This is a genomic window from Fibrella rubiginis (genome assembly GCF_017353185.1).
Lineage (GTDB): Bacteria > Bacteroidota > Bacteroidia > Cytophagales > Spirosomataceae > Fibrella > Fibrella rubiginis.
On the sequence record NZ_JAFMYV010000009.1, the window covers coordinates 57,672 to 115,342 of the forward strand.

The following is a 57,671-nucleotide window of genomic DNA, read 5'->3' on the forward strand; positions in this document are numbered from 1 at the left end:
GCCGCCGTAGGGGAGGGGTTCCTGGCTGCAGTCGATATGTTTGGTCTCTTTCTGGTTTACCAAAAACAGGTGACTACCCCCCGTACGACCGCCGATGTCGACGTATTTACGTAGCTCCATGTAGCCGTCGGTGCCCAGAATCGTGAGCCTGCCGTCGCCCCAGGTGCTCAGCCCGTCGGGAGTGAACCAGTCAACGCGCACGTAGCCCATGCCGCCGTTACCGCGTAGCATCAGATCGCCAAAATCCTGAAAATGAGGATATTGTGGATAGTGAACGTTGCCTGTCTGTGCCGCTACCACGTCAGCTGTGTTCGAGCCGGTGAAAAACAAGAATTGGTCGCACTGGTGTGAACCAATGTCGCAGAGAATACCGCCGTAGTGCTTCTGGTCGAAAAACCACTCAGGCCGCGACTTGGGCGTCATGCGGTGCGGCCCCAGCCCGATGGTCTGAATCACATTGCCGATAGCCCCGGCCTTCACCAGTTCTCCCGCCTTTACGGTAGCCTGATTTTCGAAGCGCTCACTATACGATATCGAATAAATGCGCTTGGTTTCGCGTTGCACTTTCCGCACTTCGGCCAGTTGCTCCAGCGACGTGATACCGGGCTTATCGACCATCACATCTTTGCCGTGGCGCATGGCGGCTATGCCAATCACCGCCCGCTCAGCCGGAATAGCCGACGAAGCAATGAGTTGAATGGATTTGTCGTCCAGAATTTCGGCTTGTGACCGGGCTACTTTCGCCTGCGGGAACTGCTTTGTAAACTGGGCCAGCAGGTCAGGTTCCACGGCATACACCGAGACCAGTTCGCCCCCGTTGCGCAACAGTGCGTTCACCATCGAGTAGATATGACCGTGGTTGATGCCAATCACCGAAAATCGCATTCGGGCAGCCCCGGTGTAGGTTATTGGGATTAATGCCGGTTTGGGCGGGGCAGACAGGGCCAGTTCGGGCAAGGCTACCAGCCCCGCTGCCGAGGCCATACTGTGCCGAATAAATTGACGGCGGTTGTTGTGTTTCATAAGGGGGAAGGAGTTCGAGGTTTAACGTCTAAAGTTGGGCTGACGCGAGTGGCTCCGCGCTCGTGGCCCTTCGACAGGCTCAGGGTGACTGGGAACTAGAATCAACGTACCTGAACTGCGTTAGATGGGCTGTCACCCTGAGCCTGTCGAAGGGCCACGAGCGCGGAGCCACTCGCGTCAGCCCAACTTTAGACGTTAAACCTCGAACTCATTTAATTGCATACAACGGCCGTTGCGGGCGCGAGAGCATGGCGGTGGCTTCGGGGTCGTTTTTGAACTGTTCGGTTTTTGGGTTCCAGTGCAGGTGGCGGGGCAGTTTCATGGCCATGTGGTGTAACAGGCAGGTGGAGCACGAACGGTGGCCCACTTCGGCGGGGGCAATGGGCTGCTTGCGGCTCACGATGCTCTCCAGCCAGTTGCCGTGGTGTTCTTTGCTGGGCGGTACGTGAAACTCGTTCGGCCCAATCACCGAGGTCAGAATCTTGGGGTCCGACGCATCCAGCTTTTTCGACGATTGCAGCAGAATTGGGTCGGTAGACGTGACGGGGGCATCGCCGCGCGAGACGAACAGCCAGCCGTCGGTGCCCTCGAACCGAATGCCGTTGGGACGGTCGTTGCTGATCACCATTTTCAGGCCGTTTTCGTACAGTGCGTGCGTTTCAAACAGCCCGTGGACGTTCCAGAGGCCGCTTTTTGGGAAATCGGCATGTCCCCAAATCTCTACCGGACCGGTATGTTCGAGGTCCATCGCCCAATGCGCAATATCGACGTGGTGCGACCCCCAGCCGGTGATCATGCCCGCACCAAACTGCTCGCAGCGGAGCCAGCCGGGGCGGTCGTAGCCTGTTTGCGGATGCACCCGTTTTTCGGTGTAATACACGTCGGGGGTGGTGCCGAGCCAGCGGTCGTAGTTCAGGTTTTTGGGCACTGGCATGGGCGGCTCCTCATTGCCCGACGGGTCGCCGGGGAGGCCGATGTAAATTGTTTTTACTTTGCCAATCCGTCCATTGCGCACCAGTTCCACGGCATACCGAAACTGCTCCCACGACCGCTGCTGACTGCCCACCTGCATAATCCGCCCCGATTTCTTGACGGCGTCGGCCATGGCGCGGCCTTCCGAGATGGTGAGTGAGGCGGGCTTCTGCATGTATACGTCCTTGCCCGCCCGCACGGCGTCGATCACCATGGGTGCGTGCCAGTGATCGGGCGTGCTGATGAGCACGGCGTCGATGTCTTTGTTTTGCAGCAGTTCGCGGTGGTCGGTGTAGACTTTCACGCCATCGTAGTCTTTGCCCGTCTTCTTGGCGTAGACCCCGTTAACGAGCGTTTTGGCATCGTTGGCGCGGTTTACATCGACGTCGCAAACGGCCATGATCAGGGCGTTGTCATACTGCCAGACGCCGGGCATGTCGTGCGTCCGCGAGATGCGCCCCGTGCCAATGGCACCCACGTTGATGCGGTTGCTGGGGGCGTTTTTGCCAAAAACAGAGGCGGGTACGATGGTCGGAAAACCAGCTACAACGGCCGTGGTGAGGGCACCGGTTGCTTTCACAAAACCGCGCCGGGTGAGGGGAGAGGGCATAAAATAAGAGGTTTAGGCTTGCTTAAAAACCAATAGAATTACCGCCATCGACGGGTAAGGAGACACCAGTAATGTAGCGGGCGGCGTCGGAAGCGAGAAAAACTGCCGTCCAGCCCACATCGTCGGGGTGACCAAAATCACCCATCGGCGTTCGTCGCAGGGCACGGTCGCGTCGGTCGGGGTCGCTGTTCATGGCGGCGGCGCTCATGGCCGTTTTGATGAACCCCGGTGCCAGCGCATTCACCCGGACGTTGTGCGGTGAAAACTCCGACGCCAGCACCCGCACCATGCCTTCCACTCCCGATTTCGACGCGGCATAAGCCACCACCCGGTCGATGCCGTAATAGGCAGCCATCGACGAAATCATCAGAATAGACCCCTGCTTCCGCGCCACCATTTGCCGGGCACAGGCGCGGGTCAGGGCAAAAACGGCGCTGAGGTTCGTCTGAATAATGCGGTCGAAATCAGCGTCAGTAACATCTAAAGCCGGTTTTTTCAGGTTTATACCCGCATTGTTCACCAGGCAGTCAATTGGGCCAAACTCACTGTCGATCTGATCAACCAGTTCGTCCAACCCGTCCAGCTTCGATACGTCGTTGACAATGTAATGCGCCTTGCCCGTCTCGTTTTGACCGCCCATCGGGCCAGCGTTCAGTTCCGCTACTGCTTCGCGCAGTGCTTCTTCCCGCCGACCGGTGATGATGACCTCAGCCCCGGAAAGGACCATGCATTTGGCCGTAGCCAGCCCAAGGCCGCTACCCCCGCCAGTGATGAGCGCGCGTTTATTTTCGAGGGAAAAGATTGGGTTTGTGGGCATGGGGTGGGGGGGTTGTGGAGGCAGTTGGCAGGTTGCTTACGCGAGTGGCTTCGCGTATCGTGTCCTTCGACAGGCTCAGGGTGACAGGGACATAGATGCAGATTCACCGAGTTGATTCAATTTTCCTGTCACCCTGAGCCTGTCGAAGGACACGATGCGCGAAGCCACTCGCGTAAGCAACTATACGAGGTCAGTCACTCAAAATCAAACCAACCCCCTTACGTCTTCAACTTGTTCATAGTCAGACACTAAAGACCGTTTTATGCCCAGTTCCAACCCTCTCAATTCAGCCAGACCCCGGAGGCGGCCAATGGCGGAGTAGCCGGGGTAGGATCGGGCAGAGTTTTGCAGGTCGCTCAGCATCTGGTGGCCGTGGTCGGGGCGCATCGGTATAGATGGTTCACCTTCACCCGCTTCCAGACGACGGCGTTGTTCCAGCACGATTTCGCGGAGTACGGCATACATATCCACGTCGCCAGCCAGGTGGTCGGCTTCGTGGAAATTACGCGGATTGTCTTCGCGTTTTGTGGACCGTAAATGCAGAAAGTGAATGCGGTTTCCAAACCGCCGGATGATGGCGGGCAGGTCATTGTCAGCGCGCACACCCAGCGAACCGGTGCAGAACGTGAGGCCGTTGGCCGGGTAGTCGTAGGCAGCCATCAGTTGGGCAATGTCGGCTTCAGTGCTCAGCACGCGGGGGAGGCCCAGCAGTGGCATTGGCGGGTCGTCGGGGTGGATGCAGAGGTTAATGCCCACCTCCTGCGCGACGGGAGCCACCGCCCGGATGAAATAGTACAGATTTTCGCGCAGCCGCGCATCGTCTACTTCGGCGTACTCATTCAGATAGTCCTGAAAGCCGCTCAACGTAAAACTTTCTTCCGAACCAGGCAAGCCAAGCAGCACTGTATCAGTCAGATGCGTGATGTTCTCAGGCGAGAAACCGGCAAATTTCTGACGGGCGGCAGTGGCTACATCGGCGTCGTAATCCGCTTCGGCGCCGGGGCGTTTCAGGATACATAGGTCGAACAGGGCAAAGTCTTCCCACACAAACCGCAGCGCCCGTGAGCCGTCGGGCATCTGGTAGCTGAGGTCTGTTCGTGACCAGTCGAGCACGGGCATGAAGTTGTAACAAACCGTTTTCACGCCACAGGCCGCCAGGTTTCGCAGCGACTGCTGGTAGTTCTGAATGTACCCGTCGCGCGAAGGCTTGCCTTTTTTTATGTCTTCGTGAACGGGCAAACTCTCCACCACCGACCAGTGCAGCGGCGTGTGGGTTTGGTTGTCCTGTTCAATCAGGCCGATGCGTTCCTGAATGGCTTCCACGGGCCAGACAGTGCCCACGGCTAGTTGGTGAAGGGCAGTAACGATGCCGGTGCAGCCCGCCTGCCGGATGTCCATCAGCGACACCGGGTCATTGGGGCCAAACCAGCGCATGGTATGGAGGAGGTTTGTTTGGTTTGTCAAGAGAATACTTTTTTAGGAGTGGCCCTGTGTGGTTTCGCGCTGTAGGGGCTGACGCATAGCCCTTCGACAAGCTCAGGGTGACAGGGACGTTGAATCAAATGCACTAAACTGCATTAAATGGGCTGTCACCCTGAGCTTGTCGAAGGGCTATGCGTCAGCCCCTACAGCGCGAAGCCACACAGGGCCAATGCACTTTTTACAAATTCTTTTTCTTCAGTTCGCTCACGGCAAAGTTGGCCGCGCGGGCGGTCAGCGCCATGTAGGTTAGCGACGGATTCTGGCAGGCCGTTGAGGCCATCGCCGAGCCGTCGGTGACAAACACATTCTTCACGGCATGGAGTTGGTTATGCGCGTTGAGCATCGACGTTTTGGGGTCGCGACCCATCCGGGCGGTACCCATTTCATGCACCGAAAAGCCGATTACGTTATGGTCTTCGTACTGTTTTACGTTTTTCAAACCAATCGTTTCCAGCATTTCCACCGCCGACGCACCCATATCTTTCCGCATCGCCGCTTCGTTCTCGCGGAATTTCGCGTCGATGTTTAACGTAGGTAAACCGTTTACATCCAGTACGTTACGGTTCAGCGTAACCCGGTTGTCGGCATAAGGCAGGCATTCGCCGTAGGTGCTGAGCTGCATTCGCCAGGGACCGGGGTGGGTGGCGGCGTCTTTCAATTCAACACCGAAGCCGGGTTGCTGAAGCACCTGCTGCCAGCCTGCCCGTGAGGCACCGCCGTAGGTCATAAAGCCCCGCACATAGTCGGTGCGTTGGGTGTCGGGCGAGATATTGCGGAACCGCGGAATCATCACCTGCGCTGGTCGCCGACCGTAGTAATACGAATCCTCGAAACCCTCTACAGAAGCCGTGGCCCCGATGTTTTTCTGGTGGTCCATCAGATACCGGCCCAGGGTATCGCTGTCGTTGCCCAATCCGTTTGGAAACCGGTCCGAGACAGACCGCATGAGCAGACCCGTGGTGTTGAGCGTGCCACCGTTCAGGAAGATGATTGGGGCGAAATAATCGGTCGTTTCGTTTGTGGCTACGTCCAGCACACGTACGCCGGTAGCCCGTTGTTTTTTGGCGTCGAAGAGTACTTCCGTGACGACCGATTCGGGTTTCAGGGTTAATCTGCCGGTGGCGCGGGCGTCGGGAATAGTGCTTGAGACGCTACTGAAATAGCCACCAAACGGGCATCCCCGTTCGCACAGGCTTCGCGCCTGACACAGGCCCCGGCCCCGATGCTGCACGGTGAGGTGCGCCACGCGGCTGATACTCATCCGCCGACCCGGAAACTGCTTCTCAATTTTACCCTTCACCATTTTTTCCACGCAGTTCATCTCAAAGGGTGGCAAAAATTCGGAGTCGGGCAAGTGCGGAATGTGCTCGGTTTGTCCGCTGATGCCCACGTATTTTTCGACGTAGCTATACCACGGAGCCAGATCAGCGTAGCGAATGGGCCAGTCGACGCCATGCCCATCGCGGGCGTTAGCCGTAAAATCGAGGTCACTCCAGCGGTAGGTTTGCCGCCCCCAGATCAGCGATTTACCGCCCACCTGATACCCACGAATCCACCAGAATGGCGATTGCTGGGTGTAGGGGTGGTCGGTGTCTTTGACGTAAAAATGCTTCGTAGCGTCGCTGAAGGCGTAGTTCTGGCTCTGCACGGGGTATTCGGCCACACGGTCGCGGGTGTCGCGACCCCGGTATGGAACTTCCCAGGGATGCCAAAGGGCGGTGGGGTAGTCGGTTACGTGTTCTACGTTTCGGCCCCGTTCCAGCACCAGCGTACGCAGGCCTTTCTGCGTCAGTTCTTTCGCCGCCCAGCCGCCCGTTATGCCCGACCCCACCACGATGGCATCGAACGTATTGGCCGCTGCCGCTTTACCAATCACATTCATATACGTTGATACCCCACCCCCAGCCCCTACCCCTGAAAAGCAGGGGAGGGGAGCTACTCCGGCGTAAGCTCCGCATCGCGAAGCTGCTGTAGAGTAGCTCCCCTCCCCTGCTTTTCAGGGGTAGGGGCTGGGGGTGGGGTGATTTATTAGCTGACAACCATATCCTGCTTCACCGAATCCCAGGTTACGCGCTTGCCCGTGTGCAGGGCCGTGGTGGCCATGATGTTGGCCACCGAGTGGTTGAAACCAACCCGCGCCGGGGCGTTTGGCTCCTGCCGACTACGCACGCACTCCATCCAGTTACGCACGTGGAGCGAGGTCATCGGGTCACCACCGGTGTTGGCACTCGTCGACATTTTCACGGCATTGGCCAGCGATTGTTCCGCCAGCATGTTGGCCTGCATACCCATCTCTTTGGCTGCCCCCGCCGTCAGTCCGCCTTCCGGCGAAATCTTGTTGGTGTCGAGGTTGATCATACCGCCGTTTGAGAAGTAATATTCTTTCACGCCACCGGCATCGTTGTGCATCCGCGACGAATACAGTACCTGGAAGCCCTTGGTTTTGTCGTTGTCCGGGCCATAATCAAACACCGCCGTGAAGGTGTCGGGGTTTACGCGGCCATCTTTCCAGACGTACACGCCCCCGTTGGCTACCACGCTACGTGGATGGTCTAACCCGCTGAACCAGTGCACGGTATCAATCTGGTGCGACATCCACTGCCCCGGAATACCCGACGAGTAGGGGTAGAACAACCGGTACTCCAGGTACTTGCGCGGGTCCCAGGCCACGTTGGGGCGGTTCATCAGAAAGCGTTTCCAGTCGATGTCTTCCTGCCGGATTTCGCTCACGAGTTTGGGCCTGCGCCACCGGCCCGGCTGATTCACGTTCCACGTCATTTCCACCATTGAAATGTCGCCGAACTTGCCCGACTTGATGTATTCATTGGCGGCGTGGTAGTTGGGTGCCGACCGTCGTTGCGAGCCAACCTGCACGATTTTCTTGGAATTAGTCACGGCTTTCAGGGCCTTGCGGGCATCCTCCAGCGATTCGGCGAAGGGCTTCTCCACGTACACGTCGCGGCCCGATTCTACGGCGGCGGCGCAATGCAGGGCGTGCTGGAAATCGGCGGTCGAGATCATCACCGCGTCGACGTCTTTACGGTCGAGCAACTCGTCGTTGTTGCGGCATTTCACGAAACTCGAACTGGCCAGGCCTTTCTCTTTCAAAAAGGCTTCGGCTTCGTTGCGGCGACGTTCCCAGAGGTCCGACACGGCCACAAACTCGAAGTTGAGTTCTTTGGCGTGGTTGGCAAACGACGGTGCCAGCGACTGCCGAAACCGGTCTGAAAAGCCAATGACCCCCACCCGAACGCGCTCGTTGGCTCCGATGATGCGGGCATAGCTGCTGGCCGAAAACGTGACGCCCAGCCCGGCCAGCGTTGTTTTTTTGATAAAATCTCTGCGGTTTTCCATAAAGTTATAAATGAGAATTGAAGCGGTGATCTACTGTTGATTTACGATGTACGAATTACGATGTACGATTGCTGCTTACGCCGGTGTAAACCTGCGCTGGCTGGTCCGGTAAGCAGTAATCGTACATCGTAATTCGTGCATTGTAAATCATTTAGTATCCCGGATTTTGCGGGAAGCCTGGGCTACCGTCGGCGGCTTTGGTGGTACGGTCAATCTGCGTTTGCGGAATTGGGCGCAGGTTGTTTGTTTCTTTCACGTTCACAGCCGCATCGGGATTGTATTTTTTTACTCGTTCTACCAGGTTACCCCAACGCTTCAGATCAAACCAGCGGATTTGCTCACCAGTCAGTTCACGGGCGCGTTCTTCATAGATCGTTTCCATCGTCACGTCAGCAGCCTTGAGTTCCATAGCAGCCTCCTTGCCAGGGAAAGCTGCGCGCCGACGCACCGCATTGAGCGCCGCAGTGGCTTCGGTGGTTTTATTCTGCTTTAACTGTGCTTCGGCCAGAATCAGGTACGTTTCGGCGAGGCGGAACGCTAAAAAATCGCGGCTACCCTGCTCGTAGGTCAGGTCGGGGCGAAGTGGGTCGAGAAACTTCTGGAGCGTGGGAAACAGCGCTGCGTTATACAGGCTGGGCGTAAGCACCTGATACGGCTTGGCGGCCCGCTGAGCCAGTGTCCATTCTACGCCGGGGATATAAATAGCCGTGTCGCCCGCCTTTAGGGTTATTTTCGCTTTGCTGTTATCAAACGACGTGTTCAGGTTAGCACCGGGGTTGTTGCTCAGCCAGGTGTCTTTGAACGTCTTTTTGTAGCGTGAGTCGTTTACGCGGTCCTTGAAAACGGTTTCCAGCAGATAGGTCGTTGGGCGCAGCCGCTTAAACGGACGGTCATTGGCAATGTCGCGCTTCATACCCGGCTGCACGTCATACTGCATGCCGAAATACAGGTGCAGTTTGTTACCATCGCCGTTGTTGGTGTTGGCTGAGTTGATGTTGGTCAGGGGGTCAGCCGTATACTGAACCGCGAAGATCACCTCGTCGTTGATTTCGCCGGCTCCCTGCGCAAATACGCTGGCAAAATCGGGCAGAAGCTTGAAACCGTAATTGCTGATCACGCTCTGCGCCAGCGTAGCTGCTTTGGCGTAATCGTCTGCCGCTTTCGCCGACGAAGTTGCTTTGGTCAGATACACGCGGGCCAACAGATGTTCACCCGCCGCTTTGGTTGCCCGGCCGTAGTCGCTTGAGCGAATTTTGTTGTCCAGATCCGGAATAGCTGCTTCGAGGTCTGCCACAATGGCTTTATACATGTCAGCTTCTGAAGACCGGGTGATCGTTTTCGTGGGTCCAAGCGTTTCCGTCAGCCGCAGGTCGATGCCGCCGAACTGCTGTGTCAGAATGAAATAATAGTGTGCCCGCAGGAATTTTGCCTCAGCCACCCGTAGTTTTTTAATCGCATCGGTGACACCCGCCGTTGTTGGCGCCCGTTCGATGACGGCGTTACAGGTGTTGATACCCCGGTATAACTCATCCCAGACCTGCTGGATAATGTCATAGGAACTGTTTAACTGGCTGTCGTAGAAATGGAAGCCTTTGTAGCTACCGTCGGCCCCGGCCTGGTATATGTCGGTGCCGTATTCGGTCATGGTAAGGCCTCGCTCGCTGGCGTAGAAATTTCGGAGCGATGAATAAGCCGCTTTGGCTGCATCTTCAAACCCTTTGGGCGTGTTGATGTAGGCATTTCCGATGCCGGAAATAACGGTTTCGTCCAGGATATCCTTGCACGATTGGCCCGTTAGCAGCAGAGCCGTGAGGCCGAGTACCCGAACGCTATGGGTGATGAATGTCGATTTCATTGAAAAAGAGTTGTCAGTGTTACAGTCACGAATCAGAATTTAACGTTCAGACCAAACGTGGTCACGCGGGTAGCCGGGACAAAGCCATTGTCGACCGTGCCATTCGTCGATTCGGGGTCAACGCCGTTGTACTTTGAACGGTAGGTCGAGAAGATAAACGGCTGCTGAATGCTGGTGAATAACCGCAGTGACTGAAGCCGCAGGCGCTGCACCAGCCCACCGGTCGGGAACGTATAGCCGAAGTTGATGTTCCGCACTTTCACGAAAGAGCCGTCGAAGTAGATGAGCGCCGTGTTATATAGCGGGAATTCCTGATTGGCGTTGGGTCGCGGAAACTCGTTGGTTGGGTTATTGGGCGTCCAGTAATCGACCTTAATCTGCTGGTAACGACCGGCCAGCGCGTTGTTGTTCTGGTGGAAGCCACTCAGGATGGTCTGGCCAATGCGGGCGTAGACAAAGAACGACAGGTCGAAGCCCTTATAATTGAAACGGTTAGTGATACCGCCACTCCAGGTGGGAATGTCCGAGCCCAGGAACGTCCGGTCGTTGGTAACCGAGAATTTGCCGTCACCATCTACGTCAGCCAGTTTAACCTGACCCGGTAGGAAGTTGCCAAACGCCTTGGCAGCATCGGTCTCAGCTGTCTGCCAGATGCCAATCTTCTTGAAGTCGTAGTAAGCCGTGAGGGGTTTACCAATAAACCACTTGTTGCCTATGTCATCTATTGCCCCGTTATAGAGCGACAGAATAGCTTCGTTATTCCTGGTAAACTGAATGTCGGTGCTCCATTTGAAGCCACTTGGCGTGTTTACGTTCACCGTCGATATGCTCACCTCAACCCCCCGGTTGCGGGTCTCGCCGATGTTGCGCGTCACCGCGTTGAAACCCGTCGAGGTAGGTAACTGGTCCGACAGCAGCAGGTCGGTGGTGTTGGTCTGGTAGAGTTCAAGCGACCCCGATACGCGACCCCGCCACAGGCTGAAATCCAACCCGATGTTTGAGGATGTCGAGGTTTCCCACTTCAGGTCCGGGTTGCCAATCGTATTTGGGCGGTACCCGTAGGCGGGGTTGTTGCCCCAGGCGTAGACCGTGCGGCCCAACTGCCCCTGCGTCTGGTAGGGAGCTACCCCCTGGTTACCTACCGAGCCACGGCTAAGCCGCAGTTTCATCAGATCAATCCAGGTAATGCCCTTCATAAAGGCTTCGTTGTTAATATTCCAGGCCACGGCAACGCCGGGGAACGTACCGTATTTCGTGTTTTCTCCGAAACGAGATGAGCCGTCGCGGCGAGCCGTCAGGGTAATCAGGAACCGGTCGTTATAATCGTAGTTAACCCGGGCCATGTACGAGTTGATTGTCCACTGGGTCAGGTTACTACCTACACCCAACACCGAACTGGCGTTGCCCGTATTATAGAACTGCTGCGACTCGGCGGGGATGCCCTGCACCGAAATGTTGCTGGTTTCGAAATTATCGCGCTGAATGGACTGGAGCGCCGTTACGTTCAGGTTGTGCCTGCCGAATGACTTGGTGTAGGTCAGGATGTTTTCGAGCGTCCAGTTGAACCCAAATGACGTATTAAACTCGCCCTGCGGGTCGCCTCCTTTGCGGGCATTGGTCTGCGCGCCAATAAACCGCCCGTAGCGCTGGAGCGTAAAGTCCGGTCCGAAATTGACTCGGTATTTCAGCCCGTCAATGATGTTGGCTTCAACGTAGATGCTGTTAAAAATCCGGTATTTTTTCCGTTCCTGTATCTGGGCGCCTGGCGCAATCTCGGCCAGCGGATTGGTGAGCAGGGCATCGTTGGTGGGGAAGAAGATCATGTTGCCGTTATCGTCGAAAGGCCGACCCAGCGGATTTTGCTGCAACGTAGCGCTATACGGATTCAGGGTCTCGCCGTTTCGCAGGCTAAACATAAAGTAGGACGACAGGCCCACCCGGAAGGTTTTGTTGATCTGATGGTCAACGTTGGCCCGTAGCGAGTAGCGGGTGTAGTCTAAGCCCGGCAGAATGCCTTTGTCCTTGAAATACCCCCCGGAAATGTAAAACTGAGTCTTTTCGTTACCACCCTGAATGCCAAGGGAGTGGTTCTGCTGGAAACCCTGGCGCAAAATCAACGACTGGTAGTCGGTGCTACGCCCGGCAGCAATGCCAGCAGCCACGTTGGGGTCGCCGCCCAGCACAGAAATTTTCGCGTCGGCCACCGGATCAGATTGGCCCGTTGGCACCACTTTTCCGTCGGCACCCGTGTACTGGCCGGTTGTTCGGTAGGCCTCCCGCACAAACTCGGTAAACTCCGCCCCGTTGAACAACTGTATTTTGTCCAGCGCGTCGGTTGTACCTGCATAGTTGTCGTAACTGATCGTTGTTCTGTTGTTGAGGTTTCCCCGCTTGGTGGTAATCAGCACCACACCGTTGGCGCCCCGCGCGCCGTAAATGGCCGTAGCGGTGGCGTCTTTCAGGATTTCCATCGAGGCTACATCGTTGGGATTGAGGTCTTCGTACCCCGCCGAAAGCGGAATACCGTCTACCACGTAGAGTGGGTCATTACCGGCGTTGAATGACCGGCGACCCCGTACCCGAATGGTTGGCACCGTGCCGGGGCGGCTACCCGACTGCGCCACGTCGACACCTGCCACGCGGCCCTGCAACGCCTGACCGAGGTTGGTGATGGGCATTTCGGTAATCTGCTTCGACGACACCGACGAGATGGCCCCTGTGAGCTGGCTCTTTCTTTGGCTACCATAACCCACCACCACTACTTCATTCAGGTTCTTGAGATCGGCTTCCAAGGTAATGTTTACCGACTCACGGTTGCCCACAACCAGTTCCTGCGCGTTGAAGCCTACCGATGAGAACACCAGCACGGCTTTGTCGTCAGGTACACTGATGCGGTAGTTGCCGTTGGCGTCGGTGGTGGTACCGCGGGTGGTGCCTTTCACGGCTACGTTCACACCAGGCAGCGCGGTGTTGTCTTCCGACGAACGAACAGTACCCGTTATGGTACGGTCCTGCGTGTGATGAGTGGGCGAATGCCCCAGAGCCAGGCTGCCGTCAGGCAACAGACCCAGTAAGCAGCTTGTCAGCAAGCCAACGGAAGCTGCCCGGATAAGTAAGCGTTTCTTCATGGTACCAGTAGATGAGGTTAGTGCAAAAGAGCGGCGGTTGTGCGTGCCAATACGAACAAACCGTTCCGTATATAGCTCATAGACGACAACCGGTAGGGACACTACTTAGCTGATTCGTAGAAAAAAGTAAATTTTTTTGAGGTAACCGTCTGCTTGATCAGCTACGTGCGTGGCATCGTTCCCGGCAACGATTGCGTAGAAAAATAGGCTGTTTACCAGAAAAAATAGCGCCAATCCAAGGCAGCAGGGCCTATATTTAGTGTGGTAAGCGGGCGAAGTCGGCAGCGCAACCATTGTATCGCTTACTCAAAATAATATGGCAACGCCTCAACTTTTTGCCGAAAAACTGCCTAATGCGCCGCAGTTACGAAGCAGCGCATCCGGCCTGTCCGATGCCCTATTTCGGCGGGTTACGGCAGCCAGCGATTACCCGGCTTTTCGGCAGTTATTTAGCCTTCATTATGCCCCGCTCTGCCAGTATGCCACCCGCTATGTTCGGTGTGCGCACGTAGCGGAAGAGATCGTGGCCGATGTGTTTATGAAGCTCTGGCGCAACCGGATGCAGATCGAGATTTATGCGTCGTTTCAGCCCTACTGCTACCGGGCGGTGAAAAACCAGGCCCTCGATTACCTTAAAAGCCGCATGCGCCACGAAAACGCCCATTGCGAACTGACCGACGACCACCACACGCCTACCGGGCCGAATGAATCGCCGGATCAGGGTATCATCAATCATGAGTTCGATGCGTGTTTTAACCGGGCTATCGCACAACTACCCCGGCAGGGTCAGCTCATCTACCGCCTCAGCCGCGAACAGGGCCTGAAATACCGTGACATTGCCGGGCAACTGGGCATCTCCGTACGAACCGTGGAAGCCCACATGAACCGTTCATTGCATGTGTTAAGAGACTCATTAGCAGGGTACTATTAGTGAAAATAGACGTGAGAAATAAGAGATAAGAAGCAAGAGGCAAGAGATAAGAGGCAAGAAACAGAATACGCTTCTTTCCGGCCTCTCATCGCCTGCTTCTCAACTTTCTCTCCTCTTGCTACTGATCTTACTTCTTGCCTCTTGCCTCTCACCTCTTGTTTCTTACTTCTTACCTCTTATCTCTCATTCCCTAGCCTTCCTCTTGCTTTTTATCGCCTAACGATATGGCCTCATTTATACACGATGATTTTCTATTGCAGTCTGACCCGGCGCGGCAGTTGTACCACAACTATGCCCGGTCGATGCCCATTATCGACTACCATTGCCACCTCCCGCCCGATCAGATTGCGGCCAACACGCAGTTTGCAAACCTGACCCAAATCTGGCTCTACGGCGACCATTATAAGTGGCGGGCCATGCGTACCAACGGCATCGACGAGCGCTACTGCACAGGCGAAGCTACGGACCGGGAGAAATTCCAGAAATGGGCCGAAACGGTACCCTACACCGTCAGAAATCCGCTGTATCACTGGACACACCTGGAACTGCAACGCTATTTTGGCATCGACGAATTGCTCGACGGGCAGTCTGCCGGACGGATCTATGACCAATGCAGCGAACAACTGAATACGCCCGATTTTTCGGTGCGCAACCTGTTGCTGCGTATGAACGTGCGCGTAGTCTGCACCACCGACGACCCCGCCGATTCACTGGAGTTTCACCGCCAAATCGCCGATGAGGGTTTTGCCGTGCGCGTACTTCCCACGTTCCGGGCCGATAAGGCAATGGCTGTTGAGGATGCTGCCACCTACAATGCCTACCTGACCCGCCTCGAAGCCGCCGCCGACGTGGCCATTCATACCTACGACGACCTGCTTCTGGCCCTTGGGCGGCGGCATGATGTCTTCGCCGACCACGGCTGCAAACTCTCCGATCACGGGCTGGAACAACTCTACGCCGATACCTATACCGAGGCTGGGGTACGGACCGCATTTGCCAAAATCCGGGCCGGGTTGTCCCTATCGCCGGGTGAAGTAACCGGCCTGAAATCGGCTCTGCTGGTGTTTTTGGCCGAGATGGACCATGCCAAAGGCTGGACACAGCAGTTTCACCTGGGTGCGTTGCGTAATAACAACACCCGCCTGCTTCGGCAACTTGGCCCCGATACCGGCTGGGATTCTATCGGCGATTTTTCGCAGGCACAGGCACTCTCGCGCTTTCTGGGCGGACTGGACGACCGCGATAAACTGACCAAAACCATTCTCTACAACCTGAACCCCGCCGACAACGAGGTGATGGCCACGATGGCCGGAAATTTCAACGATGGCACCGTGCCGGGAAAGGTGCAGTTTGGGTCGGGCTGGTGGTTTCTGGACCAGAAAAAAGGCATGGAAGCGCAGATCGACGCGCTGTCGAATATGGGTTTGCTCAGCCGGTTTGTGGGTATGTTGACCGACTCCCGCTCCTTTATGTCATTTCCGCGCCACGAGTACTTCCGCCGAATCCTGTGCAACATGATCGGCAACGATGTGGTCAACGGCGAGCTGCCCGCCACGATGGACTGGCTCGGCGAGGTGGTACAAAACATCTGTTACAACAACGCAAACACGTATTTTGGCTTCGATTCAACCAACAAAACCAACGGGCAAACTCGTCACCTTCGGGGAGGTCATGATGCGGCTTTCGCCGCCTCAGAACTACCGGTTCATACAGGCGCATGAGCTACACATTACCTACGGCGGCGGCGAAGCCAACGTGTCTATGTCGCTGGCCCGTATGGGGTTTCCGGCCGAACACGTAACGGCTTTTCCCGACAATGAACTAGGCAGGGCTGCTGCGCAACACATTCAGCAACAAGGGGTTAGTTTACAGCATACTGTTTTCCGGGGGCACCGGCTGGGTTTGTATTTTCTGGAATCGGGCGCATCGGTTCGGGCCAGCCACATTGTCTACGACCGTGCCGATTCGGCTTTTGCCAATCTCCAGACCGATTGGTTCGACTGGGAGACAATTCTGACCGGGGCCAGTTGGTTTCACTGGACGGGCATCACCCCGGCTATTTCGGCACAGGCTGCAGCGGCCTGTGCAGCGGCCATACAAGTTGCCCGCCGAATGGGCATCACCGTTAGCGCCGACGTCAACTACCGCCGCAATCTCTGGCAGTATGGGCAGCGGGCGCAGGACGTGATGCCCCCGCTCGTGGCGGGTTGCGACGTGGTGGTCTGCGCCGAGAACGACGCCGAAGATCTTTTTGGCATTGCGTCTGATGTTACGTCGAATGACTCGTTTGCCCAGATGTCAGTGCAACTCATGGACCGGTTCCCGACTATTAAACAGGTCATCACCACCCGCCGTACTACGCTGAGCGCGTCGCACAATCAGTTGCGCGGGTTGCTCTGCGATCAGACGGGTAAAACCGTTGAAACACCGACTTACGACATCGTACCCATCGTAGACCGGATTGGGGGCGGCGACGCGTTTGTAGCCGGGTTCATTTATGGTTCGCAGGCCTACGCCACCGCCGAAGATGCCCTGCGTTGCGGGGTGGCGGCCTCGGTGCTGAAGCATTCTATTCACGGCGACGCTAACCTGGCTACCCTAACAGAAATCGAAGCCGTCATGGCCGGCGACACGGCGGGGCGGCTGCTAAGGTGAGTTAAACGTTCAAGCAGTCCGCCGCTGCGGGTCTAAAGTCTAAAGTTTAATGTCCAGCGTTTATCCGTTTGGATACAACCAACAATCAGTAACGGCATTACCTTAAACTTTAGACATTAAACTTTAAACGCGTAACTCAACTATGTCTCCCCAAACGCTCCTTGACCTTTGCCAGCGATCCCCAATCGTACCCGTCTACTACAACGCCGATGCAGCGCAGGCCAAGGCCGTCATAAAGGCCTGTTATGAGGGAGGATTACGGGTATTTGAGTTCACCAACCGGGGCGAAGCAGCTAGTCGGGTGTTTGCCGAACTGATACCTTTTGTGCGTACCGAGTGTCCCGACATGGCGCTGGGGATCGGTACTATTCTAACGGCGGAGGTAGCCGCCCATTTTCTCGATCTGGGGGCCGATTTTGTGGTGCAACCCATCACGACGGCGGCGGTGGCTGCCGTTTGTCAGGAGCGGCAGGTTGCCTGGGTACCTGCTGCGGCTACGCTGAACGAAATTCATCAGGCTACGCTGCTGGGGGCCGACCTTGTAAAAGTATTTCCGGGCAACGTACTAGGTCCAGGCTTTGTGAAAGCCATCCTGGGACCTATGCCTCACCTGAAACTGATGGTGACGGGCGGGGTTGAACCCACCGCTCAAAGCCTGACCGAATGGTTTGGCGCGGGAGTTACCTGCGTGGGCATCGGCTCCCAACTATTCGGCGGTGGCGCAGATACCAACGCTTTGCGCGAGCGAGTGGGAGGGCTACTGAAAACGCGATTCTGACAACTACTACCTGCACTATTCCAACCACCTTTACTTCTGATACAACGATGAATCAACCCCTTAACACCGCCACGCCCGTTGGTCGCTACCGCTGGGTAGTGGTGGCCCTGCTCTTTTTTGCCACCACCATCAATTACATCGACCGGCAGGTGATTGGGCTGCTGAAGCCGGTACTGTCCGATCAGTTTCATTGGACGGAGACCGACTATAGCCACATTACTATGGTTTTCTCCGCCTCCTACGCCCTTGGGCTGCTGGTGTTTGGGCGTGTTATCGACAAGATTGGCACTAAAACGGGCTACACGATCTCGCTTATTGTCTGGAGCATTGCCGCCATGTTGCATGCTGCTGCCAAAAGCACATTCGGTTTCGGGGTGATGCGATCACTACTGGGTCTGGGCGAATCGGGTAATTTTCCGGCGGCAATCCGGGCAGTGACCGAGTGGTTTCCCAAAAAAGAACGGGCGTTGGCCACGGGCATTTTCAACTCAGGAGCCAACATCGGCGCGGTAGTGTCGCCTGTGATAGTCCCTTGGATATTAGGTGTTTATGGCTGGGAAATGGCGTTTCTGCTGACGGGTGCCATTGGGTTTGTCTGGCTTATTTTCTGGCTTATTTTCTACGAAATTCCCCAGCGGCAACCGCGGGTGTCGCCCGCCGAAGTGCAGTATATCCACAGCGATAACGAAGCCGCCGCCGACACGGGCGAAGCCATGGGCTGGCCGGTGTTGTTCCGTATCCGGCGGACGTGGGCCTTTGTGGTTGGCAAGTTCATGACCGACCCCGTCTGGTGGTTTTTTCTGTTCTGGCTGCCGTCCTATTTCTCGTCAACGTTTAAGCTGGACCTCAAAAAACCAAGCTGGGCGCTGGTCATTGTCTACACGGCTACCACCATTGGCAGCATTGGCGGCGGGTATTTGTCGTCGTTTCTTATTCGGCGGGGCTGGGTTGTTTCCAGGGCGCGTAGTACGTCGATGCTCTTTTTTGCGCTGGCCGTAGTGCCCATTATAGCGGCCCGCTTCGCCACCGACATCTGGCAGGCGGTGGCCCTCATTAGCCTGGCTGCCGCTGCCCATCAGGCCTGGAGTGCCACTATCTATACCACCGTATCCGACACGTTTCCGAAGCGGGCCGTCAGTTCGGTTATTGGTATTGGCGGTATGGCAGGATCCATTGGCGGCATTCTGTTTCAATGGCTGATTGGTCCGCTGCTCGACTATTATAAGGAAGCAGGTAACCTTACACTGGGTTATAACGTCCTGTTCATCTTCTGTGGATTTGCCTATTTAATTGCCTGGGTTATCATGCAGTTTTTGAGCCGCCCAACGAAAAGTATGCAGCTGGTGAATGAAAAAGAAGTCGTGCTATAAGGTCACGTTAATTGATCATTGGCTGCTTCCGCAATAGGTTGAATCCCGATGATGCACCAATCGAAAACCTTGGGTTAGCTATAACTTTCCCGAAATACTTCGGCATTGTGCGCCCTGATAGTACTGGTTGCTCTGTTCGGTTATCGCCCGTACTCCTGGCAGAGTTAGTCCAGGTGAAATACCCGTTCCAGCGGTAGGCTCACCGGCGAGTTGTCGGGGTGGGTATCCATCAAATCAGCCATGTAGGCCCACCAGCGTTTCACGACGGGTAGCTGGGGCAAGCTATCGGCAGTGTGGTTGTCGGCGCGTTTTTGCACGGCGAAGAGTGTGCCCGTACTGCGATCGAGATAAATGGAATAGTCGCGGATGCCCGCTTCGGTAAGGGCTATAGCTAATTCGGGCCAGATTTCATCATGCCGACGGAGGTACTCTGCCTCGTTGCCCGGCTTCAGGCGCATGGTAAAGGCAATCTCTTGCATCAGTCTACAGGGGTTAACGTTACCGGACCAGCCAGACCGGAGGGCTGTGGCAACCAGTTTTTGGTGGTGAACAGACCGTTGGCGTCGCGGTTTTCTTTGAAACGGGCGGGGAAGTTGGTGTTGTAAAATAGCCGCCAGTTTACGCCCCGCTTGTCGAGGTCGATGATGCGGTTGGCCATACTGTTCGAGACCGTGATCACCAGCGTATTCTGGGCCTTAATAGCCCTTCCGGGCAATGTAATCCGGTAGTTTGGCCCGATCAGCGTACCCATGTCCTGCCCATTGAGCTGCACCCGCGCACTGGCAAAGACCTTACCCAGATCGAGCCGGTAGCGCGGGGCCGACCCGGCTGGTCGGGCAAACTGGATGGTGTACGTCGCCGACCCCGAAAACGCATTCATCGTCGAATCACGAAGGTCGGTCCACAAACGAAGGTCGGGCAGTTGGACAGGCGCGGGCAGGGTAGGGCCACCCGATACAAATTGCAACGTCCAGGGGCCGGAAAGCGGTTGAGGTGGTCCCGCTGGCTTGTCGTAGGGGTAAGCTGGACCAGCTACGCGAGTGGGCGATGTTTCTAGCAAAATGGCTTCTCCAGGCAGCAGGGGCATATATACGTCGGTGCTGCTGGCCGTGGGCCGGATGCGGGCCATGCCGGTTTGACCGGTCATGGGGTTATACATTGCCACAGATTTGGCCCGCGTAGCCAGCCGTACCCAACCCGATGTATGAAGCGTGTCGGTGCCCTGGTTCGCCACGAAATAGATCGTTTTCGCGCCCATAGTTCGCCGTACGCAAACAAGCCCTTGATCGGCCATTGTTTCGCGGGCAACCCCGGCTTGCGTAAGGATTTCGCTCACGTTTTCACCAACCAGCACATGCCCCTTACCAACGGTTGCCACCCGTAAAGCGACTGTGCCTGAGGCTGTGAAGGACAACCTCGCCAACAATTTTTTGAAGGCTAGCCGGCGGCTGGAAAGGTCAGCAAATCCGGGCACATCAGCCGGGAGTTGTTGGGCGAAAACAACCGTGGCACCCTGCTGCGCCAGGTTTAGCAGGTGTTGCAGCGTTGGTAAAGGCATCAGGTGCGCATTGGGGACCAGTATAGCCTGGTAGGTGTTGCCACCCGTTTTCAGCTTGCCCACCTGGGTGGTTACGTCCCGCAATTGACGATCCGAAAGAAAGTCGAACGCGTAGCCTTTTGCCAGTAATTCTTCCGAAATCTGCGCTACGGGCAAGTTCTTGAACCCATGCTCGATGCCATCGAAATGCTGGAGCAGGGCCGGGGGCAAACCGCCTTTGGCAGGCTGACTATAGGCATCGTACATGGGCAGATACACCAGCACGTCGTTGTGCGGACGGCCCCGTTGCAGCATCGACTGGCAACGGGCGACATAGTGATTCAACTGACTAAAATCAGTCCAGAATGGGTTGTTTGGGTTAAAATGGACGGCAGCGTAGAACAGCCAGCCGGGCCATGCGGCGGCTTGCGGCGAGTAGTTGGTGCCGTGGTAGAACGTGTGGTTCACGCCCCCCAGCAGGTAGCGGTCCATCGCGGTTTTGATGCCGCCGAGGGTCGACAAAAAGTGTTCATCGTGCCACGTCGCCGACTCCGCCGAGATAAGTGGCTTACCCGTGACGTTTGCCGCTGATGAGGCCAATTTAATGCGCAGGAGTTCGGTGCCTTCCGTTTCGGGAATGTCGGTGGCGGCGTACAGATCGAGGATGTTAGCCGGTGAGCCATGCGCCTGATTGCGAATCCGCTGGCCCCGACTGTGTGCCCATTGCGCCCAGGTGCGGGTGTAATTGTCGAGTAATAAATCGCCGATGGTTTCGCGGTAATCGCACAGGATGCGGCTAGGCGTGGCGGCGGTATCGGTGATGGATGCCGTGTTGCCAAACAGGGCGGGGAGATATAGTCTTAAATCGTAACCGCGCCGTTTGTTGAATTCGGCAAAGAGCGCGGGGGTCCAATTGGCTTCGCCCTGCGCGTCGTCTACTTCATACGAATCATTGAAAAACGCCCGGATGCCGCCCACGTTCCGCCCCCGAAAAGCCCCATCAAAACGGGCTAGATATTGCTGCGTGGCCGTGCGTGAAAAATGGTCGATCACGTCGCCCTCGCCACCCGGTCCGGCGCGTTCTACCTGTTTGCCGTGCCATCCCTGAAACAGCGCGTAGAGCGTCCACTGGCCATTTTGGGGCAACGTTGGCGCGGTCCAGGTCAGCTTTCCGCTGGCATCGACGTAACGGGTCAGATCAAGCACCTCACCCGAACCGGAATAGGCCATGAGCGTTTGCAGGGGTAGTGGTTTGGGAAATCGCACCTGGTCGAAGGCGTGGCGTTGCAGGTCGGGGTTGCGGGCAATAGGCTCGGTCAGCTTATCAATGTTAATGGGTTCGCCCACGGCCCGGACCAGCGGTTTCTGGTTGTAGACCACCCGTTCTGACAGTGCTTTGCCGCCCGCTACCGCATACGTTTTGTAGGCCACGTACTTGCTGGCATCGGCTGGTGATACCCACGGCCCCCCAAACGGCCACCCCGACGCCTGCGCCAGATCAATGCCCATATTCAGGCGTTTGGCTTCTGTCAGCGTGTGCGTGAGTCGGTCTGTCCAGGTGGGCGACAGAAAGTTGATAAACTGGTTTTCGGCTCCCTTGACACCGTATATAGGGGTGATCTCCACGCCACCCAGGCCCGCTTTCTGATAGTCGGTGAGCAGCCGGGTGAGGTCGGCATTGTTTACGGCGCTGCCCATCCACCACCAGCGCGTCCAGGGTTTGGCCTGTTGCGTCAGGGTAGGCCAGGTGGGTTGGGCCGTCGCCACAAATGGCAGCAGACCCAGCGCGACCACCAGCCAATAGCGACAGGGTATCATTGAGGCAGTTTCGTGGCCTGACGAGCCAGCAGTACCCAGTTGCCCTTCCGTTTCAACCATACCTGCAACACCGACAGTTTCATGGTGCTCGGCACTCCTTTGTTCACAATCTGGCCTACCAGCACATGCCGTATCATCGCCGTGTTGTCCACAACGGCAACGGTCTGATTACTAAGGTCTATGCTCACAAAATCGGACGTGCCGCTCACCAGCGCGTTAACAAATTCGGTCTGCGTTTCGATGTTTCCCGCCGAATGGCCGTAGCTGAGTTCAGGAGCAGTAAGGGCCATCAACGCCGCCTTAGTAGGGTCGAGCATGGCGAGGCGCAGTTGCTCGGCGGCTTTGGTTACGGCGGTTTCGTCGGGGGTAGGGGCCGGGCGCAGGGCAGTGAGGCAAAATGTGCTCAGCAGCAGTAGGAGGTAGGCAGCGGATGTTTTCATGAGGAAGGTGATTGCGATACGAAAGCGCAGTTTACTGTAGACGAAACAACGAACCCGCTTCAACTTACTTTCCTGATGAATCACCCCGCTTTTGAAAACCGCTTCGCCACCGCCGACGACCTGCCTTGGGAATCCGTAGGCCAGGGAGTGAAACGCAAAATCATGGCCTACGATGCCAGCCTGATGATGGTACTTGTGGCCTTCGAGACAGGGGGTATCGGCACCGCGCACCGCCACGAACACACGCAGGCAAGTTATGTGGAAAGTGGCACCTTTGCCATTACCATCGACGGCGAGGAGCGTCTGTTGAGAGCCGGTGACGTTTATTTCATTCCGGCAAACATCGTCCACGGTGCCGTTTGCCACGAAGCCGGTACGCTGGTCGACGTGTTCACGCCTATGCGGGGAGATTTTGTATAGAAGACGACGTCTGCACATCGTTGACGCTGACACGCCCAAGGAAACCGCCGCCGACCACGTGGTCATGGCTACTGCCACCCTCGGCAAAAGCCTAACTCATAGTATATTGGCACATGAAAAAACTGTTGGTCAAAAAGAATACGACGATCAAAACACCATTGGGCCGGGCTGAACTGTATTACCAAACCGTCTTTGCTGACCACTTGGTAGAGAATTTTCAGAAAGACTTACAAGTCGACCCCGCCAAGCGCCACCATGACTTGATTTTCTCTGATATTGGCCAACTATTGAGAGGTAACGTAAGTATGAAAGTAATTGCCGGAAAGGAGGGGCAGATTGAAGCTGTTTCTTTTTATCGAGGTCGCCACTATTTCACTTGTTTTCACGTTGCTAAGAGACCAGATTCAGACACCAGATTCGCTTTTATCGTTACTTGTTATGCCACAAACGAGAAAAAATACCTCGAACGTTACCAACGGTACATCGACTACATCAAAGAAAATTTTGGGAATACAACCCGGTGATTACTTTATCGATGATAAGGGTCGAATGTATGTGCTCAGTGCCGATATGAAGCCGGTACGTTATACTCCTCCGAAATAGCAACTTTGGCTGTCAGCCGCAACTTGCTCAACGTATAGGTTCACTAAATCAGACCGTTGGCGTTTTACAGTATACCATTATGGCAACGCTTGTCATCCGTCAGAAGGCCCTGCTGAAGCATAAAAAGGAGGTAGAAGCACACATTAAGCATCCGAATGAAGTATCCAAACCCGAAGGCATCGAGTTTGTCAAGCCCTTTGCCGTACCCCGTACGGAAAAGTGAACAAGGCTATAGCTTCACCACTGATTACGGAGTTGAGTACGTGATTGCCTTGACCAATGATCGAAACTTACTGCCCGACGAGCCATTTGCACCCTATCTGTACAGCTTCTCTATCATCATTACTAAAGAACGAACGCCAGTCAGTGACCTGCGTGTTGGGGCTACTGTAGATGATGCCTGCCCCCGTCAGCACTAGGTTATTTGAGTACCTAACCTCCGGAGTGATATCCGCCAGATTGCCACCCAACTCCCCTGAGGGCTGATGGCTTCGCGGCGACTCTCGCAAGTGACGCAAGTTGGTAGCTAACCTTTACACCCTCAGTTTGTTGGGCGCAGGATGGTTGGCGTTTCCAGATGATTCCTGTCAACGGAGACCGCCGCCCCGCCGCTTCAACTTGGCTCCGTAAGTTATATAGCTGAGAGGCCGTACAAAGCGAAATTAAAGAATCACGCAGTGCATCGTCCTAGATGATTCCCAGTGCTAGACAGCAGACGTTTATTATCTGTGTTGGGCGAACTTAACTGGCCTCTTTATTCTCAAAACTGTATTATTTAATATTCTAATTACATTTATGAAATTTCTTTTATTAAAAAATTTTCGGAGAGAGTTTTCGCACTGTCAGTTTCGATTAAGCCTCTTTTTTCAGCTCGATTCAATACCAAATCAGAAATGCTTTGAGCGATCTCTAATGTTATAACTTCGCTATTAATTATCGGGAATAATTTTAGTCTAGTGGGTGGGTTATCATCGTAAATAAATTGGACAAATTCATCTTTTGAGAAAGTTTTTGACTTTAGCTGATTAATGAAGCGTTTAAATATCTCATTTTGAACAGATTCTACCTTTAATGAGGACAGCTTTCTTTTCGACTTTTCTTCATCTAGATATGAGAACATCCAGAGAACGGCAGTGTAACACACAAAGGTAAACCATAACAAGATAAACGATGAGTCTTTAGTATTAATGATTATAGGAATTGATTTATTATCTTCTAGTTGATTTGGCAAAGCAAAGAGGAATGTTAAAATCCCTGTTAAAGCTGATAGAGATATTTTGGGTATGAAAAATTTTGACTTATATCTATCAATTGCAAAATTAGTTTTTAATTCAAGATTTGTTTGTAATGAAGATTCTTTTGAATTTGGAATGGCATTCGAAATGATTTTCATCATATCTGTCATCCTCTCAACTACCATCAACTGACTATTAGATGTTAAGTTGTCAATGTATTTAATTGCATCATCTATTTTGTGATATTTTTCTTTATCAGTATCATGGTTAAATATTCCGTTGTTTTTGTCAGGATGAAGTTTCACTCTTAATTGGTTGAGGCTATCCCTAAGTACTCCTAAGTCATTCGATTCGAGATGATATTCCTCCTTGATCTCATTTATAGATGTATAACTCATGTTTTAACTTTGAAAAAAGCCTTTGTGATGGGAAACGAATACAAAGAATACTTGAAGTTGTTAGAAAGTCAAATGCCCTCGTAAGTATTTTCTGATACTGTCTCTATAGATTAAGCAGATAGAAGAAGGGTATGGCTTGCCGCAGCTTCTCTCTGTCGCAAGTATGTTAAAACTGCCGCACAATGGTAAGAATCACCGCAGGTACGTTATGTGGTCCACGGGTTGGGCCTGTCGAACAGAGCCGGGAGCCGCCGCAATTGCGTACTGTCGGACGTTGATTGGACCTGTCGGGCGGGGGTGAAAATGGCGACCAAGTACGTCCTGTCGCAAGTAGCCTGGAACTGTCGGCAGTACGTTGGCACCCCGTAAAAGCCTCAAGATAAGGCAAACAGCCGGATGAAAATGCTTACATATGGCCCAACACCCCTGAGGGCTGATGGTTTTGCCGCTACACCCGCAAGTGACGCATGTTGTATGCTAACCTTTTCACCCTCAGCCGCGTTGGGCACTCCAACGTCGTGTACACAAATGATTCCTGTCCTGCGTAAACGCCGCTCCGCAGAGCTAAAATTATTCTTTGTAATTGGCGAAGTTTGATTTGATGTGATTTTCAAGCTGTGAATAAAAAGACTGACCCCACAAATAGTGGTCTTTTTCCGTAAGGCTATTATATAAAGGAATAGCACGCTTCACTACTTCAACGTAATTCGAGTAGCGTAACCACAGTTCATCAAAATTTGTTAGAGATTCCAGTTTTGAGAAGTCATTTTCATTACGGGCTTTCAAAGATTCACAAACTCTAAAATCATATACCGTAAAATCATCTGGATATAAAACCGATAGGATAGCAGACATGATTGGAATTCTGAACTTGTATTCTTTGAAAAGAATCTTCAGCTTACCCTTGTTGGTTTTTTCATTATAAATTCTCTTGGTCAATTCATGGCATCGCTCATCCAAGCTTAAATTTGAATCGAATAGCCTTTTCGCAACCTTAGACTTTGCCCTATTGGATTTCCATATAATTATGCAGAAGAAATCCATTGCTCCTATAGAGCCATTTGCGTGGAAGTCGCTATGAACTTTCGTTCTGATGTGCTTTTCGAGGTCGCGGTAAATTCTGTAATCTATCTCCATACCCTGGATACTTTATTATGTAAAACAAGATGTTTGTAAGTGGCGTCTGGCCGGAAGTTAAGCATTTGGACAGTTTTTGTACACTTCACAATTACATTATGTCGCCTGGCGTTGGGCCTGTCGGACGGAGGTAGGAGCCACCGAAATTGCGCTCTGTCGGACGTTGATTGGCCCTGTCGGCGGGCGGTAAAAATGGCGACCAAGTACGTTCTGTCGCAAGTAGCCTAGAACTGTCGGCGGTACGTTGGCACTCAAGCAGAAGCCTCAAGCTAGGTATTGCAACCGGCTATAAATCAATGGCTCGGCCCAACAAGTTAATATACGCAAGATCACTAAATCTTATAGTGCTAATTGTCAGTTGATTATGCTTTAGCAATGAGGTGATTCCGAGCTAACGCGCTGATTGATAAAAGTGCAACAGATACAACAATGAGTCGAGAAAATAACCAGACGGTGCCACACTACACCCCCCTCCGAGTTGATTCTCTGATAAACAGCTGGTTGGGTATGCTGACGGGGTTGGGGCGGGTGGGCAGGGGGGCGGATGGTTTTTGTTTTAGCTCGATGAGTTCAATCAGGCGTTCGGCGGCGGTGTGGCCGATCTCCTGGGCGGGCTGTACCACCGTGCTCATGGGCGGGTCGAGGAGGTCGGCCACGCTGATGTTGGTGAACCCAATGAGCGATACCTGCTCCGGAATGGCCACGTTGCGGTTGCGAAGGGCCGTCATGCACCCCAGCGCCAGCCGGTCGAAGGCCATAAAAAAGGCGTCGGGGGGGTGGGGGAGGTCTAAAAGTTGGTCGATGATGGGGGCGAGTTCGTGTTCGCCGAAGCCCACAAACCGCACCAGGTCCTCGTCGTAGGGCAGGCCATATTGACTCAGGGCGGCCTGGTAACCCGCCAGCCGGTCCTGCGTAATGGCCATAAACGGCGGGATAGCCACAAACGCAATGCGCCGCCGCCCGGTCTGAATCAGGTGTTCGGTGGCGGCAAACGACCCGCCAAAGTTATCGGCCACGATCTTGGGCGTATCCATTTCCGCCGACACCCTGTCGAACATGACAATGGGCACGTTGCGCTGCTGAATGGCCTGGAGGTGCGCCACGTTGGTGGTCTGGCTCGAAATGGAAATCAACAACCCATCTACGCGCCGGGCCACAGCCTGCTGCACCGTCAGGATCTCCCGCTCCAGCGACTCGTGCGTTTGCATGATGATCACGTGGTAGCCCCGCTCATAGGCCACGGCTTCAATGCCATTGATAGCCTGCGAAAAGAAATTGTTGGCAATCTGCGGCACAATGACGCCCAGTACCCGGCTGCGGTTCTCCTTCAGACTCAGCGCAATCGGGTTGGGCTGGTAGTTGATTCGCTCGGCGTAGTCCATCACCAGCCGCTTGGTTTCGGGACTGATCTCGTAGCTGTCCCGCAACGCCCGCGACACTGTCGACGTCGACAGATTCAGGGCGCGGGCAATGTCTTTGATGGTGACGGCTTCCAAGGCAACAGGCGGTTAGGATGTGCACAAAAGTACACGTAACCACGTAACGTTGGCTTTGTCCCTACGGCCGGGTGGGCAAATAGACCCGGAACGTGCTGCCAATGCCGGGCCGACTGGTGGCCGTGATCACGCCGCCCTGTCTTTCTACTATTTTCTGACAGATAGCCAACCCCACACCCGACCCCGAAAACTGACTTCGGCCATGCAGCCGCTGAAACATCTGGAAGATCTGGTCCAGGTGCTTTTCGTCGAAACCGATTCCGTTATCAGCAACGCTGATTTCGTGATACTGACTGCCCGTTGGTGCGTCTGCCTCGCCCGCCGTCCGCAACTCGCCTGGAATGGCGTCTTTGTCCACAAGCCGGGCGGTAACGGTCACCTGGGGTGCAACACCGGGCTTTTTAAATTTGATGGCGTTGCTCAGCAGGTTTTGAAACAGTTGGTGCATCTGGAAAGGATCGGCCAGCAGCACAGGCAACTCACCCAGTTGCAGACTGGCCTTGCTCTGGTAGATGGCCGCCCATAACTCGTTGTCAGTTAACTCTTTAAGCAGCGTGTTCAGGTTCACTTTTTGCAGCCTGGCTACCGGCGCATCTACCTGCGAATAGGTGAGCAGGTCCTGAATGAGCAGGCGCATTCGGTCGGCCGCCCCGTTGATGCGCCGGATAATGTCGGCTACGCTGGGATCAAGTTTTCCGGCATACTGGTTGTTGAGAATCGCCGCAAAAGACGTGATCTTCCGCAGGGGTTCCTGCAGGTCGTGGCTGGCTACGTAGGTGAATGACTGCAGGTTTTCGTTCGAGCGTTTAAGCTCATGGTTGGTCCGTTCAAGCTCGTGGCGGTAAGCCTGCATGGCGCTGATGTCCTGCGCGGCCACCACGATACCGTCGCCGAGGCGGGCCACCGAAAAATCATACCAGCCGTTGCCAAGCTGGGCCTCAAACCGCGCGGGCTCACCCGTTTCCGCCACCGTGCAATAGCGCGCAAATTGTGCGACGTCCATTACACCTTGAAAATACTGCGAGATGAGTCGGTGTTCGATCTGGTCAGCCGATTTGTGGAGCAAATCAGCCGCCACCTGATTCACCCGCGTCATCCTGAAATCGACGATTTCGCCTGCAGCATTCCGGACGCTTTCGTGCACCACAATGGCCGTTGGGGTTGTGTTCATCACCCGTTCCAGCAGGTCGGTTTGTGCTTGTCTTTCCTGCTCACTTTTTCGAAGCCGCGTCAGGTCGTAGCTGAAGGCGCAAACGCCGTCATTCACTTTAATGTAGTTTGTGTCGAGCCAGGCTTCAAAGCCAGGGGCATTGTAATACCGTTCCGATTGCTGCGGCTGCCCGGTCTCGACTACGGCTACCAGTTCGTCGAAAATACCCGCTGTTTTGACGTAAGGAAACAAAATCGACTGCCGGTGTCCAACTACCTGTTCGCTCGTTAGTCCCATCATGGCCAGCGCCCGCTCGTTGGCCAGTTTGTACACGAAATCCACGATCTGCCCATCGGTTCCGCGTACAGCTTCCATAATGGTAATGAGCGAATTGGTCTGGCTGGGCATGTTATAGTACTGATTGTGGGTATGCTGGTTAAGTACTGTCTGCCAACCGCAGGCACGCCAACTACTTACTTTGATTGGTACGAAAGGTAAAAAAGAATACGATTACTAGCGGCTTAAAACAGACCATAACCGGTTGCAGGAGTGGCCCGGTTGTATCTTTGGGCGTACCCATTAGCCGGGTGCTTTTCGCGTATGGAAACGATTGTGCCTGTTCATCCGGGGTTGCCATTGGTGGGTAATACGCTGGCCGTTGCCCGCGACCCGCTGGGTATGTTCACCCGACTGCACCGGCAGTATGGCCGGGTGGTGCGCATTAACATTGGCGGACGAAATCAGTACATGGTCTTCCAGCCCGAAGATGTGAAATACGTCTTGCAGGAAAACCACCGCAACTACGGCCGGTCGCCCGCGTTTCGGGTGCTGAAACGGTTTTTGGGCGAAGGGCTGCTTACCAGCGACGGCGATTTCTGGCGGCATCAGCGGCGGCTGGCCCAACCGGCTTTTCACCGTCAAAAAATTACCCTGCTGGCCAGTACCATGGTGCAGGAGTCGGCAGCGTGGGTGGCCGAACTGGGGCAAAGCGACCTCTCCGGCCCCATCAACATCTCGCAGGCCCTGATGGACGTAACCATGCGCATCGTGTGCAAAACACTGTTCAGCACCGACGCCAGCCACCGCCTCAACGGCCTGTCGCATTCGCTGGAAACGCTCAACGTGCTGGCTAATAAATCGCTGTTGTCGCCCATAAAGTGGCCTACGTCCTGGCCCACACCCAACAACAGGCGATATGCCAAAGCCCGGAAGCAGGTCGACGATCTGATCTATGGATTCATTGCCAGCCGCAAACAAACCGGTACCCGCCACGACGACCTGCTCGACATGCTGCTGTATGCTGAAGACGAAGAGGCAGGTGACTCGCCAAACCGGCGCATGCCCGAACAGCAACTCCGCGATGAGTGCGTAACCCTGTTCACGGCGGGCCACGAAACCACCGCCGTGTCTATGGCCTGGACGCTGTACCTGCTGGCCCATAACCCGGCTAGTCTGGAACGCCTGCAAGCCGAAGTGGCGGGTGTGTTGGGCACCGTAAAGACCGAAGAGGGTGCGCTGCCACCTGTAGAGGCATTTCGGGCTATGCCCTACACTTTGCAGGTGGTGCAGGAGTCGATGCGGCTGTATCCGCCTGCCTGGGCTATGAGCCGCATGGCCCTCGCCGACGACCATATTGGACCCTACCGCATTCCGAAGGGCGATACGGTGGTGGTGAGTCCCTACCTGCTTCACCACGACCCCACCAACTGGCCCGACCCGGAACGCTTTGATCCCGACCGGTTTGCGCCCGGCGCCGATGCCGGTCGCCCAGCCTATGCCTATCTGCCTTTCGGCGGTGGACCAAGATTATGCATCGGCAATCAGTTTGCCCTGATGGAAATGCAGATTTTGCTGGCCCTATTGGTGCAATCGTTTGATATACACCTGGTCGACAAAAAGCCTGTTCGGCCTCAGCCGCTGATCACGCTCCGCCCCAGCCGCCCTATACGATTACAACTCACGGCCCGACCTACCGCGCCGTAATGAGCAGGCCAAGCCCCACCACGTAGCACAGCAGCATCAGGTTCAGCAGGGTCAACACGCGGGTGGGGGCGTTTTTGAATTCGCGCCAGACGTAGATGCCCCAGAGCGCGGCTACCACCGTGGCACCCTGCCCCAGCCCATAGCTGATGGCGGGTCCGGCTTTGTCAGACGCCAGAATGCTGAACGACATACCTAGACACCAGATCATGCCCCCCAAAATGCCCGTCAGGTGATCGCGCCCGCTACCGAGGAAATAATCGGCGTAACTGACCGGCGTGCCCACAAACGGGCGGAACATGAGCAGCGTATTGAAGACGATATTGCTGAGCAGAATACCCACCGCGAAAAAGACCACGGCGGTGTAGGGGCTGAGCTTACCCGGTTCGGGCTGCTCAAAATTCGGGAACATCGACTGGGCCACGTATTTGTAGAAAAGGCCCATCAGACAGCCCGCCACAATAGCCAGCAGCAGCCCTTTGGTAGACGTACCCGACGTGCCCGAAGCCGTTTGCCGATACGCGTAGGCGTTGAGCAAAATGGCCACCACAATCAGGCCCATGCCACCAAACAATAGCCCGGCGTTGCCTACGGGTGCCGAGAAGTAATTGACCACTACGCCAATGACCAGCGCCAGGCCAATGCCCACCGGAAACGCCACCGCCATGCCCGCAATGGCCATGGCCGCCACCAGAAGGATGTTGGCCGCGTTGAATAGCACCCCGCCCCAAATGGCCAGCCCGATATTCCCCGAACTGGCCTGCCCAACATCAGCCATAAACGACCGGCCCCCTGTGCCAAGGCTACCCAGCGTCAGGGCCGACAGCAAGGCCAACAGCACAATGCCGAGCACATAGTCCCAATAAAACAGCTCGAACCGCCAGCTGCCGGCGGCCATTTTTTGGGTATTGGCCCACGACCCCCAGCAGAGCATGGTGATGACACAGAAGAGGACGGCCAGGCCGTAGGTTTGAATGATGAACATAGAGGAAGGGGGTCTAATATTGTACCGATACGGGTTTGTCGTCGAACACCACGAGGTAGCTCAGGTTTACGCTGGCGGTTTCTACGGGGTTTTGCAGCACCACGCGGAGTTGATGTTTACCGCGGGGCAGCTGGTATTTCCAGGCCAGGTTAAACCGGCGTGTTTTGTCGGCGGTGGGCCAGAGAATGGTTTCTGCTTTCTGACCGTCGATATACAGATCGGCGCGGAAATCATGGTCAGCGTCTTTACTTGTTTTGCGGTTGGCAGAGCCGTTCAGGACAAAGCCAATTCCCTCGAAATCAAGCGTCAACTCGTTGGTCAGTGCTTTGTTGATGGTCCGCTTGTCAACGGGAAAATGCCCCACAAAACCCTGCTCCAGGGCCACCGGCGAGGGTGTTTGCTGCACAATCGTTACCTGATCGCCCACGACTTTGCCGCCATAGCGTTCCACCACCTGCAGCGCGTGTTTCATGCCCAGCGCGTAGACGTCGTTGAGCGACATAGTGGTGTATTTGAAGTCGAGGTCTTCGGCTTCGGCCAACCCCATTTTCCACCGGGCCGGGATCTTGCTATACCCCAGCATCGTGCCCAGAATACCCCCCGCCGACGCCGGATTGCAGTCTGAATCCTGCCCGCAGCGGGTAGCTATTTCCAGCGTTCGGGTGTAGTCACCGTTGCCGTAGAGCAGGCCCATAACCACGTAGGCGGCGTTGAGCGACGCGTCGATGTTGAACGTGCTGAAGATACCCTCCGGACAGGATTTGTCGTCGGCCCATTTCTTCTGAATCTCCAGCCAGGCCTGTTTCCAGTCGGCAGGGTATTGCCTGTGCCAGCGGATCACGTCGGCGATGCATTTGTAGAAGTTGGCCTCCTTCGGAATGGTTTTCAGCCCCTCGGTCACGATGTAGTTGACGTCGTTGGATACAAAGGCCAGCGAGTACATGGCACCCATGTAGACCCCGCCGTAGTAGCCATCGCCGTAGTTCATGATGTGGCCGATTTTGTCGGAAATCCGCGAGGCAGTGTTGGGCATACCCGGCGACATCAGACCCGCAAAGTCGGCTTCGATCTGGTAGTCAATGGCGTCGGCCTGGGGGTTGTTGAGCCAATGACCCGACTGCGGCGGCATGATACCGTGCAGGATGTTATAACGGCCTATCTGATTGGCATGCCAGAGCATATAATCGGCGTTGGCGTAGGCTTTGGCGTGGGCCGCCGCCGGAGCGTCGAGGCCTTCTTTTTCAAACACATCGACAAACGTGAGGTCCATGTAAATGTCGTCGTACAGACCAGGTATATCGATCATGGTTTTTTTGATGTAGCCATCATACCACGGAATCGGCTGGTAATCATTGATCATAGTGCCCTGAAAGCGAAATTCGGTTGGGCCGCCGAAGGTGCAGCCAATGACCTGACCGGCCCAGCCACCGTTGATTTTGTCCTGAAGCATAGCTTTGCTGAGTACAACGGTTTTGGCTAGCTGGGGGGTGGGACCAAAAGCAGTCAGGGCCAGTAAACTGAGGACTAGAAGGAGGGTTTTCATGGTATAAATGGTTTACTGTTCTGCCGTGAGTAGGGGAAGGGAGTCTACCTGCCGCCGGTGGGGCATGGAGGCTTGCGCGCCCATTTGCGTAACGGCAATGGAAGCAGCTTTGCAGGCGAAAGCCACGGCGTCGGGCAGGGGCTGGTTTTCGGCCAGGGCCACGGCCAGCGCACCGTTGAAACAATCGCCCGCCGCGGTAGTATCTACGGCGGTAACGGGGGGCGCGGCTACCATGCCCGCCCCGTCGGCGCTGGACAAATAGGCCCCGCGTGCCCCCAGGGTGATGACCACGTTGGGCACCCCAGCCCTGTGCAACCATTGGGCGGCTTCCCGGGCCGTGGCCTCGTCGATCACCCGGATGCCGGTAAGCAGTTCCGCTTCGGTTTCGTTGGGTGAAATCACGTGCAGAAAAGGCAGCACCGCCGGGTCGATGGGTTGGGCGGGGGCCGGGTTAAGCACTACCCGCATGCCGCGCTCGTGGCTCTGCCGAATGGCGTACTCGACCACGGCAAGGGGTGTTTCCAGTTGAATCAGGATCACCGTCGCCTCGTTTTCAGCCGATAACGCCGCTGCTACCTGCGCCTGACCCAATCGCGCGTTGGCCCCCGATGCCACCATGATGCTGTTTTCACCCCGGCTGTCGACCCCGATCAGGGCAACTCCCGACGGCTCGTCGGCATCGGTGGTGACAAAATCCGTACGGATACCCTCGCGCTCAAACTGCTGGCGGGCCTGCCTGCCGAACACATCGTTGCCCACATTGGCCACAAACGTAATTGGCCCGGCCAAAGGGGTTGACAGCCGGGCAGCGGCCACCGCCTGATTGGCCCCTTTGCCACCGGGATTCATTAGAAAGGTGCCGCCAATGACCGTCTCGCCCGGCGCGGGCAATTTGTCGGCTTTGATGACCATGTCGGTGTTGGAACTGCCAATCACACAAACCGAAGAAGCCATAACTAGTGCTGGTAAGAAGTTGTACAAACCTATGGAATAGTTGCACCCTGTAAAGCCTTTTTCCAAGCAGTATGGCTATTTCTAATGGGCTGTGATATACGCATATAATGATATTTCAAGGCAGCAAGGCCAGTTTTTAGCCATATCTTTAGCTATTGCTATCAGATTCATTATTGGGTATGACGTTAGATGTACTTCATCCGTTGGTTCATTCGCTGTCGAAGGCCGAAAAGCGGTACAGTCGGCTGGAACTGGGAAAAACAACGGGAGAAACGGGTTTCATGTACCTGTTCGATTGCCTGCTCAAGCACGAAACACCCGGCGAGGAACTGACCACGGCGTTGGCGCGTCGTTTTCCCGGTGCCACGCTCGAACCAGCCCGCAAACACCTCTACCGCATGCTGATGCAGGCATTGCGGCAATTTGAGCAGGACAAACGGATCGACGTGCGGCTGGGGCAACTTTTGCACGACAGTCAGCTACTGCACGACCGGGGGTTGGTGCAGGCTAGTCAGGCGGTGCTGACCAAAGTGCAACGGCTGGCCCTTCAGTACGAACGCAGCCCGTATGTGGTGCTGGCCGCAAGGCAGCAGATAGAACAATGGGTACGTGCTCAATTCGACGGTGTTGATGAGCCTATGCTGGCTGCCCAGCATGCGCTGATTCGGCAGGAGGCCGACCGCAGCCAAACGGCCTGGCAGCATGCGGCACTCTACGAAACGCTGCTGCACCGATACCGAGCCTTCGGGGTGGCAAGCCAACCGGCTGATACGCTGAGGCTCAACGATTTACTGTTGGAAGAATACCAGTTGCTGAACCGGCAGAAACAAACATCATTTGCCATGCGGCAACAGCATCTGCACTTCCAGTCGGCCTATTTGCGCATGATCGGCGACGGGGCGGGTAGCCTGCGGGTGTATCGGGAACTGGACGGGCTTTTCCAGGAAAATCCAACCCTTTGGGCCGAACAGCCGATGTATTACGTTCAGCTCATCGACGGTATTCTGTCTGATCTCCGCCTGCTGGAACGGTTCGACGAAATGCACTTCTACATTGACCGGCTGAACGGGCTGGTGGTTTCAGCGACCGGATTAAGTCAGGTTGTTCGCTACCAGGCACTTGTTCACTCGCTTCTGATGCACCTGGACCAGGGGCAACTGGCCGAGGCACAGGCACTGGTGCCGGATAGGTCGGCCACCGCCTTTCTGGATTTTGCCCGTGAACTAACTCAATTGCCCCTGCTTCTGCGAACCACCGTTCAACTGGCTCTCGTCCGGTTGGCCATGAGGCAGGGACAGCTAAGTGCCGCGCTACACCAGCTCAACCAGGTGCTTACCCTGCCCATGCGCTCACTGCCGGCGGGCCTGGCTACGCAAAGCCGCCTGTTGTACCTGCTGATTCAAGCCCGGCTGGGCAACGCCGACCACCTGGTGTATGCCCTGCGGTCGGCGCGGCGGGCCATGAAGTCGACGGGGGCCTTAGCCCGTGGTGAACAGTTTGTCCTGCAACTGGTGCAACACTGGCTCGACGGAAAACTGTCGACAAAAACGCTGACACAGCTAGACGAACTGGCCAACAGCCCGGCTCAGGATCAGCTGCTGCGCGATCTGGACATCAGGCACTGGATACGTGCCTTTGTCTAGTCGCAGCAGCCATAGGTACCGGCCCATGCCAACCCGACTGGCCGTCAGTTGGGTTTTTCAGTCGGTTTAACGTCCGCTGCTTTTGGCTTGAGTGTACCGCGGGCAATGGGTTCCGGTTTCGATTTGGGCGTAGCGTAACGCAGCAGCGTGGCCGTGGCAAACTCATCTTTGGGTGCTTTGGCAATCAGCAGCTGATAGGAGCGTGTGCCCACTACCAGGTTTGAATAGGTCATGTATTTGCCCGATTCGCGGGGTATATCCCAGTTGGCGCGTGGTTCTTTAGCCAGCAGCGTGGCGTCTTCGGCCGACAGCGCGGTATAGCTGGTATCGGGTACAAACTGCTTGCCGGTAAGCCCTTCCACAACGGAGACAACCGCTGGCGGCGTGGTGCTGGCGGGCTTATTCTGGCTCAGAACAGGCAGCGCCATTAAGGTCAGGAGCAGAAAATGAATTCCGGTTTTCATAGTTTTTTCAAGACGTTGGTACGTAATAAAAGCTATGAACCCGCGCTTTTGTTCCTGGAGCAGTAGGGTTGACAGGAGTGCGTCGCTGACGGATGTAGCCACGCGGAAGTAATATCTATTGCTGCTAATACACGGTTTTTTTTAACCTAAACACCACTAATTTATCGCCTCCTCTGCTTATTTCTTTGTCGAACTTAAACCCAAGTTTCGCCAATAATTTCATTGAATTTACATTGTCTGGTACCGTAGTAGCCAGCAGGGGCTGTTGCCCAAGTTGAAGCAAAACGGCACGGGTGGCCTCGTAGGCGTAGCCAAGGCCCATGTATGCGGGAAGAAAAGCGAAACCAATATCGTGATGATCCAGATAATCGCGCTTCACATAAGAGATAATCCCTATGGGCAAATTGCTCTCGTTGTTAAACACAACCGAATAATGCCGGGTGGGTGAATTAATAATATCCTGACAGAAGTTGCGTGCGTCTTCAGAGGAATAAACATGCCGATTACCAACAAAATCGAGCCAGCCTTTTGTATTCACCAACTCACGCATAAACTCGCTGTCGTCGACGGTCAGCGGAGCAATAAAAAGCCGGGCGGTCTGAACGAATGGGAGCATAGCAACAGGATCAATAACCCGTCAGGGCCAGGTCAGCCGTGTCGATGATGTCCACGCGCTTACCCATTTTTTTCTGGATGATTTTGAAGTGATGCTCATCGTCAGGCGTGATGAGCGAGATGGCTTCGCCAGAGGCAGCCGCGCGGCCTGTGCGGCCAATACGGTGCACATAATCTTTGGGCGAACGGGGCAGCTCAAAATTGATCACGTGGGGCAGAAACTGAATGTCGATGCCCCGCGAAATGAGGTCAGTAGCTACCATCACGGTGAGCTTGCCCGCTTTGAATTTGTTCAGCGTTTCGGTGCGGGCCGCCTGCGATTTGTCGCCGTGCATAGCCGCTGCCTGAATGCCGTTTTTCACTAGCTTAGCCACCACATTATCGGCGGTGCGGGTGGAGGAAACGAAAACAAGTACCTGTTTCAGCTTACCGGTTTTAATCAGGTAGCGTAGCAGAACACCCTTGCGCTCGAGCGTGGTACGATAGGCCGTTTGCTTAATCTGCTCAATATCAAGCGGTTCTTCAGGCACCTCGATAGACAGCGGGTCGCGGAGGGCGTTGTTGCCCATCGCCTTTACGCCGTCGCCGAGGGTGGCCGAAAACAGGATCGTTTGCCTCACGGTGGGTAGCAACTCGAACACCTGTTTCATCTCGTCGGCGAAACCCAGGTCGAGGATTTTGTCGGCTTCATCAAGCACCAGTATGCTCACCGACGACAGTTTAAGGGCTTTTTGCGCCACCAGGTCCAGCAACCGACCGGGGGTGGCTACGAGTACGTCGGCCCCGCGCACGGCGGCGAGTTGCGGGGCAATGGGCACCCCACCGAAGACGGCCACCGTTTTCACGCCGCGCATGACAAAGTCGCCAAACGTCTGGAACACCTCGGCCACCTGCGCCGCCAGTTCCCGCGTGGGCACCACCACCAGCACGCGTACAGGCTGCTTTTTGGTGACGGTAAATTCCTGCAGCTTTTCGAGAATAGGCAAAACAAAACTCGCCGTTTTGCCCGACCCCGTCCGGGCAATGCCCAGCACGTCGCGCCCCGCCAGAATAGGCGGAATGGCCTGATCCTGAATGGGGTATGGGTCGGCGTAGCCTTGTTGAGCAACGCCTCGTTGCAGCGATTCGGACAAGCCGAGGGTGGAAAAGGACATTCTTTATTTACTTTTTTCCGCTACGCTTAATCGGCCGGCCGTACTTGCGCATTTTCTCGGCGGCGTAGTCGCGGCGGACGTTGACTTTCTGGTTTTTGGCCGACTTTTCGTGAAACGCCGGGCCGACATCATCGCGCTTTACCGTCTTCACCTGAATCGTTTTCATGTCGATCTGGGGTTGTTCGGCAAACGTTAACTCGCTCGAAATGGCCAGATCGTCGGGCAGCGGCAGCATCGGGATGGCGTAGTTCATCAGCGCCTCGATGGCTGCCTGCTTTTCTTTTTCCGCTTCGGTAATAAACGCGATAGCTACCCCCGGCCGGTCGGCGCGGCCCGTGCGACCAATGCGGTGGATGTAGTTTTCGGGTACTTCAGGCAGATCAAAATTAAAGACGTGCGACACCTCAGCGATGTCTAATCCCCTGGCAATGATGTCGGTAGCGATCAGCACGCGGATGGTACCCGCCTGAAATTCGTTGACGGCGGCAAAACGGGCGTTCTGTGCTTTGTTGGAGTGAATGACCCCCACCTGACCAGGCAACTGCGTGTCCATTTCCTCCACCAGTTCGTCGGCAAGGTGTTTGGTAGCCACAAACACCAGCACCTTGTTCATGTCGGGGTGAGTGCGGAGCAGCAGGCTGAGCAGGTTTACTTTCGTGTAAAAATTCGGCACCGCATAGGCCGACTGCCGGATGTTGGTCAGCGGCGTGCCCACGGGGGCGGCCTCTACCCGGACCGGCGCGTTGAAGTAGGTGTTCATCAGGGCCTCCACCTCGTCGGTGAGGGTAGCCGAGAACAGCAGGTTCTGCCGTTTGGGGGGCAGCAGATCCAGGATCACCTTCAGTTGCGCCCGGAACCCCAGGTTCAGCATCTCGTCGACTTCGTCAATGACAAGCCGCTTCAAGGCTTTCATCTTCACCGCCCCCGCCGACAGCAGATCGACCAGACGGCCCGGCGTAGCTACGAGCACGTCGGCCCCGGCATGGACAGCCGCCTGCTGCGGTTTCAGGTTCACGCCGCCATACACGCCCACCGTCACGATGTTCATGTAGGTGGTCAATTCCTGCACGGCTTCGACCACCTGCACTACCAGTTCGCGGGTGGGTACCAGAATGAGCAGTTGCGGGGTTTTGTCTTTGGTAAACTGGTACTGCCGCAGGCAGGGCAGGAGGTAGGCAAAGGTTTTGCCCGTACCCGTCTGCGCAATACCGCAGACGTCGCGTCCCGACATCACCACCGAATACACCTTTTCCTGAATCACGGTGGGGGTTTCGTACCCTTTGTCGGTAAGGGCATTCAGCAGTGGCTTGGTCAGATTCAGTTCGGCAAACGTCATAATGGTATTGGTTGTATGGGGCAAAGGTACGGCAATGTAGCACAGGCTTCAGCCTGTATCTTGTCTGTACAGTGCCCGATTGCAAATCGGGCACTGCACCGCCGTACCTTTGCTCACATGAATACAACCCCATCGCCGGAAGCCGTTCTGGCTAATCTTGGCATTGCTACCCTAAACAAAATGCAACTGGCTGCCCAACAGGCCATCACACCCGGCACCGACACGTTTCTGGTGTCGCCCACGGGGTCGGGGAAGACGGTTGGATTTCTGTTGCCGGTGCTGAAACTGCTTGATGCTCAATCCTCTATGGTGCAGTGCCTGATCCTGTCGCCTTCACGGGAGTTGGCCCTGCAGATTGAGCAGGTGTGGAAAAAGATGGCGACGGGCTACAAGGTCAATGTGTGCTACGGCGGGCACGACATGGTTACCGAGATCAAGAACCTGAGCAACCCGCCTGCCCTGCTCATTGGCACCCCCGGCCGCATTGCCGACCATATCGACCGCAAAACATTTTCGCTGGAAGGTATCCATACCCTTGTACTCGACGAGTTCGACAAGTCGCTGACGCTGGGGTTTCAGGACGAAATGGCGTTTATTATTCAGGGGCTGACCAACCTCCGGCAGCGGGTGCTGGTGTCGGCCACGTCGGGTATTAGTATACCCGATTTTGTAGGACTGAACCGCCCCGCCAAGCTCACCTTCCGGCCCGATGAGGACGCCGAACCGGCCCTGACGGTTAAACTGGTGAAGGCCGGACAGGACAAGTTCGACACACTGTTTCGCCTACTGGGTACGCTCGACTCTGAACCCGCCATCATTTTCTGCAACCTCCGCGACACCACCGACCAAATCCGCGACACGCTCACCGACCGGGGCATCCGCACGATGGTATACCACGGCGGGCTGGAACAGGACGACCGAGAGCGGGCACTGCTCCAGTTTCGCAATGGCAGCGTGCGCTATCTGGTTACTACTGATCTGGCTGCCAGAGGGTTGGATATTCCCAATATGAAATACGTGGTACATTTTCAGTTGCCGCAGCACCCCCACGAGTTCACGCACCGCAACGGCCGCACCGCCCGAATGGAAACCACCGGCACGGCATTCGTGATTATGACATCCGACGAACCGCGCCCGTTTTTCCTGCCCGAAAACCTGGACGAGGTGACACTGCCGGCCAAAACAACCCTGCCAAAACCGCCCGATTTCGTGACGGTCTACATCAGCGGGGGCAAGAAAAACAAGCTCAACAAAGTGGATATCGTGGGTTTTTTCGCCCAGAAAGGGCAGCTCGCCAAAGAAGACCTCGGCCGCATCGACGTGCAGGATTTCATTTCCTTCGCCGCCGTCCGCGCCACCAAAGTGGATAGCCTGCTCAACCGGATTCAGCACGAGAAAATGAAGGGCAAGAAGTACAAGATCGAAGTGGCGCGGTGATGGGGATTAGGGGTTGGTTAAGAGGTAGGTTACTTTCCTGCTAGGATCTACCTCACCCCCGGCCCCTCTCCTGAAACCAGGAGAGGGGAGACGAGTTAGGAAACTTTGCAACTCAAGGTAGACCCTATAATCAGCTGTGTTATGGTAAGTCTCCCCTCTCCTGGTTTCAGGAGAGGGGTCGGGGGTGAGGTAGATCCTAGCAGGAAAGTAACCTACCCTCTTAACCAACCCCTAATCCCCCTCACCGCCAATGCTCCCAAACTACCTTCGCTAGGTTGGCGATGACGGCCTCGCGGGTGGGGGTGTCGGCTTTTGAGTCGGACACGAAGACGGCGATGGCGAGGTGGTGGCCGTTGGGGAGGGTGATCAGGCCTACGTCGTTGGTGGCGGCGGTGAGGTTAGCCAGGGTGCCGGAAGAGCCCGTTTTATGCGCCACGACCGTAGCCGGTGGCAACAGACCTTTAAGGCGGTTGGGGCCGGTGGGCGTTTCGGTCATGAGGCGCAGGAGAAACGCCCGGCTGGCAGGCGAGAGACCCCGCCCCTGTTGCAATGCTTTCAGGAGTGATACCATATCCGTGGGTGTGGCCCAGTTGGCGTATTGCACGGCGTTGTCCTGACCAAGCTCTTTTTCAGTATTCATCACCCGAATATTCCTGATAGCTAGACTTTTCAGGTAAGCCATCACCGCCATTGGTCCGCCAGCCAGATGCATGAGCACGTCGGAGGCCGATCCGTCGCTTTGCGAAACAGCATACCGCAGCAGGTCGCCAATGCGGATGTCGCTACCGTTGGGCAGGCTATCGCGGAGCGGGCTGTGCTGCTGACGGCCAACGTACTCGCTTTTGTCGACATGACAAAGTTGGTCGAGCGTTACTTTTCCCTGATCAACCTGGTGCAGCACGGCCATCCCGATGGGGAATTTGTAGACGCTCTGCATCGGAAACCGCTCGTCGCCGCGTATAGACACTGACTCGCCTGTTTCGAGCACCGTCGCTGCCATACCCACCCGGCCTTGCGCTAGTTGCGTATATTGGTCAAGTTGCTGGCGAAGGTTCTGGAGTGATTTCGTTTTGGCCGATGGGGCAGCCGTATGCTGAGCAGCCGACCAAACGGGAAGCAACAGCAGGACTATAAAGAGACGTGATTTAAGCATGGCTACCCAAGATACCAGTATTTCCCAATTCCCGGCACCTTTCCCTGACGTCGTACCAACCTCTATCTCTATTACTTTATGAAAGTCATCCTACCCATATTCCTGGCCTTTGTTGGCCTTTCCACCGTCGCCCCGGCCCAGTCGACGAAAACCGACATGGCCCCCCGCGTTCAGATTGCCAACGGCATTCTGGAAGGCGTAGCCGAAACCGGCGGCCTGCGTGCCTTCAAAGGCATTCCATTTGCCGCCCCGCCCGTTGGCGACCTGCGCTGGCGCGAACCCCAGCCCGCAAAAAACTGGTCGGGCGTGCGCAAAGCCGATCATTTTGGCCCTCGCGCCATGCAGCGGGCCATTTTCGGCGACATGAATTTCCGGTCCGACGGCGTAAAGGAAGATTGCCTGTACCTCAACGTCTGGACACCCGCCAAATCGCCCGCCGACAAGCTTCCCGTGCTGGTGTATTTCTACGGCGGTGGCTACATGGCGGGCGACGGTTCGGAGCCGCGCTACGACGGCGAGGCTATGGCCCGGCAGGGTATTGTGACCCTCACGGTCAACTACCGGCTGGGCGTATTCGGGTTTATGGCCCACCCCGAACTGACCAAAGAATCGCCGAACCACGCCTCGGGCAACTACGGTTTGCTGGATCAACAGGCTGCCCTGGCGTGGGTGCAAAAAAACATTGCGGCCTTTGGCGGTGATCCCAAGCGGGTGACCATCGCAGGCGAATCGGCGGGGTCAACGTCGGTAAGCGCGCAGATGGCTTCGCCGTTGTCGAAAAACCTCATCGCCGGCGCCATTGGCGAAAGCGGCTCATTGCTGGGTACGTTAACGCCCGTTACCCTGGCCGATGCCGAAGCCATTGGCGTAAAATTTGGCGAAAGCATTGGCGCACCCACGCTGGCGGCTCTGCGGGCTATGCCGGGTGATCAACTCCTGGAGACGACGGCAAAACCCGGTACGCCCCGTTTCAGTCCCTGCGTTGATGGGTACTTCTTTCCCAAGCCGGTAGTTGCTATTTTCATGGCGGGTGAACAGGCGCACGTGCCGCTGCTGGCGGGCTGGAACTCGGAAGAGTCAGGCTACAAAGCCATTCTGGGCAACGACGCCCCCACGGTGGCTAACTACACCAAAGCGGTCCAAAAACTCTACGGCGACCGGTCTACAGAAATCCTGAAACTCTATGCTCCCGCCACCGACGCCGACGTAGAGCAGGTAGCTACTGACCTGGCCGGTGATCGGTTTATTGGCTTCAGCACCTGGAAATGGACCGACCTCCACAGCCAGACCGGTGGCAAACCGGTGTATCGCTATTTCTACGCCCGTCCGCGTCCGGCTATGGTACCCGAAATGGGTAACGCTACGGCGGGCCTTGCGGGTGGTGTTGTGAAAAACGCAGACCCCTCGGCCCCAAAGCAGGCGCCACCGAAAGGCGCCGTACACTCGGCCGAGATTGAGTACGCTATGGGTAATCTGGGATCGAACAAAGTATATGCCTGGACACCCGACGACCAGAAAGTGTCGCAGACGATGATGGCATATTTTGCCAATTTCATCAAGACAGGCAACCCCAATAAAGCCGGTATGCCCCGCTGGGAGGCCATAACACCGGGTAAGCCCGCCCCCGTCATGCGCATCGACGTGAACACGCAGGCCCAGCAGGAGGCCCACCGGGACCGTTACCTCTTTCTGGACCAAGTAAAATAAGTTTAATGTCCAAAGTCTAAGGTCTAAAGTTGGTTGCACTCGCGTAGGGTTATAGGACAGCCAATAACCATTGAGAAATTTCTACGCGAGTGCAACCAACCTTGAACCTTAGACCTTAAACTTCAAACTCATTTTACATTTATGATTGCAGCAAAAAGTTACGCCGCACAGACGGCGACGAGTGATTTGGCACCCTGGGATTTTGACCGCCGCGAAGTAGGCCCCCACGATGTTCAGTTCGATATTATGTATTGTGGCGTATGCCATTCCGACCTCCACCAGATCAAGAACGACTGGTTTCCGGGTATTTTTCCGATGGTGCCGGGCCACGAAATTGTGGGCAAGGTGGTAGCCGTGGGCGAACACGTGACCAAATTCAAGGTAGGTGATCTGGCTGGAACTGGCTGCATGGTCGACTCGTGCCGCACCTGCGAAAACTGCCAGGATGGGCTTGAGCAGTATTGCTTGAAAGGTAACGTAGGCACCTACAACAGCTACGAACGCGACGGTAAAACCCCCACCTACGGCGGCTATTCCAACACCATTGTGGTCAACGAAGATTTCGTGCTGCACATCTCCGATAAACTGTCGCTACCCGCTGTGGCACCGTTGCTGTGCGCGGGTATCACCACCTATTCGCCCCTGCGGCACTGGAACGTGGGGCCGGGCCATAAACTGGCGGTGCTGGGGCTGGGCGGACTGGGCCACATGGCGGTTAAATTCGGGGTGGCGTTTGGTGCCGAAGTAACGGTGCTGAGCACATCGCCCGCCAAGGAAGCAGATGCCAAAAAGCTGGGTGCGCACAAATTCGTCGTCACGACTGATAAAGAGCAGGTACGGGCCGTGAAAGGGTCGTTCGATTTCATCATCGACACGGTTTCGGCGCAACACGATTTTCGCTTCTACCTCTCACTGCTGCGCCGCGACGGCGTGCATATCGTGGTGGGTTTGCCCTCCGAGGCGATTCAATTTCCGGCCTTCGGGGTGGTCAACGGGCGCAAGAGTATTGCTGGCTCCAGCATTGGCGGTATCGCCGAAACGCAGGAAATGCTGGACTACTGCGCCGAACATAACATCGTCTCCGACATCGAACTCATCGACATCAAAGACATCACGGCATCCTACGACCGCATGCTCCGCGGCGATGTGCGCTACCGATTCGTGATCGACATGGCAACGTTGTAAAGGAAGTTTACTGTTGCTACGCGCTGGTGTGGGCTGACGCGTGGCCCTTCGACAGGCTCAGGGTGACAACGATCTTGAATCAGCTCAAGAAACTGAATCCATTTCCCTGTCACCCTGAGCCTGTCGAAGGGCCACGCGTCAGCCCACACCAGCGCGTAGCAACAGAAGACTCCCTATTTAAACGCGTTGATCAACTGCGTGGCAGCCAGGGTTTGGGCTTGCTGGGCTTCGGGGAGGATAGCGTACATACCGAAGAACTCGTGCGTGATACCGGTATAGAGTTGGTAGGTGACCGTTACGCCCTGTGCCCGCATCACGTCGCGGAGTTGCATGCCCTCGGTTTGCAGCGGGTCAATCTCGGCGGCAATGATAGTAGTATTGGGTAATCCCTTCAGATTCGCCACATCGACCAGCGAGATCAGGGGGCTGTCGCCGTCGGCAGGAGAATTGAAATAGTTGTTGGTGAAGTAGACAATGGCTGCTTTGTTCAGCGGTTTGGCGTTGGCGTACTGCTGATACGAAGCCGTATTCAGGTCGTTATTCGCCACGGGAAACACCGCCAGGATGTGCACGGGCAGGGCCACACCCCGGTCGCGGGCCAGCATACTGGTTGTAATCGCCATGTTACCTCCCGCGCTTTCGCCACCTACAGCCACTTTGTTGGCATCACCGCCAATCTGTGACGCGTTGTTTTTCACCCACTTGTAAGCCGCAAAGGCATCTTCGTGCGCAATAGGAAACTTGTTTTCGGGTGAGAGCCGGTAATCCACCGACACCACTACCGCACCCGTCGACTGCGCCAGGGCCAGCGTTGAATACTCATACACTTCCGGGCTGCCAATAACCCAGCCGCCGCCGTGGTAATACACCAACACCGGTTTTATGGCCGGGCCTGTGTTCGGGGTGTAGATTTTCACCCGAATAGGTACGTTGTTGTATCCCGGAATCTGGCGTTCGCTGATGGTCACGTTGGCCGTGGGGCGGGGTACGTTGTTCTTGTCGAGCAGTGAATTAACGGCATCTTTAAACGTAGGCTGCTGCCGGGCCTGCTGTGGCGTAAGCTGGTCGATGGGCGTGGGGGCCAGCCGACCCAACTCTTCAATAACAGCCAGCATCTGCGGGGTGATGGTTGGGCCCCAGTCTGGCTTTGGATTGTTCGACTGGATAATTCGCTGACCGGGCAGGTCGCGTTCCTCGCAGGAGGTGACCACCAGGGCAACTGCCAGGGTAGTTATTGTGGCCAGAAAGGAAACAGTAGTACGCAGGTTTCTCATAACAATTGATTGGTTTTGTTTTAACCAAACGCCCCTGCCAGGTTTAGGGTGAGGCGGACCTACTAAATGGTCCACTTGATAGAGCTATTTTATAGACTAATGCCTCGAAAAGTCTGCTGACATAGGGCTGTCACCACCCGCCGCGACCTTTGGTGCTCAACCAAACCGAACAATTATGAACATCATCGAATCGCTTGCCGCAGAAATGGATATGGAAAGCAACACCACCCGCAAGATGCTCAGCCGTATTCCCGACGATAAGCTCGACTGGCAACCGCATCCGAAAAGTATGCCCATGCGCGCCCTGGCGGTCCATATTGCCGAACTGCCTTCCTGGGTGTCAATGGCGCTACACGCCGATGGCCTCGATTTCGCCACGCTGGATTTCACGCCCACTCCCGTTGCCAGCACAGCGGATGTCATAGCCATTTTCGAGAAATCGCTTGCCGAAGGCAAAGCTGCCCTCAGCACCGCCACCGAAGCCGACCTGGAACCCACCTGGATCCTACGCAATGGCGACACTATCATCAGCACCGACACTAAAGGGGAGGTGATCCGCATGGCCTATTCGCAGACGGTGCATCACCGGGCGCAACTGGGCGTCTATCTCCGCCTGCTCGATATTCCCATCCCCGGCAGCTACGGCCCCAGCGCCGATGAGCCCTGGTCTTAGCAGTCTGTATATCCCCGCGTTGGCTGGCGCATTAGTGTGGCTTCGCGCTGGTGTGGCTTCGCGCTCTAGGCCCTTCGACAAGCTCAGGGTGACAACGACCTTGAATCAACTTAGGGTGCTTTTCCAGTAGCCCGTCACCCTGAGCTTGTCGAAGGGCCTAGAGCGCGAAGCCACACCAGCGCGAAGCCTCACTAATGCGCCAGCCAACGCGGGGCTACTACCTCCGCATCAACCCTAATAAAAAAATGACTGTCCAGCCAATGGTGCGTAGCCAGTTGGTATCGACCAGGCGGGCGAGGGTAGCAGCAGACGCATCGCCAGCACCGATGGCATTGTGGATGGGCACGGATACAAAGGCCGTAGCGGCCCACATCAGCCCGACCAGCATAGCCGACAACAGGGTAGGCCACGAAAAACGCTGCCACAGATCGATGCCCACCAGCCCCACCTGCGCCAGCATAAGCGGACCCACAATCAGCGTGATCATGTTGCTGTATTGAGGATGCCAGATGGCCAGTTCGGCGGGACTGTAATACCGAAAGCTGGGGTAAATGATAAGCTGCACGAGCCAGATCAGCACCACCAGGCCAAAATCGACGGCTATGCGGGCCATGTGCATAAGCAATTAGCGGTTATTAGTCCTGCTGTTCAGCCCCGTATTTTGCTTCGCGAATGGCCTGCCACTCGCGGGCGGTGCCGCCTTTATTGAAGTGGTCTTCTTCGTCCTGCATTTCCTGGTCCCAGCTAAACTGCACGGTATATTTTCCCTGCGCCGACAGGTCTAGCTGCAATACGTTGGCGCGGGGTTGGCCCTGCATTTTGCGAAGCTCATAAAGGGCTACAACGGCCTCGGCTACGTCTTCGTGGAAATCCGTCGAAAGCGGTTTTTCGTCGCCGTCGGGAGTCAGGTAAAGACCATCAAACTCCACATCCTGCCCGTTGTCGAGGTAACGGCCATTCAGGCGGCAGATGGTCCAGGGGCTGGTGAGGTTGTCGGTAACGGCCGCAATAAGCTGGTCGTAAAGCTCGGTTTGAGTCATAAGTGACTAGTGCAACGGCGCTATTGTTTTTTCAGTTTCGCCAGCGCCTGTTCGATATAGGCTTTCGGCAGCCAGTTGGTGCCTATCATCACGCCTTCGATGCGGCGCGTCTGACGAATGTCGGTCAGGGGGTTGCCGCTCAGCAGCACCAGGTCCGACACATTACCGGTTTTGATGGTACCCGCATCTTTTTTGTTCAGGTAGGCCGCCACGTTGACCGTGCCTGCGCGCAGCGCCTCGTAGGGAGTGAGTCCGGCATCGACCATGTATTGCATTTCGTGGTGGATAGAAAATCCGGGGACGTTAAACACCTGCGGGGCATCTGACCCCAACAGCAGCCCCACACCATTGCGCTGGCAATCGCGAATCAGTTTCCGGCGCACCTGAATCAGTTGCTCTGCGTGCGCTTGGCTAAACTGCGGGTTGCTGAGGTACCCGTTTTTGGCATCTGTCCAGTTCTTGATTTCCTGCGGTTTCATGTACACCATTTCCGGTGCGCTGGTGTAGGCCTCGGCCCGTTGCGGCGACAGCCACCGCTCGGCCAGGGCCTGCGTGGGCACCACCCAGATAGACTTGTCGCGCAGGGCGCGCATGAGTTTGGGAATCAGCGTAGTATCGGCGCGGTAGGCAATCCAGGCCCCAAACAGGCCCGTTTCCTGCTCGGCCAGGGTGTCGCTGCGTGGTGTGATAGCTTCTACAAACCCGTCGAGATGGTCGATGGACGAATAACCGGCGTCGATGGCCCGCCACACACCGACGTTGAACGAAACGTGCCCCACAAACGGGATACCCACCTCGTGGGCCGTGCGGGCAATGGCCGGAAACGTGGCGTTGGTCAGGCCGGGGTGTAGTTTCAGGTAGTCATAACCGGCTGTTTTCTGCTCGCGTACCATCTCGGCACCTCGCTCCGCTGTCTTCACCGTTTGCCCATTGAACGACGGGCCTGTGGTGTAGAAATGAGGTCCCAGCACGGTGCCTGCGTTAACCAGCTGCCTGAGTTCAAGGTGCTTTGGGTGCCCCAGCATTCCGCGAATTGTGGTGATGCCGTTGGTCAGATACAGCATCAGCCCGTCCTTCATCGGCTCCAGGTCGTCGATGGGCGGCACGTGCGCGTGCATTTCGGCCCAGCCGGGCAGCAGGTATTTTCCTTTACCGTCGACCACCTGCGCATCCCGGCCAAAGCGCACACTGCCCTCGCGGCCCATAGCCGTAATACGGCCGTTCTTAACAACAACAGTCTGGTTATCAAGGACTACGTTTTGGTCCATTGGCACCACGTTGACCGACCGGAACACAATCTCGCGTGACCCATTGCTGACCAACGCCTGCCCAAACGCCGCTGGGGTTAGGGCAACAAGCAACAGAAGTAGGAACGAGCGCATAGCTGAACGCTGTTTGGTTTGTTCAACGTAAGCGTTTCGCCGAATTCATTTACCCGTTGTCAGCCGGGTGGGCGTTCAGGCGGTTGGCTTATTCCTTGTCTTCTGGTTCGGCCACTGACCAAAGCCATACGGCAACTGCGTATCGTCGGGCCGCGTAAGCGACTGGTTTTGGGCTAGTTGACCAGCACGCTCGGGCCAGTTGGTGGCGTCGTGGATACGAAACCGTGGCCCGGCCGCGTCCAGAATGGCCCGGATTTGGTCGACGGAGGTGTTGGCCAACTGCCGAAAACTGCGGATACCCCCGGCCTGTAATAGCGTCGCTACCTCCGGGCCAATGCCATCGACGGTAATGAAATTGTCGACCATGTCTTTGTCCGGCTGGTCGGCCGATTGTTCTTCGAGCACGATAACCTCCACGTGGGTACCATCCTGCTTGTTGGTGATGTCGATGGTTTCGGCCCGCACGCCATCCAGGATATCAACGGTGTCGGCCAGTTCGGTAATGGTATTTTTCGGCCCAATAAAAATGTCGAGTGTGGTGTTTGGGTCAATGGTCGTCTGATCGAATGCATCGGCGACAGTGGGCGTAACAAGTGGCTGGGTCTTCATACGTGTGTTTCAGTGGAGTGGTTGCCCTGTCTGTACTAGTTGAGCCCGTATTCCGTTTAGCCAACTTATTGAATGGCATATAGTTGATAGCTACCTGTAGTTCAATGGTTGAGCCATACGCATTGAGCCTGGCGCTTTGAATGCCGACATGAAAAAGATTATTGCGGCGAATAAGGGATATATTCGCCGCATACTATGCGGCGAATAAACTGTTAAGCACAAAAGCCAGTCCCCGCTTAAGGGCTGGCTTTTGTGTACACTATTGTGGAGAACCTACCGTGGCCCGCGCGAACCGCGACCACCAAAGTTGCCCCCCTGCGACTGCTGTGGCTGGCCACCCTGACCGCGCTGTTCGTTGCCGCCGCGTTGCTCCTGCACATGTGGCTGTACGGGTGGCTGACTCTCTACCTGCCGCTCGAAACCACCACCGCGCTGGGGCTGAACCTGTGGCTGCGGACTGGCCTGAGCGGGGGCCTCCGGCTGCGTGTAGCCTCCACCCCGACGGCCACCCCAGCCGCCCTGTTGCTGCCTTTCCGCGGGTGGGCTGTAAGGCTGGTTTTGCTGTGGTGCCTGTTGCTGTACCTGGGGCTGAGGGGTGGGCGTAACCTCTATGGAACGTCCACCACCGCGTGACCCATAACCACGTTGCGGATACGAGGGTGTCACTTCTGGCGACGGCATACGTTGGGTTTCGCCCGAATATGTGCCACCGCTACCCCGCGAACCACCGCCCGGATAAGCATTTACGTCGCCCCTTGTGTTACCATTGGAATACGTACCGGCACCACCGCGGGCATTACCGCCCGGATAAGCACCTGCGTTGGGATACCCACGTGACTCGCCAGATCGGTCAGCACGGGGAATGTTGGGGTTGCTGTTGGCATCGTAACGGCCATCACCCCGGCTGTTGCGCCCTTCGTTGGGTCGGTAAATACCCACCACATCGCCCCGCACTTCGTCGCGGCCCGGCCGACCAGCGTTTTCAACCCGATATACCGGCACCGAACGGCGTGTTACCTGCTCAATCTCCTCGCGGCGCGGGCCGTAGGCATACTCACGGTTGTTTACCCGATATATGTTGTTGATGATGGTGGTGCTCTGGTACACGTTATACACCCGCTGGCGGGGTACGCAGTAGCTATAGAGCCGTGGGCTGGTGATGTAGGCCTGCGGCACGAACGTCCAGTACGGAGCCGGAATAGTAATGTTGACATTCACGTTCAGACCCGGTCCCAGCGGTGCCCAGCCGTAGTAGCCACCACCCGACCGCCACGATACCCAGGCTGGCCCCCAGTCGTTGCCCGGCACCCAGGCCCAGCCCCGGTATCGGTCCTGATACCAGCGGCCATAGTGAAACGGTGCCCAGCCCCAGGGGTAATCAGATACCCAGGTGTTGCCATATTCGGTTACAACCCAGTGCCCATTGCTGGCATAGGGCTGGAAATCGGGTCCGGCGTTGGGGATCCAGACGGTGCCGTATTCGGGCGTCTGCACCCATTGGCCGTAGGGCGACAGGTTAGCGTAGAAGTCAGGCTGACCGTACCCTTGCTGACCGTATGGTTGTTGGCCATAACCCGGTTGATCGTATCCGTACTGTGGGTTGCTATAGCCCGGCTGCTGACTGGGATAGCTTGGTTGCTGCTGTGGGTAGTTGTAGCCACCGTATCCGCCCTGCGCACATGACGCGAGGGTACCGCCCAAACCCAGGACCAGCCCCGCCGCCACTATCTTGATGCCTATTGCTCCGTTCATTACCGTATCCATTATCAAATTGATACAGCTTTGACAAAACAGCGCAGCGAAGGTTTAGTGCCGTTTATGAGAAGCGTTAACTGGTTAATTGGTAGGGTCAACAGGGTGTTGGCTACCCCCGTTCGCTTACCGCGCCACTCCGCAATTTTCCCTGCAAAACGGGTCGCTTGTCTTTGGTTTTGTTTAGTTTCGATAGGCTGCTCTCGAAGGCCACACGTAGGGAGTCGGGTCCAAATTGGCAGGTAACGGTTTCGTAGTGCGCTGTTTCGATAAAGCGCCACGTCATCATAAACGTGTTTGGATCAGTCCAGCTACCACTGGCGGCGGTGCGGGTTTTGGTCTCGCCGGGAATAAGCGTTTCGGTTAGTTTCAGCGGTGTCGAGGAAAACGTTGTTTCACCGTTGGCCCAGCGATTGATGCCGCACAGCACCTGGTGATCGCCCTGATCGTCGTGGAGTTTGAAAATAGCTCCGTCTTTGCCAAACGTGAGTGAAGCCGCACTGGCCTTCAGTGCGTTATCCGCAAACGAATACGTTTTTCCGCTGATCGTCGCGGCCATTGGTGACGACGATTCGCTCACCGGCAGGGGCAGCGCCAGACTGCTTAGTTTCTGCGTCAGCGGGGCCTGACCAGCCGTACCCGTCAGCGCAGTGGTACCTAAAGCGGGCAAAATATGGGTCCAGACGGCGTTGAGTATAGCGGGCATATTGCCCGTTTCCGACGTAATGGCAATGACGGCATCCTGGTTGGGCAGCACAATGCAGTACTGTCCGAAGGCGCCGTCTCCCCGGTAGACATCGTGGCGGCACCGCCAGAACTGGTAGCCGTAGCCCTGTAGCCAGTCGCTGCTGTCGCGGTTGGTGCCGGGCTGCATGATCTGCGCTTTTGTGGCGTCGGCGATCCAGCTTTCGGCAAGGAGCCGCTTGCCATTCCAGAGGCCTTTCTGCAAATACAATTGCCCGAATTTGGCGATGTCTTCCGTCCGAACCCGCAGGCCCCAGCCACCCGTATTGATGCCGTTGGGGTCTACCTCCCAATCGGCCCCCTCAATGCCCAACGGGCCAAACAGACGTGGTTTCAGGTACGTCAGGACCGATTGCCCCGTGAGCTTCTGCACAATCGCCGACAGCATGTAGGTGGCTCCGCTGTTATACACGAAGTGAGTACCCGGCTGGTGGTCAACGGGTTGGGCCAGAAATGTTTTGATCCAGTTTGTGGTTTCCTTTCCCCGAAACGTTGGTGCCGTGTCTTTATCATGCCCCGTGCTCATGCTCAGCAGGTCTTTCACGCGCATGGCCGCCAGGTTAGGGCTGACCGTGTCGGGCAGTTGGTCGTTAAAGAACGAAACCACTTTGTCGTCTACCGTTAGCCTGCCTTCGGCCACGGCCATACCGACGGCCGTAGACGTGAAGCTTTTACTAAGCGAATAGAGCGTGTGTTTGAGTTCCGGTGCGTAGGGTGCCCACCAGCCTTCGGCCACCACCTTGCCGTGGCGCAGCACCATCAGGCTATGTACATTGAGGTTCTCTTTCTCAACGGCGTTCAGAAAGTCGAGCAGCCCACCGGGTACTACGCCCTGAAGGCCCGGCAAGCTACGCGGCAGCTTACCCGACCGCAGCGGCGCGGCCCAAACGGCATTGGTAGAGGCCAGGCTGAGGCTAACGGCACCCAGGCCCAGTTGCTTCAGAAAAAGACGGCGATTGTGGGTCATGTATTTACGGTATGCAGTTTTTGAGTGGGCAGGCTTGTGTTTGGTAACGGGGGTGTCTTCGGGCTAGGTTTACCCCACCCGAAGACACCCCCGTTACCAAAAAGACATTTTCACTAAACTAAATTTCCGATTTTCATTTTTACCGGGTCCCAGCTTACCACTTTTTTCTGGAACAGACTCATGTTGCCGCACTGCGTAGGGCCGCAGGCGCGGAGGCCGAAGGTGGCGTCTTCGATGTTTGGTTTTTTGTTGCGGACCGAATTGAAGAAGTTGACAAAGTGTTCATACCGGTCGCCTTTGTAGTCTTTCGGCACCGTGTATTTGAACTCCTTCGGACCATCCATTTCGGGGATTGACGGGTACAGTCGGTTGTATTCGGCGATGAACAACTCCTTCTGATCTTTCGGGAAATTGTCCACCGACATACCCGGCGCTTTCGGGAACTTGTTCTTCCGCACCGTCAGGCTGTCCCAGCCAATAGACAGGTCGCCCTCGGTGCCCACCAGCCGCACCAAATAGGCCCCGCCGCCGCCGTCTACGAAGTTAGACCGCGTGGTGAGGTTGAACTCAGGGTGTTGCTCGGTTTTGGGGTAATCATAGATACTAAGCTGAATGTCAGGCACGTCGCGGCCATCTTTCCAGTAGCGTGTGCCTCCGCTCGAATACACCCGGTTCGGTCCCAGCGACCCCGTGACGGTGTGCAGGCTGGTGAGCAGGTGGACGTACAGATCACCCGCGATGCCGGTGCCGTAGTCCTGGTAGTTGCGCCACCGGAAAAACCGGAGTGGGTCCCAGGGGCGCTTGGGGGCACTGCCCAGGTACGTATCCCAGTCTACCGTCTGGGGCGACGCGTCGGGTGGGATCGAGTACTGCCAGGCACCCATCGCGCTGTGGCGGTCGTACTGCGCTTCGGCAAAAACCAGCTCGCCAATGTCGCCCGCCCGTAGCAACTCCTTCGCTTTGGCAATGATGATGGATGAAGCAAACTGACTGCCCACCTGAAATACCTTGCCCGTCTCGTTCGACACCTTGATCAGCGTGTGGCCGTCTTCCACTTTCTGCACCATCGGTTTTTCGCAGTAGACGTGCTTACCCTTGCGCATGGCGTCGGAGGAGATCTTTTCATGCCAATGGTCGGTCGTCGCGTTGATGATGGCATCTACGTCGGGACGGTCCAGAATGGTGCGGTAATCGCGGGTTACGGGCAGGGCGTCGCCCCAAAGCTCCTTGGCCCGGCGCAGCCGACCGTCGTAGAGGTCGCAGGCCGCCACCATCTCTACCCCGTCGACCATCAACGCCGTTTGTGTGTCGCCGATGCCCATGCCGCCCGTACCAATCAGTGCAATCCGCACTTTGCTGTTGGCCGCGCTGCTGGCGTGGTTTTTAATCAGGTTCAGGTACTGGGTGGTGGGTGTGGCCTTAGCTGCCGTGGTCAGCGCGGCGGGTGCCGTGGCGGCCACGCCCAGCGTTTTAAGAAAGCTCCGCCGCGAGTTGCCGGCCGGTTCTGACGTGGTGTTTTTCATGTTGAATAGAGATAATAACCTGACAAATACAATTTTACGCGATGATAAAAAGGGGTACGCATGCAGTGGCTACGCGCTCTAGGCTTCGCACATCGTGCCCTTCGACAGGCTCAGGGTGACAGGCTAATAAGCAATCATCTCTAGTTGATTCAAGGTCGTTGTCACCCTGAGCCTGTCGAAGGGCACGATGCGCGAAGCCAACCAGCGTAGCCACCGCCCACAAAGCCACACCAGCCCGTTTTACCCGTTCTTTGCCTAAAAATTGACAACGAATACCCGATGGCCGAGCCTGCCCTGCCCAACTCCGAACTGCTGCTTGAGTTGCTGCGCTACCCAATGCCATTTGGCAAGTATAAGGGCCGCATCCTCCGCGATTTACCCATGTATTACCTTGAATGGTTTGCCAAAAAAGGCTTCCCGCCCGGTAAACTCGGTATGCTCCTGCAAACGCTCTACGAGATTAAACTGAATGGCCTGGATTACCTGCTCGATGAGTTAGCGAAGCGGCGATGATTTTTGGACAGGATTTCAGGATTGATGCAGGATTGACAGGATTTTTCAGTTTGCTCTGCAACGGACAAGAATAGAGAAGAAAATCCCGTTCATCCCGCGCGGCGTCCGCTGACATCCTGCGAATCCTGTCTAAAAATTATCGCTGTCGTTTACGGCTTTGCATGCCGCATTTCCAGTCCCACCGACGAACGTGGTTTGAAGCCCGTCCAGACGGGGCTGTCGTTGGCACTTTGAGGCACGTCGAGGTACTTGGCGTATTCCTGCTTTTTGAGGTGCATACCCAGAAATGCCGTGACGAAGTGCTGATTGATGTTGTTGATGCGCCGCTCATTCCAGGCCGGTTCGGCGTAGCGGTAATACTCGTCGATGTGCAGACCCGGCTTCAGCGACTCAACCGGCGGCGGGTTGGGGGCCACGTTGTGCCGGGCGTTGAGGTAGGTGAGCAGGTACCGGTCGGCATTTACGGCCCCGTCGAAGATGGCTTTGATGCCTTTCTCATAACCCGAAATATCGTCTTTGCTGCCCGCCACAAACAACGTGGGCAGTTTGAGTCCCGCTAGTCCCTCGGCATCCCAAAAGCCGCGCTCCATGCCCCAGGGGGCAAACGCCACCACCGCTTTGATGCGTGGATCGAGCGAGGCTTTGTACTCCGGCGAACTCATCAGGCGGGTCTCGAAGGCCTTGCTGCCGCCCGTCATTTGCCCAAAGAATTTACCCGCATTGGCGCTGTAACCCGCTCCCGTCGCGTTGAGGGCACCGTAGCCCCCCATCGAGTAGCCGATCAGGCCGGTATTATTGGCGTCGAGCAGCCCGGCGAGGAACGTTTTACCCCCTTTCTCACTCAGACGGGCCATTTCGTTCAGCACAAACAGGTCATCGAGTGCCCGGTTGAGCAATGTGCTCTGGAATCCGGCCGCATCACGGAACGTGGATTCGGTATGGTCGATGGAGACCACGACGTACCCCTTCGAGGCGAGGTTTTCGGTCAGGTACGTAAACAGCAACCGCGACCCTGTGTACCCGTGCGATACGATCACGAGCGGATATATGCCCCCGGCTGGAGTGGCTCCGGCTGGATTGCCTGTACCCCGATTGGGTTCGGCATCGCGTAGCGCACGTCCGGCGAAAGTGAACGGAATGAGGGGCCGTTTGGCATCATTGAAGTTGCCCATCACCTGCTCATACAGCACCCGTTCGGCCTTTCCGGCGGGGATGGTGGCGGGATACCAGATCTCCACCGGCAGCGGACGGTCGTAGCGCGGGGTCTCGCCCGCCCTGGCATGGAGCACGTCCAGCTGCCCCGTATGCACCAGCGTCAGCGACCGCACCCCCACGGAGTACGTTCCCCGCGCGGCCAGTTCAGGCGCGTCGGGCATGAGGTCACCAAACACAAACCCATCCTGCGCGTAAACGGCAGATACAGACAATAACAGCCCCACCAGCAGCAGGGGCAGAAAACGGTAATGAAATCGCATATAGGCGGAGTTTAGGAGGAAGTGGGGTTAATAGGTACAGTGCCCCAAAGTAACGTGCTTTCCTACGAAGCCCCTAACCGCCTATACTTACTTTGCACCAGACCATTCGGAAATGCCTGCGTCTGTAGATGCTCGAACCGGATATCGTGCCCGGTGACGCCGAACAGGGGAATGCCTTCGCCAAGCAGTATGGGCATACGCGAGAGGGTCAGTTCATCGACCAACCCGGCCCGCAGAAAGCCCTGAATGGTCTTGCCGCCATCGAGATAGACATGCTGAAAACCACGTTCGGCCAGATACGTCACGGTATCGGCCGGCGACAACGCCAGCAACTGAACCTTGTCTGCGAGTTGC

Annotated in this window: 49 protein-coding genes (2 of these 49 cut by a window edge); 16 read left to right on the plus strand and 33 right to left on the minus strand. The window is 56.0% G+C overall.

What is annotated here, in order from left to right:
• From J2I47_RS17235 to J2I47_RS17270, 8 genes are all read right to left on the minus strand, one after another.
• On the minus strand, positions 1-1,023 hold the 5' portion of the coding sequence (locus tag J2I47_RS17235; RefSeq protein ID WP_207365839.1) for a Gfo/Idh/MocA family protein. 123 nt of this gene lie to the left of the window's left edge; 1,023 of the gene's 1,146 nt are visible here — the first part of the coding sequence; it begins with the start codon at positions 1,021-1,023; its stop codon lies beyond the left edge, outside the window.
• Positions 1,024-1,231: 208 nt separating this feature from the next.
• A complete protein-coding gene (locus J2I47_RS17240) occupies positions 1,232-2,605 on the minus strand; it encodes a Gfo/Idh/MocA family protein (protein WP_207365840.1) in 1,374 nt (457 codons plus the stop codon).
• Between the two features lie 22 nt (positions 2,606-2,627).
• Positions 2,628-3,422 carry an SDR family NAD(P)-dependent oxidoreductase gene (locus J2I47_RS17245; RefSeq protein WP_207365841.1) on the minus strand — a complete coding sequence of 265 codons (795 nt, stop codon included), beginning with the start codon at positions 3,420-3,422 and terminating at the stop codon, positions 2,628-2,630.
• Positions 3,423-3,626: 204 nt separating this feature from the next.
• Positions 3,627-4,856, minus strand: a complete 1,230-nt coding sequence (uxuA, locus tag J2I47_RS17250) for a mannonate dehydratase (RefSeq protein WP_207365842.1) — start codon at positions 4,854-4,856, stop codon at positions 3,627-3,629.
• A 226-nt stretch (positions 4,857-5,082) separates the two neighbouring features.
• Positions 5,083-6,786, minus strand: a complete 1,704-nt coding sequence (locus J2I47_RS17255) for an FAD-dependent oxidoreductase (protein WP_207365843.1) — start codon at positions 6,784-6,786, stop codon at positions 5,083-5,085.
• A 146-nt stretch (positions 6,787-6,932) separates the two neighbouring features.
• Entirely contained in the window at positions 6,933-8,258 is a 1,326-nt protein-coding gene (locus tag J2I47_RS17260) for a Gfo/Idh/MocA family protein (RefSeq protein ID WP_207365844.1), read from the minus strand.
• A gap of 151 nt (positions 8,259-8,409) precedes the next feature.
• Entirely contained in the window at positions 8,410-10,113 is a 1,704-nt protein-coding gene (locus J2I47_RS17265; RefSeq protein ID WP_207365845.1) for a RagB/SusD family nutrient uptake outer membrane protein, read from the minus strand.
• Between the two features lie 32 nt (positions 10,114-10,145).
• Positions 10,146-13,241 (minus strand): SusC/RagA family TonB-linked outer membrane protein, encoded by a 3,096-nt coding sequence (locus J2I47_RS17270; RefSeq protein WP_207365846.1) that lies wholly within the window; start codon positions 13,239-13,241, stop codon positions 10,146-10,148.
• 316 nt (positions 13,242-13,557) lie between these two features.
• Here J2I47_RS17270 and J2I47_RS17275 point away from each other — a divergent pair, with 316 nt between their 5' ends.
• From J2I47_RS17275 to J2I47_RS17295, 5 genes are all read left to right on the plus strand, one after another.
• Positions 13,558-14,172, plus strand: coding sequence for an RNA polymerase sigma-70 factor (locus J2I47_RS17275; RefSeq protein WP_207365847.1), 615 nt, complete (start codon positions 13,558-13,560; stop codon positions 14,170-14,172).
• Positions 14,173-14,396: 224 nt separating this feature from the next.
• Positions 14,397-15,893, plus strand: coding sequence for a glucuronate isomerase (uxaC, locus tag J2I47_RS17280; protein WP_207365848.1), 1,497 nt, complete (start codon positions 14,397-14,399; stop codon positions 15,891-15,893).
• Positions 15,844-16,827 carry a sugar kinase gene (locus tag J2I47_RS17285; protein ID WP_207366060.1) on the plus strand — a complete coding sequence of 328 codons (984 nt, stop codon included), beginning with the start codon at positions 15,844-15,846 and terminating at the stop codon, positions 16,825-16,827. The genes uxaC and J2I47_RS17285 overlap by 50 nt, the downstream gene beginning before the upstream one ends.
• A gap of 142 nt (positions 16,828-16,969) precedes the next feature.
• On the plus strand, positions 16,970-17,605 hold the full coding sequence (locus tag J2I47_RS17290) for a beta/alpha barrel domain-containing protein (RefSeq protein ID WP_207365849.1): 636 nt from the start codon (positions 16,970-16,972) through the stop codon (positions 17,603-17,605).
• 47 nt (positions 17,606-17,652) lie between these two features.
• Complete coding sequence (locus J2I47_RS17295) at positions 17,653-18,975, plus strand: MFS transporter (protein WP_207365850.1); 1,323 nt, start codon at positions 17,653-17,655, stop codon at positions 18,973-18,975.
• Between the two features lie 164 nt (positions 18,976-19,139).
• On the opposite strand, the gene rhaM is transcribed toward J2I47_RS17295, so the two are convergent.
• Genes rhaM through J2I47_RS17310 form a run of 3 tightly spaced genes read right to left on the minus strand, consistent with a single transcriptional unit; the run spans position 19,140 to position 22,770 of the window.
• Complete coding sequence (gene rhaM / locus J2I47_RS17300; RefSeq protein ID WP_207365851.1) at positions 19,140-19,454, minus strand: L-rhamnose mutarotase; 315 nt, start codon at positions 19,452-19,454, stop codon at positions 19,140-19,142.
• Complete coding sequence (locus J2I47_RS17305) at positions 19,454-22,330, minus strand: glycosyl hydrolase (protein WP_207365852.1); 2,877 nt, start codon at positions 22,328-22,330, stop codon at positions 19,454-19,456. Before J2I47_RS17305 ends, rhaM begins: the two co-directional genes overlap by 1 nt.
• Complete coding sequence (locus J2I47_RS17310) at positions 22,327-22,770, minus strand: nuclear transport factor 2 family protein (protein ID WP_207365853.1); 444 nt, start codon at positions 22,768-22,770, stop codon at positions 22,327-22,329. Before J2I47_RS17310 ends, J2I47_RS17305 begins: the two co-directional genes overlap by 4 nt.
• A 75-nt stretch (positions 22,771-22,845) precedes the next feature.
• Here J2I47_RS17310 and J2I47_RS17315 point away from each other — a divergent pair, with 75 nt between their 5' ends.
• The 4 genes from J2I47_RS17315 to J2I47_RS17330 all read left to right on the plus strand — a co-directional run bounded on the left by J2I47_RS17315 (position 22,846) and on the right by J2I47_RS17330 (position 24,212).
• On the plus strand, positions 22,846-23,190 hold the full coding sequence (locus J2I47_RS17315) for a cupin domain-containing protein (protein WP_207365854.1): 345 nt from the start codon (positions 22,846-22,848) through the stop codon (positions 23,188-23,190).
• A gap of 113 nt (positions 23,191-23,303) precedes the next feature.
• A complete protein-coding gene (locus J2I47_RS17320; RefSeq protein WP_207365855.1) occupies positions 23,304-23,714 on the plus strand; it encodes an SPRY domain-containing protein in 411 nt (136 codons plus the stop codon).
• Between the two features lie 158 nt (positions 23,715-23,872).
• On the plus strand, positions 23,873-24,016 hold the full coding sequence (locus J2I47_RS17325; RefSeq protein WP_207365856.1) for a hypothetical protein: 144 nt from the start codon (positions 23,873-23,875) through the stop codon (positions 24,014-24,016).
• Positions 23,991-24,212: a hypothetical protein gene (locus tag J2I47_RS17330; RefSeq protein ID WP_207365857.1), complete on the plus strand. Its 222-nt coding sequence runs from the start codon at positions 23,991-23,993 to the stop codon at positions 24,210-24,212. Before J2I47_RS17325 ends, J2I47_RS17330 begins: the two co-directional genes overlap by 26 nt.
• 374 nt (positions 24,213-24,586) lie before the next feature.
• Here J2I47_RS17330 and J2I47_RS17335 read toward each other — a convergent pair whose 3' ends face one another.
• The 4 genes from J2I47_RS17335 to J2I47_RS17350 form a co-directional block, all read right to left on the minus strand.
• Entirely contained in the window at positions 24,587-25,426 is an 840-nt protein-coding gene (locus J2I47_RS17335; RefSeq protein ID WP_207365858.1) for a hypothetical protein, read from the minus strand.
• Positions 25,427-25,996: 570 nt separating this feature from the next.
• Complete coding sequence (locus J2I47_RS17340; protein ID WP_207365859.1) at positions 25,997-26,563, minus strand: hypothetical protein; 567 nt, start codon at positions 26,561-26,563, stop codon at positions 25,997-25,999.
• A 461-nt stretch (positions 26,564-27,024) separates the two neighbouring features.
• Positions 27,025-28,059, minus strand: a complete 1,035-nt coding sequence (locus J2I47_RS17345) for a LacI family DNA-binding transcriptional regulator (RefSeq protein ID WP_207365860.1) — start codon at positions 28,057-28,059, stop codon at positions 27,025-27,027.
• Positions 28,060-28,120: 61 nt separating this feature from the next.
• Positions 28,121-29,617 carry a sensor histidine kinase gene (locus J2I47_RS17350; protein WP_207365861.1) on the minus strand — a complete coding sequence of 499 codons (1,497 nt, stop codon included), beginning with the start codon at positions 29,615-29,617 and terminating at the stop codon, positions 28,121-28,123.
• A 192-nt stretch (positions 29,618-29,809) separates the two neighbouring features.
• On the opposite strand from J2I47_RS17350, the gene J2I47_RS17355 reads away from it, so the two are divergent.
• Complete coding sequence (locus tag J2I47_RS17355) at positions 29,810-31,192, plus strand: cytochrome P450 (RefSeq protein WP_207365862.1); 1,383 nt, start codon at positions 29,810-29,812, stop codon at positions 31,190-31,192.
• On the opposite strand, the gene J2I47_RS17360 is transcribed toward J2I47_RS17355, so the two are convergent.
• Genes J2I47_RS17360 through rbsK form a run of 3 tightly spaced genes read right to left on the minus strand, consistent with a single transcriptional unit; the run spans position 31,179 to position 34,671 of the window.
• On the minus strand, positions 31,179-32,174 hold the full coding sequence (locus J2I47_RS17360; protein ID WP_207365863.1) for a GRP family sugar transporter: 996 nt from the start codon (positions 32,172-32,174) through the stop codon (positions 31,179-31,181). The two genes, J2I47_RS17355 and J2I47_RS17360, sit on opposite strands and share 14 nt — an antisense overlap.
• 13 nt (positions 32,175-32,187) lie before the next feature.
• Positions 32,188-33,717 carry an ADP-ribosylglycohydrolase family protein gene (locus J2I47_RS17365; protein ID WP_207365864.1) on the minus strand — a complete coding sequence of 510 codons (1,530 nt, stop codon included), beginning with the start codon at positions 33,715-33,717 and terminating at the stop codon, positions 32,188-32,190.
• A 12-nt stretch (positions 33,718-33,729) separates the two neighbouring features.
• Complete coding sequence (gene rbsK / locus J2I47_RS17370; RefSeq protein WP_207365865.1) at positions 33,730-34,671, minus strand: ribokinase; 942 nt, start codon at positions 34,669-34,671, stop codon at positions 33,730-33,732.
• Between the two features lie 179 nt (positions 34,672-34,850).
• On the opposite strand from rbsK, the gene J2I47_RS17375 reads away from it, so the two are divergent.
• Positions 34,851-36,314 (plus strand): hypothetical protein, encoded by a 1,464-nt coding sequence (locus J2I47_RS17375; protein ID WP_207365866.1) that lies wholly within the window; start codon positions 34,851-34,853, stop codon positions 36,312-36,314.
• A 44-nt stretch (positions 36,315-36,358) separates the two neighbouring features.
• On the opposite strand, the gene J2I47_RS17380 is transcribed toward J2I47_RS17375, so the two are convergent.
• The 4 genes from J2I47_RS17380 to J2I47_RS17395 form a co-directional block, all read right to left on the minus strand.
• Positions 36,359-36,778, minus strand: coding sequence for a hypothetical protein (locus J2I47_RS17380; RefSeq protein WP_207365867.1), 420 nt, complete (start codon positions 36,776-36,778; stop codon positions 36,359-36,361).
• A 124-nt stretch (positions 36,779-36,902) separates the two neighbouring features.
• Positions 36,903-37,394 (minus strand): GNAT family N-acetyltransferase, encoded by a 492-nt coding sequence (locus J2I47_RS17385; protein WP_207365868.1) that lies wholly within the window; start codon positions 37,392-37,394, stop codon positions 36,903-36,905.
• Between the two features lie 10 nt (positions 37,395-37,404).
• A complete protein-coding gene (locus J2I47_RS17390; protein WP_207365869.1) occupies positions 37,405-38,547 on the minus strand; it encodes a DEAD/DEAH box helicase in 1,143 nt (380 codons plus the stop codon).
• A 7-nt stretch (positions 38,548-38,554) separates the two neighbouring features.
• Entirely contained in the window at positions 38,555-39,883 is a 1,329-nt protein-coding gene (locus J2I47_RS17395) for a DEAD/DEAH box helicase (protein WP_207365870.1), read from the minus strand.
• A gap of 117 nt (positions 39,884-40,000) precedes the next feature.
• Here J2I47_RS17395 and J2I47_RS17400 point away from each other — a divergent pair, with 117 nt between their 5' ends.
• Positions 40,001-41,320 carry a DEAD/DEAH box helicase gene (locus J2I47_RS17400; RefSeq protein WP_207365871.1) on the plus strand — a complete coding sequence of 440 codons (1,320 nt, stop codon included), beginning with the start codon at positions 40,001-40,003 and terminating at the stop codon, positions 41,318-41,320.
• Positions 41,321-41,561: 241 nt separating this feature from the next.
• Here the strand turns inward: J2I47_RS17400 and bla are convergent, their stop codons facing one another.
• Complete coding sequence (gene bla, locus J2I47_RS17405; RefSeq protein ID WP_207365872.1) at positions 41,562-42,473, minus strand: class A beta-lactamase; 912 nt, start codon at positions 42,471-42,473, stop codon at positions 41,562-41,564.
• 78 nt (positions 42,474-42,551) lie between these two features.
• Here bla and J2I47_RS17410 point away from each other — a divergent pair, with 78 nt between their 5' ends.
• Together J2I47_RS17410 and J2I47_RS17415 are read left to right on the plus strand one after the other, a co-directional pair.
• Positions 42,552-44,180 carry a carboxylesterase/lipase family protein gene (locus J2I47_RS17410; protein WP_207365873.1) on the plus strand — a complete coding sequence of 543 codons (1,629 nt, stop codon included), beginning with the start codon at positions 42,552-42,554 and terminating at the stop codon, positions 44,178-44,180.
• A gap of 141 nt (positions 44,181-44,321) precedes the next feature.
• A complete protein-coding gene (locus tag J2I47_RS17415) occupies positions 44,322-45,365 on the plus strand; it encodes an NAD(P)-dependent alcohol dehydrogenase (protein ID WP_207365874.1) in 1,044 nt (347 codons plus the stop codon).
• A 173-nt stretch (positions 45,366-45,538) separates the two neighbouring features.
• Here the strand turns inward: J2I47_RS17415 and J2I47_RS17420 are convergent, their stop codons facing one another.
• Positions 45,539-46,639: an alpha/beta hydrolase gene (locus J2I47_RS17420; RefSeq protein WP_207365875.1), complete on the minus strand. Its 1,101-nt coding sequence runs from the start codon at positions 46,637-46,639 to the stop codon at positions 45,539-45,541.
• A gap of 175 nt (positions 46,640-46,814) precedes the next feature.
• On the opposite strand from J2I47_RS17420, the gene J2I47_RS17425 reads away from it, so the two are divergent.
• Complete coding sequence (locus J2I47_RS17425) at positions 46,815-47,312, plus strand: DinB family protein (protein WP_207365876.1); 498 nt, start codon at positions 46,815-46,817, stop codon at positions 47,310-47,312.
• 217 nt (positions 47,313-47,529) lie between these two features.
• On the opposite strand, the gene J2I47_RS17430 is transcribed toward J2I47_RS17425, so the two are convergent.
• The 7 genes from J2I47_RS17430 to J2I47_RS17460 form a co-directional block, all read right to left on the minus strand.
• Positions 47,530-47,925, minus strand: coding sequence for a hypothetical protein (locus J2I47_RS17430; protein WP_229374709.1), 396 nt, complete (start codon positions 47,923-47,925; stop codon positions 47,530-47,532).
• A 22-nt stretch (positions 47,926-47,947) separates the two neighbouring features.
• On the minus strand, positions 47,948-48,352 hold the full coding sequence (locus J2I47_RS17435; protein WP_207365878.1) for a hypothetical protein: 405 nt from the start codon (positions 48,350-48,352) through the stop codon (positions 47,948-47,950).
• Between the two features lie 20 nt (positions 48,353-48,372).
• Positions 48,373-49,734, minus strand: coding sequence for an amidohydrolase family protein (locus J2I47_RS17440; protein WP_207365879.1), 1,362 nt, complete (start codon positions 49,732-49,734; stop codon positions 48,373-48,375).
• 75 nt (positions 49,735-49,809) lie between these two features.
• A complete protein-coding gene (locus J2I47_RS17445; protein ID WP_207365880.1) occupies positions 49,810-50,343 on the minus strand; it encodes a helix-hairpin-helix domain-containing protein in 534 nt (177 codons plus the stop codon).
• A 273-nt stretch (positions 50,344-50,616) separates the two neighbouring features.
• Positions 50,617-52,095 (minus strand): DUF6600 domain-containing protein, encoded by a 1,479-nt coding sequence (locus J2I47_RS17450; protein WP_207365881.1) that lies wholly within the window; start codon positions 52,093-52,095, stop codon positions 50,617-50,619.
• A 112-nt stretch (positions 52,096-52,207) separates the two neighbouring features.
• Positions 52,208-53,806, minus strand: a complete 1,599-nt coding sequence (locus tag J2I47_RS17455; protein ID WP_207365882.1) for a serine hydrolase domain-containing protein — start codon at positions 53,804-53,806, stop codon at positions 52,208-52,210.
• Positions 53,807-53,919: 113 nt separating this feature from the next.
• Positions 53,920-55,329 (minus strand): Gfo/Idh/MocA family protein, encoded by a 1,410-nt coding sequence (locus J2I47_RS17460; protein ID WP_207365883.1) that lies wholly within the window; start codon positions 55,327-55,329, stop codon positions 53,920-53,922.
• Between the two features lie 279 nt (positions 55,330-55,608).
• Between J2I47_RS17460 and J2I47_RS17465 the strand changes: the two genes are divergently transcribed.
• Positions 55,609-55,842 (plus strand): DUF3820 family protein, encoded by a 234-nt coding sequence (locus tag J2I47_RS17465; protein WP_207365884.1) that lies wholly within the window; start codon positions 55,609-55,611, stop codon positions 55,840-55,842.
• 149 nt (positions 55,843-55,991) lie between these two features.
• Here the strand turns inward: J2I47_RS17465 and J2I47_RS17470 are convergent, their stop codons facing one another.
• Positions 55,992-57,317, minus strand: coding sequence for an alpha/beta hydrolase family protein (locus tag J2I47_RS17470; RefSeq protein ID WP_207365885.1), 1,326 nt, complete (start codon positions 57,315-57,317; stop codon positions 55,992-55,994).
• A 62-nt stretch (positions 57,318-57,379) separates the two neighbouring features.
• Positions 57,380-57,671, minus strand: the 3' portion of a protein-coding gene (locus J2I47_RS17475) for a dihydrofolate reductase family protein (RefSeq protein ID WP_207365886.1). 254 nt of this gene lie beyond the right edge of the window; only the last 292 of its 546 coding nucleotides appear in the window; its start codon lies beyond the right edge, outside the window; it ends in the stop codon at positions 57,380-57,382.

Coding starts and splice junctions, on each gene's coding strand:
- J2I47_RS17240 (WP_207365840.1), bottom strand. CDS start 2,605: ATGCCCTCTCCCCTCACCCGGCGCGGTTTTGTGAAAGCAACCGGTGCC.
- J2I47_RS17245 (WP_207365841.1), bottom strand. CDS start 3,422: ATGCCCACAAACCCAATCTTTTCCCTCGAAAATAAACGCGCGCTCATC.
- uxuA (WP_207365842.1), bottom strand. CDS start 4,856: ATGCGCTGGTTTGGCCCCAATGACCCGGTGTCGCTGATGGACATCCGG.
- J2I47_RS17255 (WP_207365843.1), bottom strand. CDS start 6,786: ATGAATGTGATTGGTAAAGCGGCAGCGGCCAATACGTTCGATGCCATC.
- J2I47_RS17260 (WP_207365844.1), bottom strand. CDS start 8,258: ATGGAAAACCGCAGAGATTTTATCAAAAAAACAACGCTGGCCGGGCTG.
- J2I47_RS17265 (WP_207365845.1), bottom strand. CDS start 10,113: ATGAAATCGACATTCATCACCCATAGCGTTCGGGTACTCGGCCTCACG.
- J2I47_RS17270 (WP_207365846.1), bottom strand. CDS start 13,241: ATGAAGAAACGCTTACTTATCCGGGCAGCTTCCGTTGGCTTGCTGACA.
- J2I47_RS17275 (WP_207365847.1), top strand. CDS start 13,558: ATGGCAACGCCTCAACTTTTTGCCGAAAAACTGCCTAATGCGCCGCAG.
- uxaC (WP_207365848.1), top strand. CDS start 14,397: ATGGCCTCATTTATACACGATGATTTTCTATTGCAGTCTGACCCGGCG.
- J2I47_RS17285 (WP_207366060.1), top strand. CDS start 15,844: ATGATGCGGCTTTCGCCGCCTCAGAACTACCGGTTCATACAGGCGCAT.
- J2I47_RS17290 (WP_207365849.1), top strand. CDS start 16,970: ATGTCTCCCCAAACGCTCCTTGACCTTTGCCAGCGATCCCCAATCGTA.
- J2I47_RS17295 (WP_207365850.1), top strand. CDS start 17,653: ATGAATCAACCCCTTAACACCGCCACGCCCGTTGGTCGCTACCGCTGG.
- rhaM (WP_207365851.1), bottom strand. CDS start 19,454: ATGCAAGAGATTGCCTTTACCATGCGCCTGAAGCCGGGCAACGAGGCA.
- J2I47_RS17305 (WP_207365852.1), bottom strand. CDS start 22,330: ATGATACCCTGTCGCTATTGGCTGGTGGTCGCGCTGGGTCTGCTGCCA.
- J2I47_RS17310 (WP_207365853.1), bottom strand. CDS start 22,770: ATGAAAACATCCGCTGCCTACCTCCTACTGCTGCTGAGCACATTTTGC.
- J2I47_RS17315 (WP_207365854.1), top strand. CDS start 22,846: ATGAATCACCCCGCTTTTGAAAACCGCTTCGCCACCGCCGACGACCTG.
- J2I47_RS17320 (WP_207365855.1), top strand. CDS start 23,304: ATGAAAAAACTGTTGGTCAAAAAGAATACGACGATCAAAACACCATTG.
- J2I47_RS17325 (WP_207365856.1), top strand. CDS start 23,873: ATGGCAACGCTTGTCATCCGTCAGAAGGCCCTGCTGAAGCATAAAAAG.
- J2I47_RS17335 (WP_207365858.1), bottom strand. CDS start 25,426: ATGAGTTATACATCTATAAATGAGATCAAGGAGGAATATCATCTCGAA.
- J2I47_RS17340 (WP_207365859.1), bottom strand. CDS start 26,563: ATGGAGATAGATTACAGAATTTACCGCGACCTCGAAAAGCACATCAGA.
- J2I47_RS17350 (WP_207365861.1), bottom strand. CDS start 29,617: ATGCCCAGCCAGACCAATTCGCTCATTACCATTATGGAAGCTGTACGC.
- J2I47_RS17355 (WP_207365862.1), top strand. CDS start 29,810: ATGGAAACGATTGTGCCTGTTCATCCGGGGTTGCCATTGGTGGGTAAT.
- J2I47_RS17360 (WP_207365863.1), bottom strand. CDS start 32,174: ATGTTCATCATTCAAACCTACGGCCTGGCCGTCCTCTTCTGTGTCATC.
- J2I47_RS17365 (WP_207365864.1), bottom strand. CDS start 33,717: ATGAAAACCCTCCTTCTAGTCCTCAGTTTACTGGCCCTGACTGCTTTT.
- rbsK (WP_207365865.1), bottom strand. CDS start 34,671: ATGGCTTCTTCGGTTTGTGTGATTGGCAGTTCCAACACCGACATGGTC.
- J2I47_RS17375 (WP_207365866.1), top strand. CDS start 34,851: ATGACGTTAGATGTACTTCATCCGTTGGTTCATTCGCTGTCGAAGGCC.
- J2I47_RS17380 (WP_207365867.1), bottom strand. CDS start 36,778: ATGAAAACCGGAATTCATTTTCTGCTCCTGACCTTAATGGCGCTGCCT.
- J2I47_RS17385 (WP_207365868.1), bottom strand. CDS start 37,394: ATGCTCCCATTCGTTCAGACCGCCCGGCTTTTTATTGCTCCGCTGACC.
- J2I47_RS17390 (WP_207365869.1), bottom strand. CDS start 38,547: ATGTCCTTTTCCACCCTCGGCTTGTCCGAATCGCTGCAACGAGGCGTT.
- J2I47_RS17395 (WP_207365870.1), bottom strand. CDS start 39,883: ATGACGTTTGCCGAACTGAATCTGACCAAGCCACTGCTGAATGCCCTT.
- J2I47_RS17400 (WP_207365871.1), top strand. CDS start 40,001: ATGAATACAACCCCATCGCCGGAAGCCGTTCTGGCTAATCTTGGCATT.
- bla (WP_207365872.1), bottom strand. CDS start 42,473: ATGCTTAAATCACGTCTCTTTATAGTCCTGCTGTTGCTTCCCGTTTGG.
- J2I47_RS17410 (WP_207365873.1), top strand. CDS start 42,552: ATGAAAGTCATCCTACCCATATTCCTGGCCTTTGTTGGCCTTTCCACC.
- J2I47_RS17415 (WP_207365874.1), top strand. CDS start 44,322: ATGATTGCAGCAAAAAGTTACGCCGCACAGACGGCGACGAGTGATTTG.
- J2I47_RS17420 (WP_207365875.1), bottom strand. CDS start 46,639: ATGAGAAACCTGCGTACTACTGTTTCCTTTCTGGCCACAATAACTACC.
- J2I47_RS17425 (WP_207365876.1), top strand. CDS start 46,815: ATGAACATCATCGAATCGCTTGCCGCAGAAATGGATATGGAAAGCAAC.
- J2I47_RS17430 (WP_229374709.1), bottom strand. CDS start 47,925: ATGGCCCGCATAGCCGTCGATTTTGGCCTGGTGGTGCTGATCTGGCTC.
- J2I47_RS17435 (WP_207365878.1), bottom strand. CDS start 48,352: ATGACTCAAACCGAGCTTTACGACCAGCTTATTGCGGCCGTTACCGAC.
- J2I47_RS17440 (WP_207365879.1), bottom strand. CDS start 49,734: ATGCGCTCGTTCCTACTTCTGTTGCTTGTTGCCCTAACCCCAGCGGCG.
- J2I47_RS17445 (WP_207365880.1), bottom strand. CDS start 50,343: ATGAAGACCCAGCCACTTGTTACGCCCACTGTCGCCGATGCATTCGAT.
- J2I47_RS17450 (WP_207365881.1), bottom strand. CDS start 52,095: ATGAACGGAGCAATAGGCATCAAGATAGTGGCGGCGGGGCTGGTCCTG.
- J2I47_RS17455 (WP_207365882.1), bottom strand. CDS start 53,806: ATGACCCACAATCGCCGTCTTTTTCTGAAGCAACTGGGCCTGGGTGCC.
- J2I47_RS17460 (WP_207365883.1), bottom strand. CDS start 55,329: ATGAAAAACACCACGTCAGAACCGGCCGGCAACTCGCGGCGGAGCTTT.
- J2I47_RS17465 (WP_207365884.1), top strand. CDS start 55,609: ATGGCCGAGCCTGCCCTGCCCAACTCCGAACTGCTGCTTGAGTTGCTG.
- J2I47_RS17470 (WP_207365885.1), bottom strand. CDS start 57,317: ATGCGATTTCATTACCGTTTTCTGCCCCTGCTGCTGGTGGGGCTGTTA.